The 51970-nt window shown below is 61.6% G+C and carries 49 protein-coding genes and 5 pseudogenes; 24 read left to right on the forward strand and 30 right to left on the reverse strand.

Translation table 11 applies throughout. The features are described 5' to 3' along the window. The coding region (locus ACRARG_RS20895; protein WP_432691963.1) for a transposase at nucleotides 1–356 on the reverse strand (356 nt) is incomplete at its 3' end. Between the two features lie 465 nt (nucleotides 357–821). Between ACRARG_RS20895 and ACRARG_RS20900 the strand changes: the two genes are divergently transcribed. Beyond that, nucleotides 822–2882, forward strand: a complete 2061-nt coding sequence (locus ACRARG_RS20900; protein ID WP_432691964.1) for a recombinase family protein — start codon at nucleotides 822–824, stop codon at nucleotides 2880–2882. 26 nt (nucleotides 2883–2908) lie between these two features. Here ACRARG_RS20900 and ACRARG_RS20905 read toward each other — a convergent pair. From ACRARG_RS20905 to ACRARG_RS20920, 4 genes and pseudogenes are all read right to left on the reverse strand, one after another. Beyond that, nucleotides 2909–3868, reverse strand: a pseudogene (locus ACRARG_RS20905) (IS481 family transposase); the annotation flags it as partial. A gap of 39 nt (nucleotides 3869–3907) precedes the next feature. Further along, entirely contained in the window at nucleotides 3908–5179 is a 1272-nt protein-coding gene (locus ACRARG_RS20910) for an ISKra4 family transposase (protein WP_432691965.1), read from the reverse strand. A 123-nt stretch (nucleotides 5180–5302) separates the two neighbouring features. Then, nucleotides 5303–5374: pseudogene (locus ACRARG_RS20915) on the reverse strand (IS6 family transposase); the annotation flags it as partial. Between the two features lie 102 nt (nucleotides 5375–5476). Continuing rightward, entirely contained in the window at nucleotides 5477–6691 is a 1215-nt protein-coding gene (locus ACRARG_RS20920; RefSeq protein ID WP_432691966.1) for a threonine synthase, read from the reverse strand. 89 nt (nucleotides 6692–6780) lie between these two features. Between ACRARG_RS20920 and ACRARG_RS20925 the strand changes: the two genes are divergently transcribed. Then, nucleotides 6781–7440 carry a GntR family transcriptional regulator gene (locus ACRARG_RS20925; RefSeq protein WP_432691967.1) on the forward strand — a complete coding sequence of 220 codons (660 nt, stop codon included), beginning with the start codon at nucleotides 6781–6783 and terminating at the stop codon, nucleotides 7438–7440. Here ACRARG_RS20925 and ACRARG_RS20930 read toward each other — a convergent pair. The 5 genes from ACRARG_RS20930 to ACRARG_RS20950 form a co-directional block, all read right to left on the reverse strand. Next, entirely contained in the window at nucleotides 7430–8953 is a 1524-nt protein-coding gene (locus ACRARG_RS20930; protein WP_432691968.1) for an amidohydrolase family protein, read from the reverse strand. The two genes, ACRARG_RS20925 and ACRARG_RS20930, sit on opposite strands and share 11 nt — an antisense overlap. Then, on the reverse strand, nucleotides 8950–10311 hold the full coding sequence (locus tag ACRARG_RS20935; RefSeq protein ID WP_432691969.1) for a dihydroorotase: 1362 nt from the start codon (nucleotides 10309–10311) through the stop codon (nucleotides 8950–8952). Before ACRARG_RS20935 ends, ACRARG_RS20930 begins: the two co-directional genes overlap by 4 nt. Then, entirely contained in the window at nucleotides 10304–11083 is a 780-nt protein-coding gene (locus ACRARG_RS20940) for an ABC transporter permease (protein ID WP_432691970.1), read from the reverse strand. The genes ACRARG_RS20935 and ACRARG_RS20940 overlap by 8 nt, the downstream gene beginning before the upstream one ends. 5 nt (nucleotides 11084–11088) lie before the next feature. Continuing rightward, nucleotides 11089–11856: an ABC transporter ATP-binding protein gene (locus ACRARG_RS20945; RefSeq protein WP_432691971.1), complete on the reverse strand. Its 768-nt coding sequence runs from the start codon at nucleotides 11854–11856 to the stop codon at nucleotides 11089–11091. Between the two features lie 64 nt (nucleotides 11857–11920). Beyond that, on the reverse strand, nucleotides 11921–12913 hold the full coding sequence (locus ACRARG_RS20950) for an ABC transporter substrate-binding protein (RefSeq protein WP_432691972.1): 993 nt from the start codon (nucleotides 12911–12913) through the stop codon (nucleotides 11921–11923). 166 nt (nucleotides 12914–13079) lie between these two features. Here ACRARG_RS20950 and ACRARG_RS20955 point away from each other — a divergent pair, with 166 nt between their 5' ends. From ACRARG_RS20955 to ACRARG_RS20975, 5 genes are all read left to right on the forward strand, one after another. Beyond that, a complete protein-coding gene (locus tag ACRARG_RS20955; protein WP_432691973.1) occupies nucleotides 13080–13871 on the forward strand; it encodes an aspartate dehydrogenase in 792 nt (263 codons plus the stop codon). Between the two features lie 126 nt (nucleotides 13872–13997). After that, nucleotides 13998–14852 (forward strand): TauD/TfdA dioxygenase family protein, encoded by an 855-nt coding sequence (locus tag ACRARG_RS20960; RefSeq protein ID WP_432691974.1) that lies wholly within the window; start codon nucleotides 13998–14000, stop codon nucleotides 14850–14852. Nucleotides 14853–14875: 23 nt separating this feature from the next. Next, on the forward strand, nucleotides 14876–15241 hold the full coding sequence (locus ACRARG_RS20965) for a transporter substrate-binding domain-containing protein (protein WP_432691975.1): 366 nt from the start codon (nucleotides 14876–14878) through the stop codon (nucleotides 15239–15241). 6 nt (nucleotides 15242–15247) lie between these two features. Further along, entirely contained in the window at nucleotides 15248–15802 is a 555-nt protein-coding gene (locus tag ACRARG_RS20970; protein ID WP_432691976.1) for a type 2 periplasmic-binding domain-containing protein, read from the forward strand. Then, entirely contained in the window at nucleotides 15799–16095 is a 297-nt protein-coding gene (locus ACRARG_RS20975; protein WP_432691977.1) for a nucleotidyl transferase AbiEii/AbiGii toxin family protein, read from the forward strand. Before ACRARG_RS20970 ends, ACRARG_RS20975 begins: the two co-directional genes overlap by 4 nt. Nucleotides 16096–16099: 4 nt before the next feature. On the opposite strand, the pseudogene ACRARG_RS20980 reads toward ACRARG_RS20975, so the two are convergent. The 5 genes and pseudogenes from ACRARG_RS20980 to ACRARG_RS21000 form a co-directional block, all read right to left on the reverse strand. Beyond that, nucleotides 16100–16399 (reverse strand): annotated as a pseudogene (locus tag ACRARG_RS20980) (IS3 family transposase); the annotation flags it as partial. 16 nt (nucleotides 16400–16415) lie between these two features. Next, on the reverse strand, nucleotides 16416–17492 hold the full coding sequence (locus ACRARG_RS20985; protein ID WP_432691978.1) for an IS110 family RNA-guided transposase: 1077 nt from the start codon (nucleotides 17490–17492) through the stop codon (nucleotides 16416–16418). Nucleotides 17493–17778: 286 nt separating this feature from the next. Then, nucleotides 17779–18367: pseudogene (locus ACRARG_RS20990) on the reverse strand (IS3 family transposase); the annotation flags it as partial. A 12-nt stretch (nucleotides 18368–18379) separates the two neighbouring features. Continuing rightward, a complete protein-coding gene (locus ACRARG_RS20995) occupies nucleotides 18380–19741 on the reverse strand; it encodes an IS110 family RNA-guided transposase (RefSeq protein WP_432691979.1) in 1362 nt (453 codons plus the stop codon). A gap of 202 nt (nucleotides 19742–19943) precedes the next feature. Then, nucleotides 19944–20210, reverse strand: a pseudogene (locus ACRARG_RS21000) (transposase); the annotation flags it as partial. Between the two features lie 65 nt (nucleotides 20211–20275). On the opposite strand from ACRARG_RS21000, the gene ACRARG_RS21005 reads away from it, so the two are divergent. Further along, nucleotides 20276–20536, forward strand: coding sequence for a hypothetical protein (locus ACRARG_RS21005; protein WP_432691980.1), 261 nt, complete (start codon nucleotides 20276–20278; stop codon nucleotides 20534–20536). A 417-nt stretch (nucleotides 20537–20953) separates the two neighbouring features. Here ACRARG_RS21005 and ACRARG_RS21010 read toward each other — a convergent pair whose 3' ends face one another. Beyond that, entirely contained in the window at nucleotides 20954–22144 is a 1191-nt protein-coding gene (locus ACRARG_RS21010) for an MFS transporter (RefSeq protein WP_432691981.1), read from the reverse strand. Nucleotides 22145–22282: 138 nt separating this feature from the next. Between ACRARG_RS21010 and ACRARG_RS21015 the strand changes: the two genes are divergently transcribed. Next, nucleotides 22283–22726 (forward strand): MarR family winged helix-turn-helix transcriptional regulator, encoded by a 444-nt coding sequence (locus ACRARG_RS21015; RefSeq protein ID WP_432691982.1) that lies wholly within the window; start codon nucleotides 22283–22285, stop codon nucleotides 22724–22726. Nucleotides 22727–22891: 165 nt separating this feature from the next. Here the strand turns inward: ACRARG_RS21015 and ACRARG_RS21020 are convergent, their stop codons facing one another. From ACRARG_RS21020 to ACRARG_RS21030, 3 genes are read right to left on the reverse strand one after another with little or no spacing between them, the layout of a single operon-like run. Further along, on the reverse strand, nucleotides 22892–23548 hold the full coding sequence (locus tag ACRARG_RS21020) for an NAD(P)-dependent oxidoreductase (RefSeq protein WP_432691983.1): 657 nt from the start codon (nucleotides 23546–23548) through the stop codon (nucleotides 22892–22894). Between the two features lie 17 nt (nucleotides 23549–23565). Next, nucleotides 23566–23865, reverse strand: coding sequence for a hypothetical protein (locus ACRARG_RS21025; RefSeq protein WP_293612720.1), 300 nt, complete (start codon nucleotides 23863–23865; stop codon nucleotides 23566–23568). Nucleotides 23866–23875: 10 nt separating this feature from the next. After that, nucleotides 23876–24460, reverse strand: a complete 585-nt coding sequence (locus ACRARG_RS21030; protein ID WP_432691984.1) for an NADPH-dependent FMN reductase — start codon at nucleotides 24458–24460, stop codon at nucleotides 23876–23878. A gap of 103 nt (nucleotides 24461–24563) precedes the next feature. Here ACRARG_RS21030 and ACRARG_RS21035 point away from each other — a divergent pair, with 103 nt between their 5' ends. Then, nucleotides 24564–25442 carry a LysR family transcriptional regulator gene (locus tag ACRARG_RS21035; protein WP_432691985.1) on the forward strand — a complete coding sequence of 293 codons (879 nt, stop codon included), beginning with the start codon at nucleotides 24564–24566 and terminating at the stop codon, nucleotides 25440–25442. A 380-nt stretch (nucleotides 25443–25822) separates the two neighbouring features. Here ACRARG_RS21035 and ACRARG_RS21040 read toward each other — a convergent pair whose 3' ends face one another. Further along, the gene (locus tag ACRARG_RS21040) at nucleotides 25823–25972 is read right to left on the reverse strand and encodes a hypothetical protein (protein ID WP_432691986.1); all 150 of its coding nucleotides are present in this window, start codon (nucleotides 25970–25972) and stop codon (nucleotides 25823–25825) included. A 261-nt stretch (nucleotides 25973–26233) separates the two neighbouring features. On the opposite strand from ACRARG_RS21040, the gene ACRARG_RS21045 reads away from it, so the two are divergent. Then, on the forward strand, nucleotides 26234–26521 hold the full coding sequence (locus tag ACRARG_RS21045; RefSeq protein WP_432691991.1) for a transposase: 288 nt from the start codon (nucleotides 26234–26236) through the stop codon (nucleotides 26519–26521). A 74-nt stretch (nucleotides 26522–26595) separates the two neighbouring features. Beyond that, nucleotides 26596–27102 carry an IS3 family transposase gene (locus ACRARG_RS21050; protein ID WP_432691987.1) on the forward strand — a complete coding sequence of 169 codons (507 nt, stop codon included), beginning with the start codon at nucleotides 26596–26598 and terminating at the stop codon, nucleotides 27100–27102. A gap of 356 nt (nucleotides 27103–27458) precedes the next feature. Here the strand turns inward: ACRARG_RS21050 and istB are convergent, their stop codons facing one another. Next, nucleotides 27459–28301, reverse strand: coding sequence for an IS21-like element helper ATPase IstB (gene istB, locus ACRARG_RS21055; RefSeq protein WP_165198557.1), 843 nt, complete (start codon nucleotides 28299–28301; stop codon nucleotides 27459–27461). Then, complete coding sequence (gene istA / locus ACRARG_RS21060) at nucleotides 28298–29530, reverse strand: IS21 family transposase (protein WP_432691988.1); 1233 nt, start codon at nucleotides 29528–29530, stop codon at nucleotides 28298–28300. Before istA ends, istB begins: the two co-directional genes overlap by 4 nt. A 289-nt stretch (nucleotides 29531–29819) precedes the next feature. On the opposite strand from istA, the gene ACRARG_RS21065 reads away from it, so the two are divergent. Continuing rightward, the gene (locus tag ACRARG_RS21065; RefSeq protein ID WP_343245501.1) at nucleotides 29820–30620 is read left to right on the forward strand and encodes a flavin monoamine oxidase family protein; all 801 of its coding nucleotides are present in this window, start codon (nucleotides 29820–29822) and stop codon (nucleotides 30618–30620) included. A 33-nt stretch (nucleotides 30621–30653) separates the two neighbouring features. Here the strand turns inward: ACRARG_RS21065 and ACRARG_RS21070 are convergent, their stop codons facing one another. The 5 genes from ACRARG_RS21070 to ACRARG_RS21090 all read right to left on the reverse strand — a co-directional run bounded on the left by ACRARG_RS21070 (nucleotide 30654) and on the right by ACRARG_RS21090 (nucleotide 36614). Then, nucleotides 30654–33734 (reverse strand): efflux RND transporter permease subunit, encoded by a 3081-nt coding sequence (locus ACRARG_RS21070; protein ID WP_216338371.1) that lies wholly within the window; start codon nucleotides 33732–33734, stop codon nucleotides 30654–30656. A gap of 28 nt (nucleotides 33735–33762) precedes the next feature. After that, nucleotides 33763–34911, reverse strand: a complete 1149-nt coding sequence (locus ACRARG_RS21075) for an efflux RND transporter periplasmic adaptor subunit (protein ID WP_017467648.1) — start codon at nucleotides 34909–34911, stop codon at nucleotides 33763–33765. Beyond that, nucleotides 34898–35446, reverse strand: coding sequence for a TetR/AcrR family transcriptional regulator (locus ACRARG_RS21080; RefSeq protein WP_216338609.1), 549 nt, complete (start codon nucleotides 35444–35446; stop codon nucleotides 34898–34900). The genes ACRARG_RS21075 and ACRARG_RS21080 overlap by 14 nt, the downstream gene beginning before the upstream one ends. 144 nt (nucleotides 35447–35590) lie before the next feature. Continuing rightward, a complete protein-coding gene (locus ACRARG_RS21085; protein WP_432691989.1) occupies nucleotides 35591–36190 on the reverse strand; it encodes a TetR/AcrR family transcriptional regulator in 600 nt (199 codons plus the stop codon). A gap of 100 nt (nucleotides 36191–36290) precedes the next feature. Beyond that, a complete protein-coding gene (locus ACRARG_RS21090) occupies nucleotides 36291–36614 on the reverse strand; it encodes a winged helix-turn-helix transcriptional regulator (protein WP_017468888.1) in 324 nt (107 codons plus the stop codon). Nucleotides 36615–36768: 154 nt separating this feature from the next. Here ACRARG_RS21090 and ACRARG_RS21095 point away from each other — a divergent pair, with 154 nt between their 5' ends. The 7 genes from ACRARG_RS21095 to ACRARG_RS21125 all read left to right on the forward strand — a co-directional run bounded on the left by ACRARG_RS21095 (nucleotide 36769) and on the right by ACRARG_RS21125 (nucleotide 45335). Further along, nucleotides 36769–37101: a dioxygenase family protein gene (locus ACRARG_RS21095; RefSeq protein ID WP_210402503.1), complete on the forward strand. Its 333-nt coding sequence runs from the start codon at nucleotides 36769–36771 to the stop codon at nucleotides 37099–37101. Continuing rightward, a complete protein-coding gene (locus ACRARG_RS21100) occupies nucleotides 37047–38390 on the forward strand; it encodes a patatin-like phospholipase family protein (RefSeq protein ID WP_432691990.1) in 1344 nt (447 codons plus the stop codon). The genes ACRARG_RS21095 and ACRARG_RS21100 overlap by 55 nt, the downstream gene beginning before the upstream one ends. A gap of 479 nt (nucleotides 38391–38869) precedes the next feature. Then, the gene (locus tag ACRARG_RS21105) at nucleotides 38870–39874 is read left to right on the forward strand and encodes an IS110 family RNA-guided transposase (RefSeq protein ID WP_216338422.1); all 1005 of its coding nucleotides are present in this window, start codon (nucleotides 38870–38872) and stop codon (nucleotides 39872–39874) included. A gap of 111 nt (nucleotides 39875–39985) precedes the next feature. Then, complete coding sequence (locus ACRARG_RS21110; RefSeq protein ID WP_216338421.1) at nucleotides 39986–40153, forward strand: hypothetical protein; 168 nt, start codon at nucleotides 39986–39988, stop codon at nucleotides 40151–40153. Nucleotides 40154–40461: 308 nt separating this feature from the next. After that, nucleotides 40462–41490, forward strand: a complete 1029-nt coding sequence (locus ACRARG_RS21115) for an HlyD family secretion protein (protein ID WP_246832760.1) — start codon at nucleotides 40462–40464, stop codon at nucleotides 41488–41490. Further along, nucleotides 41487–44228, forward strand: a complete 2742-nt coding sequence (rbbA, locus tag ACRARG_RS21120; RefSeq protein ID WP_017467316.1) for a ribosome-associated ATPase/putative transporter RbbA — start codon at nucleotides 41487–41489, stop codon at nucleotides 44226–44228. Before ACRARG_RS21115 ends, rbbA begins: the two co-directional genes overlap by 4 nt. A 3-nt stretch (nucleotides 44229–44231) precedes the next feature. After that, a complete protein-coding gene (locus tag ACRARG_RS21125) occupies nucleotides 44232–45335 on the forward strand; it encodes an ABC transporter permease (protein WP_216338420.1) in 1104 nt (367 codons plus the stop codon). A gap of 31 nt (nucleotides 45336–45366) precedes the next feature. On the opposite strand, the gene ACRARG_RS21130 is transcribed toward ACRARG_RS21125, so the two are convergent. Further along, the gene (locus tag ACRARG_RS21130; RefSeq protein WP_078523400.1) at nucleotides 45367–45825 is read right to left on the reverse strand and encodes a universal stress protein; all 459 of its coding nucleotides are present in this window, start codon (nucleotides 45823–45825) and stop codon (nucleotides 45367–45369) included. Between the two features lie 96 nt (nucleotides 45826–45921). Between ACRARG_RS21130 and ACRARG_RS21135 the strand changes: the two genes are divergently transcribed. The 4 genes from ACRARG_RS21135 (at nucleotide 45922) to ACRARG_RS21150 (ending at nucleotide 50111) form a co-directional block, all read left to right on the forward strand. Further along, nucleotides 45922–46377: a MarR family transcriptional regulator gene (locus ACRARG_RS21135; protein WP_216338419.1), complete on the forward strand. Its 456-nt coding sequence runs from the start codon at nucleotides 45922–45924 to the stop codon at nucleotides 46375–46377. Between the two features lies 1 nt (nucleotide 46378). After that, complete coding sequence (locus ACRARG_RS21140) at nucleotides 46379–47533, forward strand: HlyD family secretion protein (RefSeq protein ID WP_078523402.1); 1155 nt, start codon at nucleotides 46379–46381, stop codon at nucleotides 47531–47533. After that, on the forward strand, nucleotides 47520–49070 hold the full coding sequence (locus tag ACRARG_RS21145; RefSeq protein WP_253196255.1) for a DHA2 family efflux MFS transporter permease subunit: 1551 nt from the start codon (nucleotides 47520–47522) through the stop codon (nucleotides 49068–49070). The genes ACRARG_RS21140 and ACRARG_RS21145 overlap by 14 nt, the downstream gene beginning before the upstream one ends. Nucleotides 49071–49382: 312 nt before the next feature. Beyond that, the gene (locus tag ACRARG_RS21150; protein WP_216338417.1) at nucleotides 49383–50111 is read left to right on the forward strand and encodes a hypothetical protein; all 729 of its coding nucleotides are present in this window, start codon (nucleotides 49383–49385) and stop codon (nucleotides 50109–50111) included. A 95-nt stretch (nucleotides 50112–50206) separates the two neighbouring features. On the opposite strand, the gene scpB is transcribed toward ACRARG_RS21150, so the two are convergent. Next, nucleotides 50207–50803 carry an SMC-Scp complex subunit ScpB gene (scpB, locus tag ACRARG_RS21155; protein WP_216338416.1) on the reverse strand — a complete coding sequence of 199 codons (597 nt, stop codon included), beginning with the start codon at nucleotides 50801–50803 and terminating at the stop codon, nucleotides 50207–50209. 2 nt (nucleotides 50804–50805) lie between these two features. Next, nucleotides 50806–51690 (reverse strand): DUF1403 family protein, encoded by an 885-nt coding sequence (locus ACRARG_RS21160; protein ID WP_216338415.1) that lies wholly within the window; start codon nucleotides 51688–51690, stop codon nucleotides 50806–50808. Between the last annotated feature and the right edge of the window lie 280 nt (nucleotides 51691–51970).

Genomic DNA, 51970 nt, shown 5'->3' on the forward strand with positions numbered 1-51970 from the left:
GCCACGTTTTTTAACGGGGTCCAGCCCACCAATAAGCCATCGGCAACTGCCCTTCGGGCGCAGCATAGCACAGGCAGTTTATACCGCGCACAGGCGGGCTGCGGCCCGGAACGGTTTTTTAAGATCTCCCTCTCCTCCTTGAGAATGCGGTTCTCGCGTCGAAGCCGCTCATTCTCACGGGCAAGGTCCAGATCCCTGTCCGAGACCACCTCGGTGTCGCGATGCGCTGTCACCCATTTGTTCAATGTGGATAGGCCCACACCCAAATCCGACGCAACCTGCTTGCGTGCCAGCCCGCTCGTCAGCGCAATCCGCACCGCATCAGCGCGAAATTCGTCCGTCCGTTTCAGTCCCATAGTTCGTCTCCTTTGCTGCAGTAAATGCTATCAAAGGAGCGGCATCAAACCGCGACACGTCCACACCGGCCTCCGATCGGACCGCCTTCTGGAAGTTCCCATTTGGATGTTTGATCGGACAGCATGTGCTTCGTGCCGCCGTTCTGGTTTTGCGCATGTGGGCCTGAAGGCTCTAAGTGCTCTCGCGGGGCTGGTTTCCGGTGCCGCTTGTATTCCGCTCAATAAATCCGGCTCCCGATCACGCGATGGCGCAGCATCCGACTCTGAACAGGAGATTCGGAGGTTGGCCCATGCCGCGCAAAATGACGACGACGCAACTCGAGTTGTTCCCGGACATACAGTCCGCACCCGTGACACAGACACCGCCTTGGCAAAGCCTTCCCGGCAACACGCAGCAAACGCTGACACGGCTGATGGCACGCCTGATAGCAGACCACGTCGGCGCAGCGTGCCGGGAGAACGATCATGAAGCATGAGAAGATTGGCCCGCAGCATTTGGAACGTAAAGCGATCCTCTACGTCCGCCAGTCGTCGGCCCACCAGGTCCTGCACAACAGGGAAAGCAGCATCCTGCAATATGCCATGCGTGAGCGGCTTTCGGATTTGGGCTGGAGCCGGATCGAGACCGTGGATGACGACCTCGGCAGGTCTGCCGCCGGGGGTGTCGCTCGGGAAGGCTTTGACCGGATGATAGCCGATGTTTGTCTCGGCAAGGTCGGAGCCGTCGCCGCGCGAGAAGTCTCCCGCTTTGCACGCAACAGCCGGGACTGGCAGCATCTCATCGAGATGTGCCGTGTCGTCGATACAGTGCTGATTGATCAGGAAACGGTATATGCGCCGCGCGATGGCAATGACCGGCTGCTTTTGGGCCTGAAGGGCAGCCTGAACGAATACGAGCTCGACCTGCTCAGCCAGCGCTCCCTCGCTGCCCGCCACGAGAAGGCACGGCGAGGTGAACTTGTCGTCGCCGCGCCTGTCGGCTTCGTAAAAGCCGGGGACAGGCTTGAGAAAGACCCGGACCTCCGCGTGCAGGAAGCCATCTCCCTGGTTTTTGACAAGGTCGCTGAGCTAGGGAGCGCGCGGCAGGCCCTCTTGTGGTTCCTCGAACATGACCTCGAGCTGCCCAGTTTACGCAAACAGGGTGAGGTGGTCTGGCGCCGACCGACCTACGCCACCATCCATCGCATGATCGTCAATCCGGCCTATGGTGGGGCTTATGCCTATGGCAAAACCCAGGCATCGCCAGGGTTCGGGACATCGGCCGTTCGCAGAAAAGACCGCGAGGAGTGGCTTGCATTGAAGCCTGGCGCGCATGAAGGCTATGTGAGTTGGCAACGGGCGGAGGCGATCCGTAAAATGGTCAGCGACAACGTTCCTCGGAGCCGGCACCATGGTGCAGCCAAACACGGCTCAGCCCTTCTTGCCGGGCTGCTGCGCTGTCGGCGCTGCGGTCGCAAGCTGACGGTTCGGTACACCGGCAAGAAACACGCCATCCCACGTTACTCGTGCTGGCGCGGCCTCTTGGACAACGGCGAAGCGCGCTGCATCTCCTTTGGCGGATTGCGGGTCGATGATGCCATAGAACACGCGCTCCTACAGGTGGTCAGTCCGGGCGCAATCGCCGCCGCAGAGGCAGCCGCCCGGCAAGCAGTGAGCCAGCGGGACCAGGTCCGCGACGCGCTTTGCCGTGACTTGGAGGCGGCTCAATACACCGCTGATCGGGCCTGCCGGCAGTATGATGCGTCCGACCCCGAGAACCGCCTGGTGACCGCCGAACTGGAAACCCGTTGGAACCGGGCGCTTCAGCGGGTTCAGGAGATAGAGACCAAGATCGCGCACCACGACACGGCCAACCCAAACAGAACAGCATTGTCCGCGGAAGATCTGGCCACCTTGGGGGCCAATCTCGAACGCGTCTGGTTCGCGCCGGAAACCGATGCCAGGCTCAAGAAGCGCATCGTCCGCACGGTGATCCTGGAAGTGGTGGCAGATCTTGATGACGATGCCTCGGAGATCGTTTTGCTGGTGCATTGGGCCGGTGGTGCCCATACGGAAATACGCCTGCCAAAGCGCCGCCGCGGACAGCGCAACGCAACGCCGCCGGATATTATCGAGGCTGTCCGCCAGCTTGCTCGGATCGCCAGCGACGATGTCATCGCAGGCGTTCTGAACCGGAACGGCCTTGCTACCGGAAACGGCAACCGCTGGACCAAGGAGCGGATTACAGCGCTCCGGTCCTACCGGAAAATTCCGGTTTTCAAGCCAGATCCCGGCGATCTCGATCCCTGGCTCAACCTATCCAGCGCAGCCAAGCTGCTCGGGGTGGCTCCAAAAACGTTGCGCTTGGCAGCTGAAACAGGTGAAATCGAGGCGGACCATCCGCTTGCCGACGGGCCATGGGTCTTCGAGCGCGCGGAACGGTCAATGACAGCGGCACAACAACTCAGGAAACGGGCGCAAAAAAACCCAAAACACCCCGCGGTACCGCACCCGGATCAGCAAAACCTATTCTCTTCAACAACATAGAAAGATGGGCGCAATGAAACAGGCTTGTAGTGGTTCAGCCAGGCGTCGAGATCGGCCTGCAGCGCCTCGACGGTCTCGTAGAAAGTCTCGCGCATCTTCACCCGGAAGAACTCGTCCAGGACCGTGCCGTTGAAGCGCTCGACGAAGCCGTTGGTCTTCGGCGTCTTCACCTTCGTTCGGCGGTGTTCGATGCCGTTGAGGTCGAGGTAGAGCTCGTAGGGGTGCCGGTCGGTCCCGCAGAATTCCCGGCCGTTGTCGGTAAGTATGGCACCCACCGGCAGGTCGAGGTTGCGGTAGAAGGGCAGCGCGTCGTTGTGCAACACCGCGACCGCCGCCTCGGGCTGCTTGGAGACGTGCAGGAAGCCGAAGGCATAACTGCCGAAAGTGTCGACGACCGCGTGCAGATAGACCTTTCCGACGCCCTTGAGGCTGCCCACGAAGAATGTGTCGGCCGACAGAAGTTCACCCGGAGCGCCTGATTCCACGTGCCTTTCCCGGTAGCAGGGGTTCAGCTTCTCCAGGAAAGCGGCCTGCTCGGGCGTGATCTCAATCACCTTCTCGGCGTTCTGCGCCTCCAGCGCCAGCCAGCGGTCGATCTTCGTGCCGAGCCCGAGGTCGTGGAGGATCTTCTGGATGGTTATCGACGAGACCCGGATGCCTTCGAGCGCCAGCATGGCCTCGTGCCGATTGCAGCCGTAGGCGGGATGCGCGAGGGCTAGGTCCTTGATCTTGTCGACCACCTCCGGAGGCGTCGCCTGCGGATGGCTCTTGTGGATCGGCGGCAGGTCCTTCAGCCCGTCGAAGCCCTGGGTCTGAAATCGGCGCTTCCATTCATAGAAGCTGGTCCGGTCCATGCCCCGCTGCCGGCACGCCTCGGCGACGTTGCCGAGCTCCCTGGCCAGTTCCAGAACGCTCAGACGCTGCTGCGCCACCTTGCTGATGGCATCACGTGGCGCCGCCTTCTTCGCTGTCGGTGATCGTCCCATGAGGTTTTCCTCCTTCCCGAAAATAGCACGGAAAGAAGGTTAAGTGGACACGTTATGGGCTCCGCGTGGTGACCATCTCATGCGCCTTCGCTGACCCATCCGCGCGTTTCCGATATCATCGACGCACCCTTCGGCTCCGGAGGTCGAGATCGGCAAACCGCTGCGATATCGCTTGCCATAGTTGACCAACGAACCCATGTTGTTAGTTAGATAGCTGTAGAGATCATGGCATCGTGCCAGCGCCCTCTGTGCTTGATCTCGAACCGCGAGGTTGTATTTTGCAACTCTTGCGCAATCGACAATCAGCCATTGGAGGTGAGTGCCGGCTACCTGAATGTTGCCGTGCCAAAGGTTCCATCTCAGTGTCTCGGCCGGGGTCATGAAAATCGCCGTTGTTCCTGGGAAGTCTTTCCTTTGCACGAGGCCCTTGATGGCGTTCTCCACATGCTGAACACGCATCGAGATGTGCCACCAGTCAAGGATGTGCTTCACTTTTCCATTGGTTGCCCCACGAAGAAGGTTTGGGAGCGCAGTTTCCCCATCCGAAATCACGGTGACGGGTCGCCGGTCGTCCCAACCGAGGGCGTACAAATCGCGACGAACCTGCGCAGCAGGCGAGGTCGCAGCTTGTGGCGAAAGGCCAAATCGACGACACATGTCGCGGGTTTCGATTTTGCCAACGACAACATCAAGGTGACGCTTTTGGTATTCCGGCCTGCACCGAATGTGAGCTCCGTCGATGAACACCGTTAAGGGATGTGAAATGAGGGTTTCGCACACCGGCGGCTCCGCGTCGGTGATGTCTTTCGCAACTTTACCGAGACGGTTCCGCACGGTGTTGTTGTGTTGCTTTGCACATGGTAAAAAGGTCTCCAATATCCGGGCAGCCTCCCGAAACGAATGGCGGGCGCCTAGCTCGGCCTGAAGTGTCTTTAGCTCCGGCGTCGCTCGGTCACGAAGGACCCGTGCCAATGGCGAGAGCGTGTCGCCTTGTCCCAAGCGACACCAACATTTGCGACGTCGAGGGATCCTCAACCGAAACCGTCCAAAGAGCGTGTCCAGAACCCGGGTCCGGTAGTCGTGAACGGGTCTGCTGCGACCATAGCAGAGACAGGTCCGGTTTGCGGCGGAAATTTCTTCAATCTGGTGTTGTAGAATTGACCCCTGGAGTTGAGCCAGAACTGCCTTCCCCTGTTCGAGCTTGAGCCCCAACTGGCTATGACACTGGTCAGTCAGACTGAGGCAGAGAAGCTCTTCCCTCCGCTTCTCTCCTGTTTCAGCAGTGGTTTCCGCGACAATCCGAACGTCCATGTCAGCCTCCAGTGATCGAAAAACTTCTGTAATTTACCCGAACACCCCCAGCTTTTGCCCACTCCCAAAAGTCTCTATAACAGCCGCATTCTCACATTTAGTGCTAAGTGACAGATATGCTCACACCGCATAGGCGATGATTTCACGAGGAAAACGGAAGCCCTTCAGTCTCGGCAATGAGATCGGTATGGTCATGGTGCCGCGCTATCTGAAAAGGATAACGCGATCAACTTGGCAATGCCCGTCCACGATACACGGGGTTATTCAGGTTCCATTTCATTGAGGTGAGGAATTCAATTAACCGGACATTGCGAGCTCACTGATCTCTTCAACCGTTCCTTGGGCGGGCATCGCCTCGGGGGTGTTGAGACCGGAGCCCGAGACCAGGCAGACGATGCGCTCGCTGCCGGAGATCCGGCCGTCGCGCAATAGCTTCATGGCGCCTGCAAGCGAGATCGCTCCGGCGGGCTCAGCGAAGAGGCCGCCATGAAGCGCAAGGCTGCTCATCGCGCAACGCACCTCGTCGTCAGACACCTTTATCGCCATGCCGCCGCTCTCGCGCACCGCGGCGAGGGCAAGGCCCGCGCTGAGTGGTTTCTCGTGCATCAGGGTGGAGGAAAAGGAGGGCTTCCGCTCGAACGGCCGGATCCGGTCTTCGCCGGCCTCGAAGGCCCGAGCGATCGGGGCGCATGCGTCGAATTGAACGCCGACAATGCGCGGCACCCTATCTATCAGGCCGATGGCATGAAGCTCGCACAGCGCCTTCCAGGGCGAAAAGACCGCTGCCCCGTTGCCAAGCGGCAGGACGATCACGTCAGGCACGTCCCAGTCGGTCTGAGCGGCGATCTCCAGCCCGATGCTCTTTTCGCCCTCGACATTGAACGGGTTGACGAAGGCCTCGGTATTGAACCAGCCGCGCCCAGGCGACATGTCGCGTATCGCCGTCTCGGCGCCGTCCATGTGGCCTGGCAGCTTCAATATGCGGGGACCATAAGCGCGGATCTTCGCCAGCTTCGCCTCGGGAACCTCCGCGAAGACGCCGACCACCGCCTGGAGACCGGCCCGCGCGGCATGCGCGGCGACCGCCGAGGCGCCGTTGCCGCTGGACGATATCGCCACGGTGCGTTCTCCGCGTTCCAGCGCAGCTGCCATGGTGACCGTATGGGGCCGGTCCTTCAGTGACCCGCTCGGCAGCAGCAGATCGAGCTTGAGCGAGAGCTGTGCCAACCCGGTCGCGGCGCGCAGCCGCTCGGGCGCGACCAGCGGCGTCTCGCGCTCGCCCAGCCAGACGCGGTCCAGCGTTCCGGCATTCTCCAACGGCAGCAACTCGGGAAACCTGCGCATGATCCGCGCACTGCGACCTGCCAACTCCGTGTGCGTCAGCTTGCCGCGCAGCCCGTCCAGGTCGTATCGCGCCAGCCGGATACCTCCGCACAATGTGCAAAGGCCGACAGCGGTATCGCGATCGGTCTGGTTGCCGCAGCTGCTGCATTCGAAGCCCAGCCAAGTCATAGTATTCTCCTATGGTCGTCATTCATCTGGTATTCCAATTGGTATTCCGATACTTTAGGATGCCGAGAGCGTATATGAGGAAAGCCCCGATGGACCCCACGAACGAACCTGCCGCCAGCGAAGGCCAGGGCCGCGCGGATTTCGCCTATGAAACGATCCTCGCCTGGATCGTAAACGGGGCCCTGAAGCCCGGAACCGTCATCCAGGAGCGCAGTCTTTCCGACCGGCTCTCGGTCTCGCGCACGCCCCTGCGCGAGGCACTTAAACGACTGGAAAGCGAGGGCGTCCTGACACGGACCGGCAATCGATATCTCCAGGTCAAGGTGATCACGGCCAAGGACTATTCCGACAATTTTCAGCTCAGAAAGCTGCTCGAGGCTCATGCAATCGACCTCGCGACCGGCCATCTCGACCCGGACATGCTCGACGACCTCGCCCGGCGCACGCGCGCCCAGCTGGATAGCAGCGCAGAGGATGCCGAGGACGAGCTGCGCCTCGACACCGAGCTGCACGAAGCGATCGCCGGCGCAACCGGCAACGCGCTGCTGCTCAGCTTCATCCAGACCCTGCGCCGCCAGCAGCACCTCTACGATTCCCGCCGCATGCGCGCGCGCGCGCAGGAAAGTGCGGACGAGCATCTGCGCCTGCTGGCCGCACTGAAGGCGGAGGATGCCGAGGCGGCGAAAGCCGTGATGGCCGAGCATCTGAGCAACACCCATTCCTTCTTCTTCCGCAATCTCATGCAATGACCGCGTCGTGGCGGCCGCCACAGCTCTGGCAGGTGCCATAGCGGTCCACGGGATAGGATTCGGCTGACAGAGCCGGGCAGAACCGGTTCACCACGCCCGCCATCTTCTCGCAGAACCGCCGGACCTCGGCGTTGGCCGCGGACAGCCTGTCCACGGCCGCCTCTGCCTCTTCGGCAAGTTTCGATATGTCGATCCGGGTCAGTCTCCGGTCCCGCACGATGAATTCGCCATCGACCATCACAGAATGGACCGAGGTTCCATCTTCGGCATGCACGATCTGGTTCACCGGGTTATTCAAGGGGATCATGTTGATGTTGCGGGTGTCGAGGAACACGACATCGGCGTGATATCCAGGAGCCAGTTTTCCGAGGCGGGCGTTCAGCCCCATGGCCTTGGCACTGCCCTCGGTCGCGGCCGTCAGAACTTCGGCAGCGGTGATCCAGTCGTCGGTATGCGGTCCGCGGACCTTGGACGCCAGGGACGCGATATGCATCGCCTCGTACATGTTCTGATTGTCAGAACAGATCGACCCGTCCGTCCCGATGGCCAGATTGACACCCCGGTCGGCCATTGCCCGGATATCGGCAAGGCCAGCGCCGCAATGCATGTTGCTGGCAGCGTTGTTGACGATGGATGCCCCCGCGCGGGCGAGGCGATCCATGTCGTCATCGTCCAGCCAGATGGCGTGCGCCCCGGAGAACCTGTCACTCAGCAATCCGAGGTCGTCCAGATGATGCGTCAGGCTCTTGCCGTAGGTTTTCAGGCCCGAAACCGCCTGCACCTTGGTTTCGGCGAGGTGTGTCTGGCAGCCGACCCCGTAATCGGCGGCAAGGCGGGCGCAGGCCACCATGAAATCATCCGAGCAATGCAGCGGGATGGTCGGCGCCAGGGCGAACTGGACACGATCCTGCGGGAAGGGCCAGCAGGCAAATGCGCTTGCCATCGCCTGCATCGTATCCGCCGCCGGCGCGAGAGCCGCAATGTCGAGGCCGCGCCGCATCTCGTCGGGGATCGCCTCCAGCAGCCCCGGAATGGCTTCGTAGAAGGTCCGGTCGGCGACCATCGGCGCGAGTGTCAGGCGGATACCCACATCGGCATAAGCCTCGGCCACCGCGGCCATCCCTTCTTCGGAAGGCACCGGGAATTCATAGAAGAGGTCATAAGCCGCAGTGCATCCCTTAAGGGCCATTTCCGCCGCGTTGATCGTCGCGGAGAGCCTCTTTTCCGCCAGCGTCCGGCCGCCATAGGCCCAGGGCCCTGCAACCAGGATCAGCTCCAGCGTCCAGCGATCGCCAAGCCCGCGGGCCAGCGCCCCCTGGCTATGGGTATGGCCGTTCATCAGGCCGGGATGCAGCAGCATTCCGGTGGCGTCGATCCTCTGCGGCGTTTCCGAAGTAAAGCTGCCGGGCCGGTCGATAGCGGCGATGGCGCCGTCCCGGATCATGATATCCTGGTGGATCGCCCGACCATCCGGGCCGATGATCCGCCCGCCCCGAAGTATACTGTCGCTCATACCGCCCCTCCGGTCAGAAAAATGCCGCGTCCTGTGTCCCTGGCGATGTCTCGTGCCTGCCCGTTCTCGGCGACGGTCTCGCCGCGTCTGATCACCTGTCGGATCGCGCCCCGCAGCCGCGTGCCCTCCCAGGGCGACATCGGATTCAGCGAGTGATGGGTTGCCGCGTTGACCAGGGTTTCAGCGGCCGGATCGACGATCAGCAGATCGGCATCCGCGCCCGGAACAAGCCGCCCCTTGCGGTGTCCGATGTTCCAGATGCGTGCCGGCATGTCTGAGAGCAACGCGACGATACGTTCGATTTCAACCTCGCCCCGCACGGCGCGGTCGATCAGCACCGGCCCCATCGTCTCGATCCCCGGCATGCCCCCAATGCAGTCCCAAACGGAGTCGTGCAACTTTTCGCCCGGGTGATGCGGCGCATGGTCGGATCCGACCGTGTCGATCCGGCCGTCGCGCGCCGCGCTCCACAAAGCCGCGCCGTCCTCGGCCCCCCGGATCGGCGGGTTCACGATTCCTGCCCCACGCGAGTCAACCACGAACGCCTCGGTCAGGAACAGGTATTGCGGGCAGGTCTCGACCGTGACATCCGCCCCGCGCGCTCGGGCGGCGGTGAGGACCGGAAGGCTGGCCGCCGCGCTGAGATGCACGATATGGATCGGCGCGTTCGCCTCTTCCGCCATAAGCACCAGACGCGACACCGCCTCGACCTCGCAGATGTCGGGGCGCGAGGCGCGGTGTGCCGACAGGTCGCTGCGGCCTTCGGCCCTGAGACGCGCGGCCTCTGCGGCGATGATTGCGCTGTTTTCGGCATGAAAGGCGCAGCGCAACCCCTGCCCGGCCATCCGGCGCAATGCCTGCAGGATGACCCCGTCATCGGGCGCGACCAGATCTCCGAATGTGTTGCCGAGGAAGCATTTGAACCCGATGGCGCCCGCTGCGGCCAGCGCTTCGATCTGCGTCACGCTATCCGGGGACAGCAAGGCATAGAGCCCGAAATCGACCAGCGAATTGGCTTCGCCATGCGCGCGCTTGGCGGCCAGTGCCGCGACGGTCGCGGTCGGCGGGTCGGTGTTCGGCATTTCCAGCACGGTCGTCACGCCGCCGGCAGCGGCCGCCCGGCTGCCATGCGCCCAGGTCTCCTTGTTGCCGTAGCCGGGTTCGCGAAAATGGGCATGGGCATCGACAATGCCCGGCAGGATCAGCGCGCCGCCGGCGTCGATGGTTTCCTGGGCGGCGGGCATGTCTTCGCCGATCGCCGCGATCCTGCCGTCGCGGATCGCGACATCGGCGGTCACGCTGCCCCAGGCGTTCACGATCCGGCCGCCGCGGATTTTCAGATAAAAGGGTTCAGCCATAGATGCCTCCCGCCTTCGGAGCCCATGGCACGACCCGCCGTTCGATGATGGCGACGATCTGGAACAGCACGATCCCCATGATTGCGAGCAGGATCATCGCGCCGAAGGCAACGGGCGTCTTGAAGAAGGCGGTCGAGGATACGATGAGATAGCCGAGCCCCTGGTTTGCAGCAACGAATTCGCCCACCACCGCACCGACCACGCTGAGGGTGATCGCCACCTTCAGCCCGCCAAAAACATGTGGCAGAGCATAGGGCAGACGCAGCCGGGTGAATTCCTGCCATTTCGAGGCGCGCAGCGATCGCGACAGCTCGATCAGTTCGGCCGGGACGCTGAGCAGGCCCGTGGCGCAGGAGATTACCAGCGGGAAGAAGGCGACGAGAAAGGTGACGATGATCCGAGGCGCCTCGGTCGGGCCCAGCATCACGACGAGGATCGGGGCAAGGGCGACCTTGGGGATCGCCTGTGACAGGATCAGCATCGGGTAGATCGCGTTCGACAGGGCCTGCGACGAGGTAAGCGCGAGGGCCAGCGGCAGGCTGATCACCACGGACAGGGCGAAGCCGGCGAGCACGGTCTTCAGGGTCGCCAGCGTATGCAGCGCGAGGACCACGCCGAGGCGCGAGGTATCGGCGACAACCTCGCTTGGGGCCGGCAGGAGGAAGGAGGGCAGTTGCGCCACCCTCACGAGCACCTCCCAGGCGACCAGCAGGACGGCGAAGGCGAAAAGCGGTGCGGCCATCTGGCCGGTTGCGCGGAGGATTGCAGTCATCGGTTTCACTCCGCGGCCAGGGGTTTCTGAAAGATTCGGTCTCGGATGCGGCCCGCGGCGATCTGGAACTCAGGATGGCTTTCCAGGTTCGCCCCGCGCGGACGGGGGATGTCAATCGGGTGGATTTCAGAGATCGAGCCGGGGCGCGGCGACATCACCACGACCCGATCCGAGAGCGACACCGCCTCGGAAATCGAATGGGTCACGAAGATTACGGTACGCGGGCTCTGCGTCCAGATGCGCAGCAATTCCATTCCCATCTCCTCTCGGGTCAGCGCGTCGAGCGCGCCGAAGGGTTCGTCCATGATCAGCACTTCCGCCTTCTGGATCAGGGCCCGGCAGATCGCCGCGCGCTGCTGCATCCCGCCCGAAAGCTCGTCGGGTCGCTGGTGCTCGAAACCCGCGAGGCCGACCATGGCGAGCAGCTCCATCGCCCGGCGCCGGTCATCGGCGGTGACGCGAGAATGCAGTGAAATCGGGAAGAGGACGTTGTCGAGAACGCTCGCCCAGGGCAGCAGCGTGGCCTTCTGGAAGACGATGGCCACCTTCTCGGTCGGGCGGGTCACTGCCTGCCCGTCGATAGTCAGCGTGCCTTCGGTCGTCGGGATCAGCCCCGCGATCATCCGGATCAGCGTCGATTTCCCGCAGCCCGAAGGCCCGACGACCGACACGAATTCGTTCCGCCCGATGGTCAGGCTGATGTTCTGGCAGGCCCGGATCCGGCGCCCGTCCGAGGCGGTGAAACTTTTCGATACGTCGCGGATGTCGATCATGTGTCCCGTCCTTCGATGGACCAGCCCCGCAGGGGGCCGGTCGTATGGTTGTCCTGCGATCCGATCAAGGAACGAGCGAGGTGTCCACGAAAACCGCCGGGTCGATGGCGGGGTCGAGCTCTTGCGACTGCGCGACGAATGCCCAGGTACTGGCCAGCTGCTCCGGGGCGAACTGGCCCAGCCCCGCCGCTTCGCTGCTCTCGTTCAGCATGAAGCCTAGTACAGTTTCGAGGTTCGCCAGCGCATCCTCGTAATCTACCTCCGGGTATTTGGCGACGTGGATCCTCGCCGCTTCCTCGGGATTGTCCTTCGCCCAGAGCAGCGATTTCTGAATGCCGGCCAGCCAGCCCTTCACCAGCTCGGGCTTTTCTTCCAGAAACGTTTCGTTCGCGAGAAAGGATGAGGAATAGATCGACAACCCGTAGTCAGCAAAGGGCAGGATATCGATGGTCTTGCCCATCTGGGCGGCCTGTTTCGACATCGTGAAATGGTGAGTGGTGTAGAACGGCGCCGCATCGATACGGCCATTGATTAGCATCGGGCCCATGGCGCCTCCATCCATGGTGACGAAAGTGATCGAGCTCAGGTCCAGCCCGTTCGCCTCGGCAATCGACGGCAGATAGGTCATTGACGAATTGCCAGGCGTGGTGCCCACCACCTTGCCCGCGAGATCGCCGATAGTCTCGATCCCCGAGCCGTTAATGACGAAAAAGGCGTTCGGCGCGACAGTATAACCCGCCATCACCGCCTTGACCGGCGCGTCGGTGCGGACGGCCGCGGTCATCATCGCGCCTAGATCGGCATCGCCGATCACAGACGCACCTGAAGCGATCTTGGCGACCGTGTCGCCCGAGCCGAAGCCGCGTGTCATCGTCAGCTCGATCCCCTGTTCGAGGAAGAACCCCTTTTCGATCCCGGCGGTATAGGCGGCATATTCGCCGGTCGGCAGCCAGGCCATCTGCCAGGTCAGCTTTTCCTGTGCGGCTGCCGCCAGCGGGGCAAGCGCCGCGATGGAGCCCGCCGTGGCCAGCAGGCGGAATGTCGTCAGAAGTCTCATGTCAGTTCCCTCTCTGTTATGCGCTATTGGTCTGTCCTTCGTGACATGTGGATGCTAGTACTTTTGGAACCCCAATTGGTATACCAGTCGGAATACGCAAAGAGGAAACGGTTTTGTGGCGACTTTTGCATAAAAATTATGCGGACTTTGTAGAATTGAGCAAGAAATGATCGAGGTTGGGATCATCGGTTACGGAGCCTTGGCGTCGGACGTGGTGGAAAGGCTCACCGATCTGCAACCGCGAATCGCTTTGACGGCGGTCGCGCTGCGTGAGGGCTCGGCCTCGAGCGGCATGGTGCCGCCCGGTGTCGCTCGCATCACCCGCCCAGAGGACTGGGCCGCGGCCGCGCCGGACCTGGTGCTGGAATGCGCGGGTGCCTCGGCGCTTGCCGACTGGGGCGCGGCCAGCCTGTCGCGGCCGCGCCGCCTGCTTGTCTCGTCGGTGGGAGCGTTGATGGAAGACGACCTGAGGCTGACCCTGGACGCGGCGGCGCGCCGATCCGGCGCGCGCCTCATCCCGACCGACGGTGCGGTGCCTGGCATCGGAGCGGCGGTTGCCGCCGCCGCCGGACCGGGGGGGCGCGTGCGACACCTGATGGTGAAACCGCCCGCCGCCTGGGCAGGCAGCCCGGCCGCGGCGCTGCTCGATCTCGGCTCGGTCGCAGAGCGGACGGTCTTTTTCAGGGGCACCGCGCGGGAGGCGGCCCTGAAGTTTCCGCGCAATGCCAATGTAACCGCGGCGCTGGCGCTGAAGGGGCTGGGCCCGGATCAGACCGAGGTTGCGCTCGCCGCCGATCCCTCGGCCATTGTCAACGGCCATTGCATCGAGATCTCCGGCGCTTTCGGCCACATCGCGCTCGACTATCGCAGCCGCGCGCTGGCAGCCAATCCGCGGACTTCGGAACTGACGGCGATCACCCTAGTGCACGAGTTGAAGGAGCTGGCGGCGATGTATTGACCCGTCCAAAGCGGCAATTACCGCTGCGTATGGCGGCCATCACCAGAATCAGAGTTCCGCGCAATCTCCCTCTCCCTACCCTCTCCGAAGCACACTCACAGTGCCGCCGTAATCTGAGGGGACGTGATGAAGATACATGCAATTGATGGCACGCTCGGGGCTGAGGTCAGTGACTTCGACCTCTCCACCGTTCCGCAGCCTGGCGATATCGCAGCCCTGCGGGCGGCCCTCGAGCAGCACCACCTCCTTGTCTTCACGGCTCAGGCGCTGACCCCTGCCGAGCACATCGCATTCAGCCGTCATTTCGGCCGTCTCTACGTCAGTACCCGCAGCCAATCCGCCGACTGGCCAGAACTGGTGATCTTCGGCAATGCAGCGCCCGAGGCGGCGGCCTTCGCACCGCCTCAGGGTGGCGACGCCGATCTCGAATGGCATGCAGACCACTCCTATTTCAGGCAGATCGCCAAACACGGCCTGCTCTATGGGCGAGAGGTTCCGCCGGAAGGCGGCGATACCTTGTTCTGCAACACGACCGCCGCCTATGCGGACCTGCCGGAAGCCACCAAGCTGCGGTTGGCGGGGCTGCGCGCGATCCATTCCCAGGCGCAGCTGATGGAGTTCCACCGGACGACCGATCCGACAATGCCGCCAATTCCCCCCGCTCAACTTGCCGAGATGCCGGAGGCCGCCCACCATATCGCGCATGTGCATTCCGACACAGGGCGCACCTCGCTGCTACTCGGTTCGAAGAACATCCGTCACATCGACGGAATGACGCGCGCCGACAGCCAGGCGCTGCTGGAAGAGCTCGAATCCTTCGCCACGTCTGACCGCTATCTCTACCGCCACCGCTGGAGGCAGGGACAGCTTCTGATGTGGGACAACCAAGCCGTGGCCCACGCGGCTACATTCTACGACCGAAGCCGCCATGCGCGGCTCATGCAGCGCACGACGATCCTGATCGAGGACTCGGCGGCCTGACACTTCCAGCAAAGGATGAAACAATGATGAAGCGAAGAGACTTTCTGACCCGCACCGCGGCAACTATAGTCGGCACCGCCCTGGTTCCCGCCGCCCTCCGCGCGAGCGAAATCGAGGCGATCCGCTCTGCGGGCAAGGTGGTGGCGGCTATCAACACTGCCAGCCCGTCCTGGTCTTTCATCGAAAACGGCGAGCATGTCGGGTTCAACAAGGAAATCCTGATCCGTATTGTCGAGAAGCTGGGCGTCCCGGCCGAAGAGATCGACCTCCCATTTCAAGGCATGCTTGCCGGCCTTCAGGCCGGTCAGTTCGACATGATTGCGGGCGATATCACGATTACCGAGGAGCGCTCAAAACTCTATGCCATCACCCGGCCGATCGCGACCTGACGGCAAGTGGCGATCAAGAAAACCGGAAACGATACGTTGACTGATGTCACACTGCTTTCCGGAAAGGTGCTTGGCGCGCAGCGCGGCGCGGCCGACGCCGAGGCTGCTGTAAGATTCGAGGAGAAGTTGATCGCCGAAGGGCATGGCGGCTACAAGGAGCTGTTCCTCTATGGCGAACCGGCTGAGGGCTACCTAGCGCTGGAGAACGGCACGGTGGATGGCATGATGTCTTCCACCATGTCGGTCGCCAAGCTCAACAAATTTCGCCCTGGCGCATTCGAGCCAATCGGCGTGATGTCGGACTTGATCCGGTACTCTTCTTGGGCGACGCCAGCCGACGGCACGCGGCCAGTGGTGCAACGGCTAGGATACTTGCTGGACTGGCTTGGTCATGGCGCCAAGGCAGAAGCAATGCATCATGTACTGTTGGCTCGCGGCCAAAGCAACTGGACTGAGCTTGATCGTGCAGAACCACGAGATCCAGACTTCGCGTTCGATCTAATCGACCGCAATCCTCGTTGGCGTGTCATCATTCGCCGCAATCCGGAGGTCGATGAATGATCCCGTCGCAGAACATAGTCGCGTGGGGGGCAATTGCACCATGGGCCGAGCAACGTCAGATCGAACAGGATCTGATCATCAGTCGTGCGCTTGTCGACATCTTCTCCGATGAGATGCGTCGAAAGGAGTTGCGCTTTCGCGGAGGAACAGCTCTCAACAAGCTGCACTTCCCGAAGCCGCTTCGCTATTCCGAGGACATCGATCTAGTCCGTACAACCAACGGCTCCATCGGGCCCATCCTCGATCTGCTTCGCGTCGTTCTAGAGCCGTGGCAAGGACTGAGGTGCCCCTAGTTTCCTAGACACCTGCCTGGTTCATTTTCTGCTGCCTTGTTTCGAAGTCAACGGGCGACAGCATTCCGTTGTTCGTGTGCTTTCGCTTCGGGTTGTAGAACAGCTCAATGTATTCGAACACGTCTCGTCGCGCGTCGTCGCGTGTTGGGTATGTGCGACGCCGGATGCGCTCCCGCTTCAGCAGCTGGAAGAAGCTTTCGGCGACCGCGTTGTCGTGACAGTTCCCAAGGCGGCTCATGCTGGGTTCGAGGCCGTGCTCGCGAAGAAACGTCTGCCATTCCCGGCTGGTGAACTGGGAGCCCTGGACGCCCTTCTAAGAGTCAAGCGGCGATCTGGGACTGATTGATCTGCTTCTGGCGCCGCATGATGATGCAGAAGACTTCTCGAGCGATATAGCGCTTGAGGCTGCGAATAGCTTCCAGCTTCGAGTTGCCGGCAGCGATGCGTTTGGCAACGTAGGCTTGGGTGCGCGGGTCCAGTCGTAATCGTCCGATCGCGATAATGTGGATGGCGCTATTCGCCGCGCGATCACCGCCTCGATTCAATCTGTGCCTGACGGTTTTGCCTGATGACGCCGGGACAGGACTGACGCCACACAGTGCCGCAAAGCTGGCCTCCGACCTGAGGCGCTCGGGATTATCGCCAGCCGTCAGCAGCAGCTGCGCCGCGCTGTTCAGGCCGATCGCGGTCTGTTCGAGCAGCTCTGGGGCAAGATCTTTGACGATGGCTTCGATCATGTCGTCCAGGTCGGCGATCTCGTCATGGAGTTCTAGATAGCGCCTCGTCAGCGATTTGAGCGATATGCGATATGCTTCCTCAACCTCCCTATATGCCGTGAGATCAGGCCGCCAAGCTGCCAACGTGCGGATCAACTGCATGCGGGTCATCTGCCGTAACGGGTCTCGCAACTTGTCGGGCGCGCAGACAATCGTCGTCTGGATCATCTGCAAGGCGATGCGGCGCGCCTGGACGGCCGTCTTGCGACAAACCTTTAGAACACGGAGGCTTTCGACCATTCCATCACGGCTCCTCGGTGTCACGGTGTGTCGTTCGGCAAAGGCGGCATGAGCCGCGCTTTCTGCATCGAAGTGGTCGTTCTTTCCGCGGCGGCGCCGGTCATGTTTGTCAGGGGCAGTGACCTCCAGAACCTCGACACCAGCCGCCTGCATGTAACGCAATAATCCTGCGCCATAGCTGCCCGAGCATTCGATGCCCACGCGTTGCAGATCGCCGAAAGCCCGCATCCAGGCGAGCAGCAAGCGATACCCATGTCGTGTCGTGGGAAAGCTCTCGACACCGAGAACGCAGTCCTGGTGATCGACGACCGCAGCCACGTGCAAGTCCTTGTGGGTATCGACGCCCCCGACGACGTGAGATGCTTCTGAGTGTTCGGCCATCCTATGATCCTTTCCTGCGGCACGTGAACGAGCATTGCTCAGAAGAATGCAGGGACAGGACAGTCATGAGACCGGATGGTCAGGCCCTTCTTGGGTCACGGCGCACCTTTGAGACAAGCTCGCCGCAGGGCGTTCCCGGATGATCGACAGGTCCAGGGAAAGACACGTGTCAGGTCGATCGGAGTGAGAGTCAGATCACACCGGAAAGCCATGCGGCACCAACCCAGCGAATGGTCGATCGGTGTTTGAGTCAAACCACCCGAGAACTGGCACCAATCGTATGACTGTCTGAGTGAACCATGACCTTGCCTGCGGGTTTGCGACGCCAGACAGCCATCAGCAAGGCTGGCAGGGCGAGGTCGGTGGTCATGCGCGATTGCGCCGACCAGCCGACCACGCGGCGCGAGAACAGATCGATGACGACGCACAGATATAGCCAGCCTTCATGGGTCTTGATGTAGGTGATGTCGGTGACCCAGACCTGATCGGGGGCAGACGTCTGAAACTGCTGTTCCAGCCTGTTCTCAGCGACGATGGATGGCTTGGCCAGGACGGCGCCTGTAGCCGACCTGCGCGGCGATCCCGGCCAGCGATGCCAGCCGCGCCACTCGGTTCTCGGAAATCCGTTCGCCCTGGTCGCGCAGATCGTCGGTGAGCTTGCGGTAGCCATAGACCTTGCCACTGTCAGCCCAGGCTTGCCGGATCAGTTCGGTCTGGCGCGCATCTTCATGCGCACGATGGCTTAACGGTTCCTTAAGCCATGCGTAGAGGCCGCTGAAATGGACCCGCAGCACCCGGCACATGGCTCGAATGCCGAACTCGCCCTGATGCCCCCGGATAAAGGCGTACTTCATTGGGACTCTCGCGCGAAGTACACCGTTGCCTTCCTAAGAAACAGCCAGTTCATGCGGAACGGGTGCCAAGGCGTAACCCAAGGTCTTGGCGCGCCGCTGTAGGTTGGCGAGAACACGCTGCCGGTGCCTCTCGTCATAGGCTGCTGCCCCCTGATCCTGATAGGCCATTCCGTGCCGGATGGCGTTGTAGAACAGGACTGCGATCTTGCGGGCGGTCGCCGTCACCGCCTTCTGCTTTCCGATCCTCGCCGATAGACGGCGGTAGAAGGCACCCAAGGCCGTGTCGCTACGCCCGATGGTTGTGGCGGCAAGCCTGAGCAGTGCAGCTGCCCGGCTCGAGGATCGCCGCGTCTTCGATGACAGGAGCTTACCGCCGGAGATCTTGTTCCCCGGTGCCAGACACAGCCAGGAGGTGAAGTGCTTCGCCGTCTTCCAGGCGCGCAGATCAGTTCCGCACTCGGCCACCAGCTTCAAAGCCAGCGAAGGGCCAAGGCCATGGATCTGGGTCAGGTCGGTTCGCAACACTCCGTAGAGGGCCGCCCGCACGTCGAAGGCCGGTGCATTGACCTGCCTGCCTCTGATGCGGGCCTTCGGCAGCGGCGGCCGATCGTCCCCTCCCTTGACTGAGAGGGCGGCAACAGCCTCTTCCAGCCTCTGATCGCACTCTTCGATCTTGGCTTTGTAGAAGTCGTAAAGGTCCAGCGACTGCGCCAGAGCGAAGACGTGTTCCGCACGGTCGTTGCCCACAAGTGCTGCCCGGATCGTGTCCGGCGAGGATTTGCACCGCACATCACGGTAGTCGGCCAGCACGTCCGGATTGCGTTCTCCCGCGACGATGGCACGGATGATCTTCATGCCGGTCGCGCCGGTGACATCTGACACCACGTGATGGAGTTGCAGGTTCATCTCCATCAGAGCCTTTTGCATGTGCTGGATGTGAGCGGCAGCATATTCGGTCAGCCGCTCGCGTTGACGCATGTAGGCACGCAGCGTCGCAATCTCCGCTTCGGGGCGGAAGCTGCCTCGCAGCAGGCCATAAGAATGCAGCTGGCGCAGCCACCCGGCATCGCTGACATCGGTTTTGCGACCGGGCACATTCTTGGCATAACGGGCATTCACCAGGATCACCTCGAAGCCTCGGGCCTCAAGGATCTCGAACGCCGGTATCCAGTAGACGCCGGTCGACTCCATCGCCACGCTGGTGACACCGCAGTCCGCGAACCAATCTGCAAGGGCATGCAGGTTTTGAATGAATGTACCGAAGGCGCGTACTGGCATGTCGCAGGTGGATGGGCTGACCGCCGCCATGTGCATCGTCGATCCAATGTCGATCGCCGCTGCTCCGGGGTTGACCATCTTCAGCTCCGGGTGGCCGCTGGTTGTAAGCTTGGGCATGACTTGTCCTCCGTTCAGAACGAAGGGCGTGGGCCGTGCAAGTTCGTCATTTTCCTAGCCGGGATCGCCGCGACTGCGGCGTCACCACTCTCAAGTGCGCATCAGCCCATGTGCCACGTTTTTTTAACGGGGTCCAGCCCACCAATAAGCCATCGGCAACTGCCCTTCGCCCAGAGCCTACCACAGGCTGTTGCTATCGCGCACAGGCGGGCCGCAGCCCGGAACGGTTTTTTAGAATGTCGCGCTCCTCGGTCACCCTGGCCAACTCACGCTTCAACCACTGGTTCTCGGCTTCATGATCCACGGCAGGCTTCTTTGGTGCCGGATCACCGAACAACTTCATCCACTTGTAAAGGGAATGCGTGCTGACGCCCAATCGCCGAGCAACCTCCCGAACCGGATAGCCCCGTACCGTGATCTGATGCACCGCATCGCGCTTGAAATCGTCGCTGTAATTGCTTGTACCCATATCGGCCTCCTTGCCTCAAAGTTAGGGGGCAACGCGTCTACAAATCTAGGGGCACCTCAGTCGAGATGTTTCTGCGCTACCTCGCACTATCGGAGCAGAAGATCTCGCGTGCACAAGCGCAGCAACGCATGTTTGCCAAGATGGCGAACCCTCGGCTTCTGTTAGATATGCGCCCCCTGCTTCCCGCGGCAGAAGCCGAGGGTCTGACAGAGGAAACAACCTTTGGTGCGATCCAACGCATATTCGCCGATTTGGTGGACCAATTGCCAGGTGACCCTTGGGCGCGCACCGAAGAGATGAAAGAGCGGTTTGAGATTGACTGGTAGTTGCGATGGTGGAAACTCACCACAACAAAAGAGAAAAAAGGCAACAATCTGAATTGAGGCGAGTATTTGAACAAAATGAACATCGAGTCACTACGAAAGCGCAAAGCTAGCGGCGAGCTATACACGCGACGCCCCCCGACAATCGACTTCATCGAGGAAAGTCTTCGCTGGCCCTTCGATGACCTGTCGGCGAGGGCTGCCATACGGGATCGAAGGCACGACGATTATGTACCGTCGGAAGTGCTCGTCTATCACCTGCGTCAGACAAAGTCGGACAACACCGATGGTCGATTTGTTGCCATCTACAATGTCCTGCGAGATCGCGTTGAAGCAGCCCGTCCTCGGGCGAACCGTAACGTCGGCGACAAAATCTACGAAGATGCCTGTAATGCTCATGTCCGAGATGGGTCCCTCTTCTCATTTCAAACCCCATTCATTTGCGCGCAGGCGCTTCTTTGATCGGAAAGACAACGCTGCGAACAAACCCGCCTGCGCGGTGAGAAGAATGACAGACCCCAGAAACAAGGATCGGAAATCCCACTGATCAATGATCCTTTGGCTAAACAGCGGCGAAACAAACTGGCCGAGAAAAATAGCAGTCGTCGCACAGCCCGACGCTAGGCCCCGCCGCCTCATCGGGGCGATATCGAGCGTCCAGGCCACAACCGCCGGGATGATGAAAGCAAAACCGCTGCCGATCAGTGCCGCCCCTACCGCGAAACCAAACCTGCCGGTCGCACCCCACAAAACGAAAAACCCAGCTGCCATAAGGACTGAACCAAGCGCAGGGGTCGCGGCTTGACCGAGCGAAGCTCTCACCCGCCCAAAGGCCAGCGCGGCGAAGCCGCCTGCCAAAGTTAATAGTCCGAGCAGAAATCCGGCAGTCGCGGGCGAGGCCTGGTCGGTCTGGCGCAGATAGAACGGAAACTGCGTCGGCATGACATAGAAGGTCACCATGGTCATGAATGCGAGACCGCACAGGACCGCGAGTTGATAGATCCAAGAACTTGCCCCTTCAACGCCGTGGTCCTCCGGTGCTGAAGCGGCAGTTGGCTCGCTCACTGCGCGCACGATAAATGGCAGATAGAGCAGCGCTATGCCATATATCGCGAAGGGATAGCGCGCCGACGCGCTGGCTACGATGCCGGCAATGGCGAGGAATGCGAAGCCGCTAAAGTTCGTGGCCGCCGCCTGGTAACCCATGAAACGCCCGCGCGCCTCGCCGGTGAAATAGTCGCCGATCAGCGCCGATTGCGCCGTCATAACCAGAGCGACGCCGACGCCAAGCGCCAGTCGACTGATGAGCAACCATTCCAATGTGGGAAGGTAAAGCCCCGCTGTCCCAGCGAGACTGTAGAGCACGACGCCCGCCAACAGGGTGCGGCGGCGTCCCATGCGATCCACACCCAAGCCCGCGAAAGGCGCAGCGAGCGCGACCATCAGGGATGGTGCGGTGACGAGCAACCGCGTCAAGTCATCGCTGTGAGGGTTATCGGCGAATTGATCGGCAAGCATCGGCAAGGCCGGACTGATCGTGGCGTTGGCCATCACCGTCAATGTGGCCGCCAGCAGAAGTGCAAGAGAGCGAGGATCGTTCATACGGGTCATGGCGCTCTCCGGCCGGACGGGTCACATGTGCCGCTGACGGGAACGCTGTCGAGCTTGAAGTCGGCTTGGCACTTGGCTATATGTTGGTTTCACCAACGAATAATGTTGGTTAGACCAACATAAGTCAAGGGTCGTCTGATGCCGGAACTGGAACTTTCGTCATCCTATCTGTGGGAGCTTCCGACAAGGCTTCTTGCAATAGCGGGTGTTCAGGCGAACGCCGCAAGCCGCGCGGCTTTGGCTGCGCATGACGCTACGCATTTCGACTTCGCGATTCTCGTCACGCTGGAGACATGGGATGATCTCAGCCAGGCTGAACTCGGCCGCCGGACAGGGATCAATCGCAAGGACGTCGCAGAAACGGTGGCAGGTCTGGAGCGCCGGGGAACGGTGACCCGCAGAGCTGATCCTGACAACGCGAGGCGAAAACTCGTATCGCTATCGGCTAAGGGACGCATCTGGATTGAACGCCTCAAAGTCAGTGTTGACCAAGCCCAGGCCGTATTCACAGAAAATCTCTCGCATGACGATGTGAAAGCCCTCGTGTCACTCTTACAACGTCTACTCGCCACCCCGGAATGAAGCCCAGTCATCAGCCATATGGTCGCCAGCTAGCTATTTTACGCTTGAGCGCCTCCATCTGCCCTGGACCACGCCTGCGTGAATAGAGCCGCCACAGCGGACGTCAGGCGAATGATTTCGAGCGGTTTGAGGACGAACTGAAGGCGCTGCGACAGGCTGAGGGGGTTATCGCGTCGTCGGGGAAACCCTTTGATGGATGTGTCCATCCGGACCGAGTTCGGCGCACATTGCGGCAGCCAGGGCGGAGCGCGCCGTGAAGTTGCGCAGCGGAAAGTCCCCGTCATTGGTGTAATCGGTAACACCCTCGCGGTCTTCCAGTCGCGCCGGGCGCATGATCGTCCAGTCGATGTCGTCACAGGTTTCTAGAAGAGACTCCATCCGGCGCATGTCTTCATAGAGTGTCTTGCCGAACCTGCCGCGCAACAGCGGGATGACGATCCAGTCCATCACAGGCCCATACACCTTTGGCGGCCTGAAGGTCAGCCCGGCGCTAACCACCACGAGCCGCCGCACTCCGGTCTCGCGCATCGCCGCCACGATGTGGAGGGCACCTTGGGAATAGACCGTGATTTCTTTGCGCGAATAGGGAGCGCCGAGGGTGGAGCAGACGGCGTTGGTTCCAGCGATCAGATCGGCCAGACCGGCGCTATCCGACACGTCCGCCTTCCGCGCGGTCAGCCGTTCGTGACGGATCGGAAAGTCCTGGGGCCGCCGGACCGCGGCGATGACGCAATGCCCCGCCGCCAGCGCCTGTTCGCACAGGGCCAAGCCGGTGGCGCCGCTGGCCCCGAAAACGGCTATGGTCGTGGGTGAAATAGTCATCGGTCCACCCCTTTCGACTATTCGCTGCGATAGGGGGCGCCCAAATCGGTGAACTCGGTCATGATCGGACCACCGATCATCTTCTCGGCTGCCAGTTCGGCCCGGAAGCGATAGCTGGGCAGATGGGAAAAGGACGCCGGGCCGTGCGCCGTCTCCACAAGGTGAAAGAAATCAGCGCCACCGTTCAGCCGCCCCGCGCGATACGCCAGTTCCGGCGGGCGTACTGAGTTGAGTTCGCCGAGAAACCTGCCAATCAGACGCTCATTTTCGTTCGCCCAGTCAGGCTGTACCGAATAGGTTATCAGATATTTCTTCATCGTTCCGTCCTCATGCCGCCCGCAGCGGTTGCAGGGCCCCGGCCCAGCCGACGAGTTGATCGAGCATCAGCGTGGCGACCGGTTCGTGAACGGGCGCGGGCCTGAACGTCTTGAAGTTCTCGAAATCGCTGTAGAGCATCAGGTTGACCTCGGTCGCAACCGTGGCGACGTGCAGCTCTCCCAAAGACTGGCGCAGTTGGGCCGAAGCGCGCGCGCCGCCCTGCGCGCCATAGGCCACGATCGCGGCGGCCTTGTTGCCCCATTCGGCAAAGAGATAGTCGAGCGCATTCTTGAGCACCGCCGGGATCGCTCGGTTATATTCCGGCGTCACGAAGACGAAGCCGTCATAGCCGGCGATCACCCCGGCCCAGGCGGCGGTGTGGGCCCCGTCATATTCCAGGCCCATCAGCGCCGAGGCCTTGGCGGACATCGCCTCGTCTAGAATGGGCAGCGGGTGGTCCTGCAGGTCAAGGCGTTCGAAGACGACATCGTCGCGCGCCGAGGCGATATTCAATATCCACTCGGCGACGGCGGCGGCGTTCCGGCCGGGACGCGTGCTCCCGACGATTACGGCGATTCTCAGTCTATTGGTCATTGGGAGCCTCCTGGTCCGATCTTGAAACGGAGATATAGGCGTAGACGGAAATATGGACTAGATTGGTCATTTCGGATAGATTATCCAAAAAACTGGACAATTGATGGACCTATCCGAGTTAAGAAGCTTCCTCTCCGTGGCGCGGGCAGGCTCTTTCGCGGCTGCGGCCGAACAAACCGGCGTCGCGAAGTCGACGCTGTCGAGCCGCATTCAGGCACTCGAAGCCTCACTGAACATGCGGCTGCTCGAACGCACCACCCGGCGCCTGCGGCTAACGCCGGAGGGGGAGCTGCTATTGAAGCGGGCGGCGCTGCTGATCACCGAAGCGGACGATCTGGAACGGACCATGCGCGATCGAAACGCCGAGCCTGTCGGCCGGCTTCGTGTCTCGGCGCCCGTCATGTTCGGGCAGGCGCGGATGGGGCGGATCGCGGCGACCTATGTGCGGCGCTGGCCGGAAACCACGATCGAGGTCGACCATTCGGATCGCTTCGTCGATCTTCTGGAAGAGGATTTCGACTGTGCGATCCGGATCGGCCCGCTACCGGATTCGGAACTCATCGCTCGACGGTTCGCTTGGTCCCGAACCGTGCTCATCGCCAGCCGTGATGTCGCTGCCAGCCTGGAGGACACTACGTCCCCCAAAGCGCTCGCCCATACGGCGACGATCTCCTTCGCGCCGCGTGGCGCACCCCTCGATTGGATTCTGGAGAACGGGGACGACCACGTGCGTTTCAAGCCGAAGAGCGCGATCACGCTGGGAAGTTTGCACGCCGCCTGTGCCGCCGCCATCGCCGGGGGAGGCGTGGCGCTCGTGCCGGAAATGGTTGCTGCGGAAGCGCTGGAGAATGGCCTGCTGACGCGTCTGATGCCGCAATGGCAGGGGCCGGCTTCCGCGCTCAACCTTGTCTACCCAGCGCATCGTCACACATCCCCGCGCCTGGGGGCCTTCTTCGATGTGTTGCTGGAATGCGCTTTCTGAAGGAAAGGCTCGGCATCGCTTCCGATCAGGATGGCGCGGCGCCCCCTGGATGATCCGCCCCCAAGTGTCGGTCGAATTTGAGTGTTAGTTCGGCGCATCGATTTTGGTCAGCTTCTTGTAGCGCGGCGGGACGCCGACGATCCACGGCGCGATGCCTTGAGGAGCGTCTAAGATGATGCTTTCGGGCACCAGGCGGCCGGCCACACAGGGAAGAAAATGCGGCGAGGTTTTATGAGTGCGTTTGGTGTGACGCCAAATGAATATCGCGCCGTAAATATCGAGCGGTCAGATTTATCATTTCTATTGAATTTTGAAAGTGATTATTTGGTCCTCTCAAAATGGTGCCCACATCGAGCTCGATACCTCAAAGCGGCGGTCTTTCAATTGATCCCGTCGCATGCTGCGCTGAAATAACTGGAGCATTCTTGCCGTGAGAAGAGGTCGACGATTTCGGCGACAGCGTTGTGCAGAGCCGCATTCGTGCGGGCGTCGATCCGTATGAAATAGGCTTTGAGCTTCACGAAGGTCATTTCGATAGGGGGCTGTAGGCGGGGAGGAAGAGCAGCCGGCCCCCGACAGCTTTCAGGCTTGCTGTGACCTCAAAGTTTCGCCCCGCGGCAACGACCCACCTGCTTACGTGAGTTTCCCACGTAAGCACCTGAACCGAGAAATTACGTCGCATTAAAGAATTGTTTTATATAGAAAAATGTCGCACCCGACAGGATTCGAACCTGTGTGTCTTAGCCCCCTAAAACTGTGCCAGTATTTGAGTGTCACAGGAGGGATGATTGATGGCTCGGAAGCGGTATTCGGATGAGGACGCGCTGAAGATATTACGCGAGATCGACGTGCATTTGCATGATGGTTTGGACGTTGTGAGCGCGTGCCGCAAGGCGGGGATTTCGGATAAAACGTATTACTATTGGCGCAAGAAGTTTGGCGGCATGGGGCGCCCTCAACTTGTGGAGATGAGAGCGCTGCAAAAGGAGAATGATCGGCTGAAGAAGATTGTCGCTGACTTGCAGCTCGACAAGGTGATCCTGAAGGAGAGCCTGGATCATTTAAAGCCGAAGGCCTGACGCGGGACCAACTTCGTCAGGCGGTTATTCACACCCGCCAAAAGCTGGATATTTCCGAGCGCCGGACCTGCGCGGTGCTTGGCGTGGCGCGGTCCAGCCTTCGTTATCAACCTAAACCCATCAATGACGATGCGCTGCGCCTGGCGATGATCCGGCTGGCCAAACAATATGGCTGGTATGGTTACAGGAAGGTCACGGTCCTTTTGCGGATGGAAGGTTGGCGGGTCAATCACAAGAAGGTCGAACGTTTGTGGGGCGAAGAAGGCCTGCAGCTCCCCCATCGGCATAAGAAGCGACGGCGCCTCTATCACAAGGACAGCTCTGTCATCAGGCTGCGGCCCACGCATCCAAACCACATCTGGGCCATCGACTTCGTTCACGACAAGCTCAGCAATGGGCGCAGCTACAAGATGCTGACGGTGCTGGACGAATACTCCCGCGAGGCGCTGTGTGTGGCAGTCCGGCCCAAGATGAATGCAAACGATGTTCTGGACGCGCTGTATCCGTTGCTGATGAAGCACGGCAAGCCTGAGTTCATCAGGTCCGACAACGTCCTATATCGGGAAGATTTTTCTGCTTAGGTCAGCAGGTCATGGGCCATCCGGTGTCCCGGATGCCCTGTTATGGTTGCCCAAGCGGTCTCCGCCGTCAAGAAGCGGTCTCTCCCATAGCAAACACAGGGTACGCGCGTTGGCGGCCCTCACCGTCCTTAAGACGAGATCCAATATCCCAAGCGGAAGACCTGAACATTATCTACGAGGTCAGCGAACTGCCTCCACGGCTCGTCAGAGAGAGGTCCTTCCGCCTGGGCTCACCCCTTCGAAGAAGGGGCGATAGGGTTCGCCGTGTTTGACCACGGTGTCAACGCCGACTTAAAAATCCCCAAAAGTGCCGAAGTAAAATTCCCCACTTGCACGGGTCCGGTGATCAGCCGGTTTCAGTGATCTGAGGCTCCGTTGTTGGTTTTTGGCGGCCGCCCGCGCCGCTTTGGCGGCGGAGGTGGCATGATGGGTGCGTTGGCGCGGACATGCTCGGGGATGAGGTCGGCATGGCTGCGGAGCCGGTAGCTGGCGCCTTCGATCTGGATGACCACGGCGTGATGCAGCAGCCGGTCGAGTAGCGCGGTCGCGACCACCGGGTCACCGAAGACCTCGCCCCACTCCGCGAAGCCACGGTTCGAGGTGAGGATCATGGCGCCCTTTTCGTAACGGGCGTTGACGAGCTGGAAGAACAGGTTGGCGCCGCCGGTGGTGATTGGCAGGTAACCGATCTCGTCAACGATCAGCAATGAGGCCCGGGTATAGAAGCGGATCTTCTCGGCCAGCCGGCCCTCTCGTTCGGCCTGGCTCAGCGCGTCGATCAGATCGGCCAGTGTTGCGCGGTAAACGCTTTTGCCGGCCTTCACGGCGGCGACGCCGAGGGCCGTGGCCAGGTGCGACTTGCCGGTGCCCGGCGGTCCGAGGAAGTGGACAACCTCGGCTCGGCGGATGAAGTCCAGCTGGGCCAGGGCCGCGATGCGCTCCCGGTCGAGCGACGGCTGGAAGCTGAAGTCGAAGCTTTCGAGCGTCTTGGCGGGCAGGAGCTTGGCGGTGCGCAGGGCCACCTCGATACGGCGCGTCTCCCGTGTCGCGTATTCCTCACTCAGGAGCGTGTCGATGGCCTCGATCGCGGTGATCTCGCCTTTCTCCAGTTGCTGCAGCGTGTGATCGAGGGCTTCGAGCGCGCGCGGCATCTTCAGCCCGACGAGGGCGCCGCGGATCCGGTCCAGAAGATCGCTCATGACCGTGCCCCCTTGGCCGCCAGGCGCTGGCCAACGGCTCCGTAGAACTCAAGCGGTCGCCTCAGCCCTTGCGAGGGTCGCGACAGGGATGGTCTGGGTGGCGGTGCCTTGCGATGCGCCGGATCAACGCGGCGGCGGGCCTTGCCCTCCAGTACCGGATGGCAGGCGATCAGTTGGCCGTCCTCGTAAATCCGCAACTCGGTGGCGTGATGCTGGACCTCGAGCGTCCGGCGCCGGGTGGTGTCCGGGACGGAGTAGAAGTTGCCCCCCACCGCTATCATCCCGTCCTTGCTGACCCGGCGCTCTACCGACAGCACCGCGCTGTAGGGGATTGCCGGAAGCTGTTTCAGATGGGGAACTTCCGCGGCGAAGGCCTCGTCTACCACGCGCCGCGTGGTGGCGTGAACACGCGGATTAGCCACTTCGGTTCGCCAGGCGTCGAACTGGACATTGAGATCGTCCATGTTCCGGAAGGTGCGCGCCAGGAAGAAGTCCTGCCGGATATATCGGAACGGTCGCTCGACCTTGCCCTTGGTCTTGGCCCGATACGGCTGGCAGGCGCGCGGCACCGCGCCATAATGGTTCAGCAGCGCCACCAGAGAAGCGTTGTAGGTCACCACCCCGGCCTCGTCCTCGCCGATCACCGCAGTCTTCATCCGGTCATACAGGATTTCCTCGGGCACACCGCCCATGTCCGAGAAGGCTGCGATATGGCAGCGAAGGACCGATTGCAGGTTCTGGCTGGCAACGAACCGGCCCCAGAGCCAACGGCTGTGCCCGAGTACCATCGAGAACAGCCAAACCTTGCGCACGACGCCGGGTTCGTCGGTGAACTCAACCGTGAACTCGGCAAAATCGACCTGGGCCTGCTGGCCCGGCGGGGTTTCGAACCGGCGCTCGAACTGTGCCTGTTTGGGCGGGCGCGCCAAGCGCAGAAAGTCCGTCACCGCAGTATAGCCGCCGTCATAGCCCAACTCCCGGATCTCGCGCAGAAGGCGCGCCCCGCTCAGGTCGGGAAAAGCCAGAATGCGGTCCTGCAGATAGCGCTCATAGGGCGCGATCACGCGCGCCCGCGGCCGGCGCGGCCCATAGACCGGCGCCTCCAGCCCACGGTCGAGATACTTCCGCACCGTCTTCCGGTCCGAGCCAACTTTCCGCGCAATCGCGGATATGCTCAGACCCTGCTTCTTCAAATCTTGGATCAAAACGATCTCCCTCAGTCCTTTCACCTGGCCGCCCCTGTCAGTTCCTCGTTCAGGGCATCAGGCTTGCATCCCGCGCCAGCGACAATTCCGAATAAATGAAGTTCGGAATTGCCCCTGACGCTCACCACTGGGGAAAATTCAAACGGCGGTTTTGGGGAGATTACATCCGGCGGTTACAATCCTGAGCGAGCAGTGCAATGCGGGCGCCTTTGATCTTGGCCCCTCGTGGTTCTGGCCCGGCCAACCCCGTATCGCGGCGCTGATCGATCGTCTTGGGCTCACACGGTTTGAGCAGTTTTATCAAGGCGAACTTTTGTACGAAGACGAACGTGGCCATGTCCAGCGCGGGCGCGGCTTTGCGTCGATGCAAGGCTCATGGCGGTTGCAAGGCGGTCTCGCAGCCTTCATCGACAAGCTGTTGCTTGAAATTCCGTCAGACAAACGCATCTGCGCCACGCCAATCAACGCGCTGCGAAAAAAGAGCGATGGCGTCGCCGCCCAAACGGTCGCGGGTGCGCAGATCATGGCAAAAAAGGTCGTTCTGGCCTTGCCACCGCGCATTGCAGCGCAGTTTTCCTATAAGCCTGTGCTGCCCACAGACGCCCTGACTGCGATGGAGGGTATTGCGACCTGGATGGCAGGACAGGCCAAAGTCGTTACTGTGTTTGACCGCCCTTTCTGGCGTGATAATGGCCTGTCGGGCGATGCGATGAGCAGGGTTGGCCCGATGGTTGAATGTCACGATGCCAGCCCGTCTGAGGGTGGTCCCTATGCCATCTTCGGCTTCATCGGGATCCCGCCAGATTTGAGGCGCGACACCGCGGCCCTGCGCGAGCAGGTGCGCATGCAATTGGTGCGGCTCTTTGGCCCCGAAGCACAAAATCAAAAGCGTCTATACATCAAGGACTGGGCTGTAGACCCATTCACAGCGACTTATCTTGACCAGCGGACCGTTTATGCCCACCCCGATTATGGTTTGCCGCGCGCTTTGTCCGGTCTTTGGGACAATGCGCTCATCTTTGCCGGCACCGAAGTGGCCCCCACGTTTGGCGGCTTTCTTGAAGGCGCGCTTGAGGCGGCGGATCAAGCCTACACTGCTCTCACGACAGGCTAACTGCGGTAGGCGCGCCCGTGCGCCAGCCTGACTTTAGGCGGGTGCCGCAGCACCGGACGTAGCGCTGTCTTTCTTCGGCGGTCTGATCCGGAAAAACAGCGCATACAGCACGGGCACTGCGATCAAAGTCAGAATCGAAGCGAACGCGAGGCCGCCCATAATTGTCACCGCCATTGACGCAAAAAATGCATCCGGCAGCAGCGGGATCATGCCGAAAATCGTTGTCCCGGCGGCGAGAATAACGGGTCGCAAACGGCTAACAGATCCGTCAACAACCGCCTGATAGTCCGGCACCCCGTCGGCACGCTGAAGATCGATCTCTTCAACCAGAACAATCGCGTTCTTCATCAACATCCCCGACAGTGACAGGAACCCAAGCAATGCTGTGAAAGTGAAGGGCAAGCCCGTGAACAGCAGCCCCAAGACCATGCCCGTCACAGACATCGGGACGACGAGCCACAGGATCAGGGGTTGGCGGACCTTGTTAAACATCAATATCGAAATCGTCAGCATAACAAGGAAGCCCAATGGGAGCTGCTTGCCGAGACTTGCCTGCGCATCTCCGGCGCTTTCGAATTCGCCGCCCCACTCCATCATGTAACCCTCAGGCAGCGGAATGGCTTCGATATCCGACCGGACACTTCGGAAGGCTTCGTCCGCAGTCAGGTCGCTGCGAGAACCGCCAAGCGCAGTGATGGTGCGCTCCCGGTCCCGCCTGTGAACGAGCGCCTCGACAAGGCGTGTCTCGAAACGGTCCACGAGGTTAGCCATGGGAACGTAGGACCCTGCCCCGTCGGACCACACCGACAGGTCCTGAAGGCGGTCAATGCCGTCGCGTTCACGCTCAGGGAGGCGGAGATGGATCGGGATCACCTCGTCGTCCTCGCGCAACTCACCGACACGTAATCCAGACGTTCCGTAGCGGACGGTGTCCGCGATTGCTCCACGACTTGCGCCCGCCAGACGCATCCGTGACTCATTGACAATAGGTTCGACGAGGATCTCTCGCTGGCGCCAATTGGTGCGCGGATTGGTGATCGTCCCGGCATCCTCGTAGATCCGCATCGCGTCATCCGCGAGCTGACGCAGGATGACCGGATCGGGCCCGGAGAACCGGACCGCCACATCGGCACCGGCCGGCGGTCCGAACACGATCTCCTCGACACGGATCAGAGCGTGGGGGAATTCGGCGGGCAGATCCTGGTTCAGCCGGCTCGCGATGGCCGGGATCGCCTCGGCGTCCGCAACCCGGACGATAAGCTGCCCATAGCTGGGATCCGCCTGCTCTGGATTGTATGTCAGCATGAAACGGCTCGCACCACGCCCGACAAGCGTTGTCACATCCGTTACATTTTCTTCCGTCAGGAGCATCTGTTCGAGCCGCCTCATCTCGGCGTCGGTGACGTTGATGTCGGTGCCTTGCGGCATCTGGACCTCGACATAGAAGATCGGCGTGTTCGATGCGGGGAAAAAGGCCTGCTTGACCTGCCCGAAGGCCATCACGGACCAGACGGTAATGCCCACGATCACGAGGACGACAAGCACGCGGCTACGCAGGGCCATCCAGAGGAACCTGCGATATATCCCGTAGAACGCGCCCTTGTAGGGATCGTCGGAGACCTCTTTCGGCGCCCGCAGCAGCAGCTTGCCGAGATAGGGCGTGACCGAGACGGCGAGCGCCCAGCTCATCAGCAGCGAGATCGCGATCACCGCGAAGAGCGAGAACAGGAACTCGCCGGTTGCGTCGGGCGACAACCCGATGCCGGAAAAGGCCATGATCCCGATCACGGTCGCGCCGAGCAGCGGGATCGAGGTGGCGGTTTCCGTCTCGGCGGCGGCATCTTCGGCGGACTTGCCGCGCGCCATACCGATGACCATGCCCTCGGTAATCACGATGGCATTATCGACCAGCATCCCCATGGCGATAATCAGGGCACCGAGGCTGATCCGTTCCATCGCGATGCCAAAGACCGACATGAAGAACAACGTCGAAAAGACGGTCAGCCCGAGCGTCGCGCCCACCACAAGGCCCGCGCGCCAGCCCATGGTCAGCATCAGAGCGGCGATGACGATACCGACCGACTGTCCGAGACTGACGAGAAAGCTCGAAACCGCCTCGTCCACCACGACGTGCTGTTCGTAGATCGGAATGACCTCGACCCCCTCCGGCAGCCCGGCCTTGAGCCGCTCCAGCCGGGCCGACACCGCCTTGCCGACCTCGACCACGTTCCGGTCTGTCAGCGCCGACACGCCCAGGGTGAAGGCCGAAGCTCCGTTCTGACGAATGATCTGGCTGGGCTGTTCGGCTTCCTCACGTGTCACATGGGCGATATCGTAGACCGCCACCTGCCCGACCTGTCCCGGCACGCCGAGCCGAAGCTCCTCGATCCCTTCGGGGCTGACATAGCCCGCCGGAACCGACAGGCTGATCCGGGCCGGGCCCTCGGTAATCTCTCCGTTGGAAAAGACCTGATTTTCGTCGGCCAGAACGCCCAGAATTTGGGTCGGGGGAAGCCCCAACTCCGTCAGGCGCGAAGACGGGATCGAGATATTGATCACTTCTTCGGTAAGACCCTGAACCTCAACCTTGGCGACACCATCTACAGTCACCAGTCCCAGTCGCAACGTGGTCGCCAGATCACGCTGTTCTATCGGGCTCAGCCCTTCGGTCGTCACCGCATAGAACATGCCATAGACGTCACCGAAATCGTCATTGATGATGGGCGGGCGCACCCCTGCGGGCAGGTCCCCCGAGACGTCGCTGATGCGGCGGCGCATCTCGTCCCACACCTGGGGGATCTCGTCCGCCCCGTAGGTCTGCTCAATCTCGACAGTGATCTGCGCCATGCCGGGCATGGACTTTGATTCGACCCGGTCGAGTTGCTTCATCTGCTGCAATGCGTTTTCGACGACGTCGGCAACCTCCTCCTCGACCTCTACGGCTGTGGCACCCGGGTAAGGCACGAAAACAAGCGCGGTCTTGAGGGTAAAGCTGGGGTCTTCGAGGCGACCAACGGTGTTCAACCCCCAATAACCGCCGACAAAGCAGAAGATGATGACCAGCCAAGCTGCCACCGGACGTTTAATAGTCGCACGAGAGATACTGAGTGCCATGGGTCTTAATGCGTCCTATGAAATGGGATCAGAGACCCGAAGCTACGACTGTTTGATTGTCTCTAAGCCGCCACCAACCGCCGGAAACGACCAGTTCGTCGCCTTCGAGACCTTCCAGAACGACAATTTCGTCATCGACCGGAAGTCCCAGCCGGACCGTCCTCCGCGCGACCTGGTTGGACGCTTCCTGGTAAACCCAGATGGATGGCTCGGTCCGGCTCGTCGTGTCCACTGCCGAAACCGGAACGATGACCGATTGCGGCCGATCTTCTTCGGCTGAACTGGAAATGCGCACCTCCGCCGTCATTCCGGGCAGCAGGCGCGGATCAATATCATCCGTGATTGCGAATTCGACGTCGTAGGTCTGCGCCGTAGGGTCTGCATCGGTCGCAAAAGAACGAAGGACGAGCGGCGCGGTATAGCCCGGCACTGCGGGAAAACTCGCAACGATGTCGAAAGCGTCGAGCGCCGAACGCGCAAGCGCGGCAAGTTCCTCCGGCAGCGAAATCATGATCCGCATCTCACTGACATCCTGCAAGCGGGCGATCGGCGCGGCTGAGGTAACGTTGATGTATTCCTCAACGAAAGTACGCGCCACGATCGCGTCGAATGGCGCTACGATCCTTGTCTGGGACAGGCGCCGTTTGGCCTCGCGAAGTGCTACGTCCGCCTGGGCGAATTGGGCGCGCGCGGTATCTAGGCGCGCATCGGCTGCGACCCCCCGCTCGGCGAGACTTCTCGCGCGCTCAAACTCGGATTTCGCAAGGTCAAAGGAGGCCTGAGCCCGGTCTACGGCAAGGTCGAAATCGGCTTGATCGAGTTCCGCAATCACGTCGCCCTCGTCAATTTTGTCGCCCGGCTCGACGTAAAGCGAGATGATCTGCCCCGGCACCTGAAACGCGATGTCCACTGTGCGGGCGGGTTCGACACGACCGGCAACCGCGCGGGATTGATTGATGACGCGGCTGAGCGCACGGGTCACTTCGACCGTGACCGGTCGATTATATTGCGGTGCTTCGGGCGCGTCGGCATCGGATTCGCCGCCATACATTTCCGTTTGGGCAAATACATCGGTCACGGCCACCGGAAGGAACGGCACAACCAAGGCCGCCGTAGTCACCAGCACAATGACTGAAGCGATCCGCTTCCAATTTCGGCTCTTACTATTCGAGTTCATCGATTATTGTCCTTAGCCGTTCGATGACGCCTTCTCTAATATCCGCGCCGCCATCCGGAAGGTTCAGAAGCATTTGGAACCGCAGCCCCTGGATCGCCAGGACCGCAATCATGGCATCCGGAGAGCGCTTCGCATCGGACAGGATACGCTCAAGGTCACAAGTCAGTTCAGTCCGCAGCGGATCGAGCAGCCGCGGATCCGATGCAGAAGCCGCGAGTATCGCCATTGACAGATCATCATCCAAGTCTTGCGATTGCAGGACTGTTTCGAGATGCCCACGCAGAGTGCGCGATGGGTACCGCTCCGGGACTTTTTCGAGGAGTTGCCGGTGCGCGACAAGCATCTGATCCAACAGGCCGGAAAGCAAAGCCTTCTTCGTCGAAAAGTTGTAGAGCACGCCGCCTTTGCTGAGGCCCGCCTCCTTTGCGACCGCCTCGATCGTTATCTTTCCAGCGCCCTCACGCGCGGCGAGCGCGCGCGCCGCCTCGAGAATTTTCAGAGACGCGTTTCTTGGTTCCACCGAGTGCTTCCGCATCGTCACCTCTGTACCGTCCGGTCGGTTAAGTTCAGGCGACGGGTAGACTGCATAGGCACCTGCGTCAAGCGTTCGGTCAGATTTGCTCTGAGCAGGGATACCGCAGCCTCCATGTTGGCATCTGCAAGCGGGTAGTTGGCTCCTTCACTCCAAGCTAACAACCGCTGAATATATCTCTAGAAACGCGTCAACCGCCCTCTTGGAATGCTCCACCGCATCGATCGGCTGGTCGACGGCTAACATTCGCGGCATGATGACGCCGGAAACAGACAGATGGATAAACTGACTTGCGGCGCTTTGAGCGTCGTGCACTTTCAATGACCCCGCCTCATGGAGGCCTTGAAGGACTTGCCCGACAATTCTGGTGGCCCGTCTGGGACCCGCTTCCATATATATTTCGCCCGCCTCGGGCAGTACCGCAACCGCGCCGATGCAAGCACGCAAAAGGCGAATGTAGTCATTATCCATGACCAGCCCGATCATGCGTCGCGAGAGTTCTTCCAGAACAACTCGCGGTTCGTCGCCGCTTGAAAGCGGCCGGGAAATCTCGGCCGAAAGCCTGTCACATTCAGCCTGCACAACGCTCAGAAAGAGCATGTTTTTGCTGGGGAAGTGAGCGTAAAGCGTCGCCTTAGACACCTTGGATTCCTCGGCAATCACATCGACGTTGGCTCCTTCGAAGCCACACCTCAGAAAGACCACCTTGGCTCCGCTCAGCACATCGGCAATTTTACTTTGCCTCATGCCAATCACCTGATGCCAAACCGTGATATCGAACGCGTTGTGTCACATGTCTTGCCTTCCTCAAAGCTTGCGCGCTCGCGCATTTGTCGAGTTGGCACATTCAAACAGCCCTCAATTCATCGTCTGCAAAGACACCCTCATCCTTCCATCGTTCCGCGATATGTCCCAGTGTGTCCAGAACGCCTCGCAGGTCGTTGCCACGCGGCGTCAAGCCATAGGTGACCGCGGGCGGAATTGTCTCCGCCTGTTCGCGCCAGATGACTCCGGCGCTCTGAAGCATCCGCAGGCGTTCGGTCAGCATGCGGGTCGATATTCCGGGCACGGCACGTTTCAGCGCACCGAATCTTTGCGGCCCCTGATCGCTCAGGACCCAGATGATATAGGTCGTCCACGGCCCCATGAGCAGACGCAGGATCGAATCCATCGGGCACTGAGGTGGGGTCTTGGGCATAGGCATCCACGCTTCTGAAGACTGGTTACTTTTCCGTACCTACTTTAATATGCACCATTGATCAAATATTCCGTAGTGGTCAAACGGCACCCGGAGGTGTCCTGCAAACCCAGAGGGACAGACAGACATGACCCGCATGCCAACTCTTTTCATTCCTCATGGGGGCGGCCCGTGCTTTTTCATGGAATGCGATCCACCTGATACCTGGGATAAGCACCGCGAGTTTCTGGAGACCTTGCCCGCCAACCTGCCGACGAAGCCGAAAGCGCTGCTGGTGATCTCGGGTCACTGGGAGGAACGTGAGTTTCCCGTCCAGTCCAATCCCGCACCGGCCTTCCTGTTTGACTACAACGGCTTTCCGCCACATACATATCAGCTAACCTGGCCGGCAAGCCACCGGCGCTGGTGTATTGGCAGAGAAATGATATCAACCAACCCGATCAGCAGGGGCAGAGAGTAGCTTACCCGAAACTGTCCAATGATTGGGGAGTAGCTAATCGATCACGTGCCTCAGCAGGTTTCGAAAGTGGAGAACCGTGCATGAATGATGACATTGTTGCGGGCCGACACGGCCTGATTTCAAGACGGGGTGCGATGATCCTGCTCGGCTCCGGCGTGGTCGGCGCTTGCACCGCGTCTCCCCGCATCCCCTACCGCCCGGATGACGGGGTTTCGACCCGGCTTCTGGGTGCCGACTACCGCGTCAGGACCGATGCACCTGCGGAAGATTATCCCGTCGCTTACGCACCGCGGTTCCGGGACGGACATCGGTCGCATTATCTGGCGCTGTCCGGCGGCGGTGCCGAAGGTGCCTTTGGGGCAGGCGTACTAGCGGGCTGGACCGCGGCGGGAACCCGTCCGACATTCTCGGTCATCAGTGGTGTCAGCACCGGCGCGCTGATCGCGCCTTTGGCCTTTCTCGGTCCCGATCAGGATGACACCCTGCGCAATCTCTATACCAGCGGTGTGGCCGAGGGAATCGGCGGACGCCCTTCGCTCCTGGAGGCGCTGACGCGCGGGGCACTTTTCGACCGGCAACCGTTGCGCCGCCTCGTTGCATTTTTTGTGACACCCGACCTGCTCGCTGCCATTGCCGCCGAGCACCGTCGCGGCAGGCGCCTGTTCGTACTGACCACGGATTTGGATTCGCAGGTCGGAATCATCTGGAATATGGGCGCGATCGCGGCCAGTGGCGATCCGCGCGCGGCGACGATGTTCGAGGATGTTCTGTTAGCCTCGGCCGCGATACCCGGTGCATTCCCGCCGATCCGGATTTCAGGTCAGACCGCCGCTGGCCGACCGTTCGAGGAAATGCACGGCGACGGGGCCTTGATCTCGCATATTTTCACCCTGCCCGAGGCGGCGATGGTTTCATTCCGGGGGAAACGTGCGGCAAAGACAGCCCTCACCGACATCCATATGTTGATGAACCTCCGTCTTGAGCCCGGATTCGATCTGGTGGAAGAAAATCCCGGCGCAATCGCGGCGCGCTCGGTCTCGACCCTTCTGAAATATCAGGCGCGGGGCCAGGTCAACGCGACCTATGATTTCGCCCGCGACGCAGATATCGGCTTCAACGTCACCTCGATCGAAACGCCGGTACCCGAGGATGTGGAGTCATTCGAGTTCGATACGACATATATGCGCCGCCTGTACGCCGAGGGTTTCTCACGGGCACGCGACGGGGCGGCCTGGTCACGGGTTCCGCCTACCCTGACGACCCGGACCATACTTGCAAGCGCGGGCTAGAACCTTGCCACCAATGGCGCGCCACGCGGGACGAAAGGCGGCGAAGAACCGGATTTACGCGCGCCGGAAAGCGCGCACGACAATAGTATACGACAGATCAGACCAGTCTGTACCGCGAAAGCGGTAACTCGCACACGGTTCTGCCGGTCGTCCGGTGTTGCGTTGCCCGTAAGACCGAGAAGCAAAGGGCAGAACTTGGGGGTCATGCGGCCTTACCCCTTTTCACTGCGTTATCGACGGTGCGAAGCTGTTGGTACGCAGGTGGCAAGGGCATGGTTGTTATGCTGGCTGTCCTTGATGGCTCAGGTCGCTGTGCCACCCTCGCTGCCGCCCCTGAATAACCACTGATTACGCGATGCCCTCGATGGCTTTGTAAGGCGATGCAGGCGCGACGGGGTATGCGCGGAGCAGGCACTGAAGAGGGTGGGAGATGGCGATATGTATTGGAATTGACGCGGCCAAGGTCGTGCATTGGGCGGTTGGTATCGACGACGCAGGCGGGGTTTGCATTGGTGCACACCCCGGGCATTGCCGTGAACCGGGCGGGACAAGGCTTTGCCGGAGGCGAACGCAAGTCCGTTCCCCGCGATGCCCGTAACATCGCGGAACTGGTGCGTACGCGTGAGCTGCGCCCGGTTCTGGCCAGCCGCCTGTTGACCAGATCGCCGAAGGCCGACACGCGCGTCGCGCTGCGCCACAAGGTGGGGCGCAGGCGCGATCTCCTGCAGGACCAGGTGCGCCGGATCTCCCGCATCCGGGGGCTACTGTGCGGCATTCACCCCGGCCTAGAACAGACATTCGACCTTTGCTGCAAGGTGCCGCTGGCGCTGTTCACCCGCTATGTCACGCCGACCGAGATCCGGCGCGCCGGACAGGCGAGGATTGTGGCGCATCTGAAGAAAATGCCGCACCTGCATGGCAGCGCGGCTCTGGCCCAGTGTGCCCTGGACTGCGCCAGGGAGCAAACCATCATCGTTCCCGGCGAAGCGGCCACAGCTGAGTTGATCCGCGAACTGGCAGCGGAAGCCCTTGAAGCCCGACAAAAGATCGCCCGTATCGAAAAAGACCTCGAGAGCATTCTCAGCGACCACCCTGACGGCGCCCTCATCAGTTCGTTGCTGGGAATGGGGGTGGTGCTGACGGCAGAGTTTCTGGCTGCGCTCGGCAACATCGGGCGCTTCTCCTCGGCGGACGCGCTTGCAGCGATGGCCGGACTGCCGCCAATCCAACGCCAATCAGGGAAATGTGCGGGATGGCGGCGAGCCTATGGTGGTGACAAGGCGCCCAAGCGGGTTTTCTACCAAAGCGCGTTCTGCGCCGTGACCCAAAAGGACCCGCTGTCCAAAGCCTTCTACGACCGCAAGCGTCAAGAGGGAAAACACCACACCCAAGCGCTCATCGCCCTCGCACGCCGCCGCGTCAATGTCCTGTGGACCATGCTGCAAAGGCGCGAGGCGTTCGGTCCAAACAGAAAAGCAGCTTGACTTACCCATTACGCAGCGGCTTTCTTGTAGGCGCTACTTAGCCTGAAATGCGGCCCGGACTACGACCATTCTGGGCGTTCTCAGGTTCCGTTCTAGAATGTCGCCTCGACGATGATCCGCATTATCAAGGCAACGATTTCGGGCTCGATTCCGCAATTCGCCCTGCTGCTGCTGTTTATGCTGCTGCCGCTGGAAATCCTGTGGGTGGGGATGACACCGCGGGTATCGATGCCAGAGATGGCAGCGGTGGGAAACCGCGCCGCATTGCCGAGCCCTTAGGAAACCTGTTAAGAAACATGGAACATTCGAAGATTGGAATGAGATGTCCGGTTTCGTCAGGTAACACGCAAAAAGTCGTCAATCCGTCAGACAGTGTTCGCGATCCGAGCATGGGCAAGTCCCAATGCGACGCCGAAAGGCAAGATGGGTTCGACCACTCAAACAGCGCTGATCGACGCACTTCCAAGATCAGGTGCAGAAAGTCAAATGGTGAAGTGATCGTTTGAAAATTTCACGACTTCCGGCCCGTAGCAGCAATCGAGCACAGCATGAAAAACACCAGATACCTTCTCTTCACAACGATTGTCGTGGCCGCGACCGTATTGGGCTTCCTGGTCTGGCAGGGCAACGGCGATGGCGCGGTTCCCGAGGGGTTCGCGCGCGGGAACGGGCGCGTCGAAGCGGTCGAGATCGATGTGGCCTCGAAGCTCCCCGGACGGATTGAAACGATTCTGGTTCGGGAGGGCGAGCTTGTCGAGGCGGGGCAACCGCTGGCCGCGCTTGATACGCGTCAGCTGAAAGCCAACCGCCACCAGGCGGAGGCGGAACTGCGCCGTGCCGAAATCGCCGTCGAGAATGCGCGGCTCATGATTCAGCAGCGTCAGGCCGAAGTGCGCGCGGCCGAGGCGGTTCTGGCGCAGCAGAAATCGGCCCTTGATGCCGCGCAGCGCCAGTTCGACCGTTCGAAGGCGCTGGCGGGAAACAGCATCGCGTCCGAGCGCCAACTCGATATCGACCGGTCGAACGCGCTTGGAGCCGAGGCCGCGGTCGCCTCGGCCGAGGCGCGGCTTGCGGCGGCGCGGATCGGCGTGTCCGCGGCTGAAGCGGCAGTGGTCGGAGCCGAAGCGGCGGTGGCGGCGGCAACGGCGACGATCGAAGCGATCGATGTCGAGATCGAGGACAGCACACTGAAAGCTCCCCGGCCAGGGCGGGTGCAGTACATCGTTGCACGGGCGGGCGAAGTCATAGGCGCAGGCGGACGCGTGATCAACATGATCGATCTCAACGACGTGTACATGACGTTTTTCCTGCAAACCGCCACGGCGGGGCGTGCCGGGCTGGGGACCGAGGCCCGCCTGATCCTGGACGCGGCACCGGGTATCGTCATTCCCGCCGAGGTCTCCTTCGTGTCGGACGTGGCACAATTCACTCCGAAAACGGTCGAGACCGAGGTCGAACGCGAGAAGCTGATGTTCCGGGTCCGCGCTCGGATCGCGCCGGAACTTCTGGAGAAATACCTTGATTACATCAAGACGGGTCTGCCCGGCGTCGCCTGGGTTCGGCTGGACCCCGCGCTGCCCTGGCCGGAGGCCGCTGACGGCAGGGTGCTGGAATGACGGCCTCCGGACCCGTGGTGCGGGCAGAGGGGCTCTTGCTTCAATATGGCAAGGTCCGGGCACTTGATGCAGTTTCGATCGACCTGCCGGCGGGCTGCATTGTCGGTCTGATCGGACCTGATGGCGTCGGCAAATCGAGTTTCCTGGCGCTGATCGCCGGGGCAAGGAAGATACAGACGGGGCGGCTTGACGTGCTGGGCGGCGACATGCGCCGCGCCGGGCACCGTGCCCGAATTTGCCCACGGATCGCCTATATGCCGCAGGGGCTTGGGCGCAATCTTTATCCCACGCTCTCGGTGCGAGAGAACGTGGATTTCTTCGGCCGGCTTTTCGGCGAGGGCCGAGACCAGCGCGACAAGCGGATCGCCGAACTGCTGGAGGCGACCGGTCTCGCGCCCTTTGCCGACCGCCCGGCGGCCAAGCTCTCGGGCGGCATGAAACAGAAGCTGGGCCTATGCTGCGCGCTGATCCACGACCCCGATCTGCTGATCCTGGACGAGCCGACAACGGGCGTCGATCCGCTGTCGCGGCGTGAATTCTGGGCTCTGATCGCGCGTCTCCGCGCGATGCGACCGGACATGAGCCTGATCGTCGCCAGTGCCTATCTGGAGGAAGCGGCCGAGTTCGATCACCTGGTCGCCATGGATAACGGCAGCGTGCTTGCCGCTGGCAGCCCCGAAGAGATACTGAACCGCACCGGTGCTGCCAACCTTGACGAGGCTTTCATAGCACTTCTTCCCGCGGAAATGCGCGCCCGGCACCACGAGCTGACCGTCCCGCCACGTGACCCCGCGGCTCGCGATGGCTACATCGTCGAAGCCGAAAACCTGACCGTCCGGTTCGGTGACTTCGAAGCGGTCAAGAACGTGAGCTTTCGCATCGGGAAAGGCGAGATATTCGGCTTTCTCGGGTCAAACGGATGCGGCAAGACGACGACGATGAAGGCGTTGACCGGGCTGGTGGAACCTGCCGAAGGAACCACGCGGATCGACGGCCGAACGGTCGATGCACGCGACATGGCCACGCGCAAGCGCATCGGTTACATGACGCAATCCTTCTCGCTGTATTCCGAACTGACGGTTCGTCAGAACCTCGATCTTCACGCGCGGCTTTTCGATATGGCACCCGACGAGATCGCGCCGCGGATCGCCGAACTTGCGCAACGGTTCGATCTTGAGGAGGTTCTCGACAGCTTGCCACTGCGACTGCCGCTGGGACTCCGTCAGAGGCTGTCGCTGGCCGTGGCGCTGATTCACCGCCCGGAGGTTCTGATCCTCGACGAGCCGACTTCGGGCGTCGATCCGGTGGCGCGCGACATCTTCTGGCAGGCGCTCGTGGACCTGTCCCGAAAGGACGGTGTGACGATCTTCATCTCTACCCACTACATGTCCGAGGCCACGCGCTGCGACAGGATTTCGCTGATGCACGAAGGCCGCGTGCTTGTCAGCGACACGCCCGAAGCCATCCGCGAAGGTGCCGGCGCGGCGACGCTGAACGATGCCTTCATCCATCACCTTGAACGGGCGCAAGGCGAGAGCGGCGCGCCTGTGGCCACGGATCGGGTGGAACTCGGTGCCGAGGGTTCATCCGCGCCACAGCGGCGACGCGGCCGGTTCAGCCTTGCCCGGCTGCTGAGTTTTTCCTGGCGCGAGTCGCTGGAACTGCGCCGCGATCCAATTCGCCTGACACTGGCAAGCGTCGGTAGCGTGATCCTGATGATCGTGCTGGGATACGGCATTTCGATGGATGTCGAGGATCTCAAGTTCGCGGTGCTCGACTTTGATCAGACCATCGCCAGCCAATCCTATGTCAACGATCTGGCCGGGTCGCGCTATTTCGACGAACAGCCGCCGCTTATCGACCATGCCGACATCGACCAACGGATGCGCGCGGGCGAAATCAGCCTGGCGCTGGAAATCCCGCCGGGTTTCGCGGCAGACGTCGAACGCGGACGCCCTGTTGAGATCGGGGCCTGGTTCGATGGCGCCATGCCGATGCGTGCGGACACGGTGCGCGGCTATGTCCAGGGAATGCACATTCACTGGTTGACCGATCAGCTGCGCCAAGTCTATGGCGATGAGGCGGTCGCCGGCAGCTACAGCCTGGAAATGCGCTATCGCTATAACCCCGATGTCGAAAGCCTGGCGGCAATGGTGCCCGCAGTGATCCCGCTCCTGCTGATGCTGATCCCGGCGATGCTCGCCGTCCTGTCCGTCGCGCGCGAGAAAGAGACAGGCTCTATCGTGAACCTCTATGTCACCCCGGCCCTGCGGCTGGAATTCCTGTTGGGCAAGCAGGTGCCCTACATCGTCCTGGGCTTTGTCAATTTCCTGCTGCTGCTGGCGCTGGCGGTCTTTGTCTTCGGGGTGCCGGTCAAGGGCAGCCTTCTGGCGCTTTCGGCCGGGGCGCTGGTCTATGTCATCCTGTCCACGGGGCTGGGCCTACTGATCTCGGCCTTTACCCGCAGCCAGGTCGCGGCGCTGTTCTTTACCGCGCTGGCCACCCTGATCCCGGCCACGCAGTATGGCGGCATCATCGACCCGGTCTCGTCGCTGGAAGGCATGGGGCGCGTGATCGGAGAGGTGTTCCCGACCAGCCATTTTGTCACGATCTCGCGCGGGGTCTTTGCCAAGGCGCTGGACTTCGGCGATCTGGCCGCATCCTTCCTGCCGATGCTTCTGCTGGTGCCGTTGCTTGTTACGCTCGGGGCTTTCTTCGTACGCAAGCAGGAGGCCTGAGCGATGCGACCCCGGCATGTCCTCTTCCTTGCGATCAAGGAACTTCGCGGCCTGTTGCGCGATCCGCTGCTTCTGGCGCTGGTGTTCTATGCCTTCACCCTTGACATCTACTCCCACGCCACCGCCATGCCCGAGTCGCTGAACCGCGCCACGATCAGCATCGTGGATGAGGATGCCTCGCCCCTGTCCCGGCGGATTGCGGATGCGTTCCTGCCGCCCTATTTCGTGACACCCGATCAGATCGACATGGCCGAGATGGATGCGCGCATGGATGCCGGCATCGATACGTTCTCGCTGGTCATCCCACCGGATTTCCAGAGCGACCTCGTGGCGGGCGCACGGCCCGAGTTGCAGCTCAACGTCGATGCGACACGGGTCAGTCAGGCCTTTACCGGCGCGGGCTATGTCCAGGCGATCGTCGATCAGGAAATCACCGGCTGGACCGGGCAGGAGGCCGTGGCGCCGGTTGATCTTGCATTGCGCGCCCGTTTCAATCCGGCACTGGACCCGGCCTGGTTCGGCGCTCTGACGGCGGTGATCAGCGCCGTGACCATGTTGTCGATCATCCTGTCGGGGGCCGCGCTGATCCGGGAGCGTGAGCATGGCACGGTCGAGCACCTGCTGGTCATGCCGGTCAGCGCGGTCGAGATCATGACCAGCAAGGTGCTCAGCATGGGCGGCGTGGTGCTGGTGGCGGCAGGGCTGTCGCTGACCTTCATGGTGCAGGGGGTTCTGGGAGTGCCGGTGGCAGGGTCGGTGACGCTGTTCCTGGTGGGCGCGGCTCTGCACCTGTTCGCCACCACGTCGCTGGGAATTCTCCTGGCAACGATCTCGGGTTCGATGCCGCAATTCGCCATGCTACTGCTTCTGGTGCTGCTGCCGCTGGAAATCCTGTCGGGTGGGATGACCCCGCGGGAATCAATGCCAGAGGTGGTGCAATACGTCATGCTGGCGGCGCCCAACACCCATTTCATCGCGCTTGCGCAGGCGGTGTTGTTTCGTGGCGCGGGGCTGGCGGTGGTCTGGCCGCAACTGCTGGCGCTGGTGGTGATCGGATTGGCGATGTTCGCCTTTGCCTTGCGACGATTCCGCAGCTTCCTGCGGTAACGCGGCGTAGCCGCTTCCTGGCCATACCTCTTCAGCCGTTGCCGAAAAGCTCTGAATCCTCAACGAGTTTTTGTGCGAGAAGAAGGCTACATTTTAGCGAGTCCCCCAACCCGGCCGCGACCGACCGGCTCATCCAGCGCGTCCAGATGCCTTGCTGGTGATGCCCGACGACGACCAGATCGGCCCCAATTTCGGTCGCAACTTGGGTAATTTTCGCGACGGGATCGCCAAACTCCATGCGGACCTTGGGTGCCAGCCCCATGGCGGAAAGTCTTTGATGGCCTTCGTCGAGGATCTCCTCGAAATCGGCTTGCTGGTGGGCCAGCGCGCCCGCATCTGCACCCTGCGCCAGCGCATTGGCTGCGCCCGTCTCGACCACCGCCAGAAGGATCACATCAGCACCTGTGATCTGCGCCAGCCGCGCTCCCTCGCGCAGTGCCAGTCGCCCTTCGCGCGAGCCGTCGTAACACAGCAGGATCTTGGCGTACATCGGCAGGTCTCCGGGGCAGGAATAGCACTTGCAAGATAAGTGATGTCATAATAATTAGGCTTGCAACTATTTGCAAGCTAATGAAAAGCTAAAACGATGCAGTCCGATTCCGACAAGACCGAGCCTCTGGAGGCTTTCGCACGTTCCATGGCGGCGGCAGCACGCATGTGGAGGCGGTATCTTGACCTCCGGTTTCGCGATCTCGACCTGTCCCAGGCAAGGTGGAGCGTGCTGTTCGAACTTTCGCGCAACGAAGAGGTGACGCAGGTCGAACTGGCGCGCACCCTGGGGATTGAAGCGGCAACGCTGGTCCGCCTGCTGGACGGGCTTGAAGGCGCAGGTTTGGTCGAACGCCGACCTTCGGCCAGGGACAGGCGGGCCAAGACGCTCCACCTGACCGAGGCTGCGAGCCCTTTGATCGTCAGAATGGAAGATATTTCGGCGGCCAGCCGGGCAAAAATTCTTGAAGGAATTTCCCGGCAAGATTTGCGTATCGCAACAAAAGTACTGAGCCGCATCGCGGACAGATTGGAGATTTTGAGCGATGGTTAAAATGGATGACATAAAGGCGGGCGCAGCCGTTGCGGACGAGGCTGCCCCGGACAAGCCGGCGCCCCCGCGAAGGCGCAGCCGCACAAGATGGACCAGACTGATCGTGATCGGCGCGCTGGTTGCCGTTGCCGTCTGGCTGGCCGCCCCGTGGCTAGCCGCGCGGTTCACCCAGGTGCATATCAACGATGCCCGGATCGCGGCCAAGGTCGTCACCGTATCCAGCGAGGTCGCCGGACGGGTGACGGCGATGCCGGTTCTGGTGGGGGACACTGTCGCAAAAGGCGATCTTGTCGCCGCAATCGACCGCACATCTGCGCAGCCGCAGCTCGATGCCGTCCTGTCGAGACTTGCCGCAACCGATGCGCAGCTGGCCGAGCTTCGGGCACGCAAGGTGCTGCTCGAAAAGCAGATCTCTGCCCGGCGGGACGCGGCCCTGGCCGGGATAGCTGCCGCAGATGCAAACCATGAGGCATCGCTCGCCGTATTGACGAACGCCCGGACCCGTCACGAGAGGGCGATCAAGCTTGCCGAGCAGAACATCACGTCGCAACAAGCCCTCGACGAGTCCCAGGCGGCACTGGACACCGCCGCCCAGCAGGAGCGTGCTGCTTTCGCGGAAATCGAAAGCGCGCGCGCCAGCCTGGCGATCGTCGAGGCCGACGGCGAGCAGATGAATGTGCTGGAGTCCCAGACTGCGTCCGTTCTTGCCGGACGTGCCGGCATCGAGGCCGACCGCAGCCTGAAGGAAATCGACCTCGCGCACCGCACGATCACGGCCCAGTTCGACGGCATCGTTGATGGGACCTTTGTCGATGTCGGCGAATATGTGACACCGGGCACGCGCATCGCGATGTATCACGCGCCGGATGACGTCTGGATCGACGCAAATGTCAAGGAGACCGACTTCGGCAAAATTCACGTCGGGTCGCGCGCCAGCATCACCGTCGACGCCTTTCCGGGCCGGACCTTCGAGGGCGAGGTGATCGGGATGGGCGGGGTGGCCACTAGCCAGCTTGCGCTTCTGCCCAGCCCCAACCCCTCGGGCAATTTCACGAAAGTGACGCAGCGCCTGCCGATCCGTGTGTCGATCGACGCCACCGACACCGAATTCAGGCCCGGGATGATGGTCGAGGTTTATGTCGATGTCACAGGTTGACCGGTATTTCGAGCGTTACGGCCCCGCCTACAAGTGGATGGCGACGGGCTCGATCATGGTCGCGACCATCTCGGTTGTGTTGTCCACGACGATCGTGAACGTCGCCATCCCGGCGGTCATGGGGGCTTTCGGCATCAGCGCGGTGCAGGCCCAATGGATCTCGACCGGCTTTCTTGCGGCCATGACCGCCACGATGCTGCTGGCCGACTGGGCCAACCGTGCCTTCGGGATGCGGCTGACGATGAACACCGCGATGGGCGTGTTCCTAGCGGGATCGGTTATTGGGGGTCTCGCGCCGAACGAGACCGTTCTGACGCTGGCCCGCGTGGTGCAGGGGGCGGCGGCGGGCATCGTGCAGCCGCTTGCCATGATCATGCTGTTCAAGGTCTTTCCGCCCGAGAAGCGTGGCGCGGCCATGGGGATCTATGGCGTTGGCGTCGTGCTGGCTCCGGCTCTGGGTCCCTGGATTGGTGGCGTGCTCATGGATGCCTTCGACTGGCGCTTCGTCTTCTACCTGGGCCTGCCCTTCGCTGGCGTCGCCATCGTTATGTCGAACCTGTTCCTGCCCAGCAGGGAAGAAAGCGGGCCGATTCCGGCGTTCGACTTTGTCGGGGTGGCGATCCTGTCGGTCTTGCTTGCCGTACTGCTCAGCACGCTGTCGAACGCGCAGCGGCTTGGATGGGAGTCCAACATCATCCTGTCGGGTTTCACGATCTCCGCGGTTTCGGCCTTCGCTTTCGTGGCTTGGGAGTTGCATACAGACAAACCCATGCTCGACATGCGGCTCTACGCGAATTTCGCCTTCTCCTCGGCCTCGGTCGTTGCCTTCATCATGGGGGCGGGGTTGTTCGGGTCTACCTATCTGCTTCCGGTCTTCGTGCAGCAGATCCAGGGGATGACGCCGACGCAGGCTGGCCTTCTTCTGATGCCCTCGGGCTTTGCGATGCTGCTGGTCTTTCCCATCGCGGGACGATTGTCCGACAAGGTGCCTGCTCCGATTATGATCGCCCTCGGCATGGCGGTCTTTGCCGGATCCTCCTGGCTAATGGCGGCCGCAAATGTCCATACGGCCTTCTGGACACTCGCCTGGTGGACGGTCCTTTCGCGCGTGGGGCTGGGTCTCGTGTTTCCCGCTATTTCGTCGGGCGCGCTGAAGGTTCTGCCACCGCACCTTCTCGGCCAGGGCTCGGGCGCATCCAACTTCATCCGGCAACTTGGCGGCGCCTTCGGGGTGAACCTTCTGACCGTGTTTATCGAGCGGCGCACGATCTTGCACGCGGATGCCTTCGCCGCGACCCAGACCAGCGACAATGCCGCGACGATGGACCTCCTGGGCGAGGTTGCAGGCCTTCTGCACGCCTCTGGACTGCCGGACTCTCAGCTATTGCCCGCCGCCGCATCGTTCCTGGGTCAGACCGTGATGATCCAGTCCTCGAATGCGGCCTTTCAGGACGGCTTCCTGATCGTCTGCGGTATATTCCTGCTCGCGCTGGTCCCGACCTGGGTCATGTGGCGGGCGCCTTCCTCTGGTCCCTAGACACGCCTTGGCCGCCTGACGAGCCGACCGGGCCTGTGGCCGCTTTCCCGGCACCTTGCCGATGAGGGTTGCCCCGGGATAGCCAGCCGTGCCGTCTCGTCACCAAACGCACCGGCGCGATACTGGCGCCATCATATCGTCAGCACGGAGCGCAACAGGGCATGCCGCCGCGCCGTTGCTGCCACCGGCCCTGTCACTGGCGCTACCCCGAAAAGGGCTCCTCCACGACCCGTCCTTCAGCTTTTGGCAGACCACATTCGGAACCGTCCCTGCCCTGTCATTTCGCGGATCAGCCCCTGCGCCTCCAGGCACTTGCTTTCGATGTTTCGCAGGGTGTCCGAAGGGGATGCCACGCCGCCCACCCGCTCCGACGAGATGCGGATGGTCAGCGAAGTCCATGCAGAGATCGTGTCTGACGCGATCGTAAGAACCAGAACCATTGAAACTCAGTACCAGGCCGGCCCCTTGGTCTGGGAGCTCATCGATCTGCTGCACATCCAGATCGAATGCGTGGCAAATGGCATATTGGTGCGCGGCGCGATGACGATTGGCCCCATGCATCTCGGCATCGACTTTAGTGGCCCGGTGTTTGGGCCTGCCCTCGTTCAGGCCTATTTCATGGAAGAGGGCGAGGTCATCTTCCCGCGCATTGCGATCCATGAAGATGTCATCGAACGCCACCGGCAGGACCAAACGCTCTGGCGGGAAGGACATTCCTATGAGGATGACGAGCGTCACCTGAACAACCTCCTGCGCCAGGACGAGTCAGGCCTCCACTACATCGACTATCTTCGCGCCAGTCTCAGCGAGCTCGACGGCGAATACGCCGGCTGGATCGAGTTTCTGGGTAGGCACAAAACGTTGGTGGAGAGCGGTCTCGCCGACAGTCCCAACGCGACGGTGCGGCGCAAATACAGCTGGCTCAAGAACTACCACAACGCAGTCATCGACGAGAACATGGCAAACTTGGAACCGGGCGCGATGACCGAGGATGGGGACCCTTGGGAAGCTCTGTTCAGAGGGCTCAGGATCGAAGCCTGAGTTCTCTCAACAAGTCACGATTGGGAGCGTCACGAAATGTCCACGACATGCCTCACCGTTTGGCCAATGCAGGGATCGCCAGCCCGCCACCATTCCTATGACCCGCCATCCAGACCTGCGTCCTCCAACTGCTCCCGCTCTGGTAAATCCGCGAGAGTCTCCAGATCAAACGCGACAAGGAACTGCTCGGTCGTCACAAAGGTATAGGGCGCCCCGCGGCGCGGCGAACGAGGCCCGGTCCCGATCAAGTCGCGCGCATGCAGGCGACCGATCAGGTCACGGCTGATCTCCTTGCCGAAGATGTCCTTGAGCCCGTCGCGGGTTATCGGCTGGTGATAGGCGATGGCCGCCAGAACCGCGACGTCGAATTCGCTCAGATCGAGCAGCTGGTCCCCGACATCTGCCGCAGCGCGGATCGCGGGCGCGTAGGCCGCCCGGGTCCGGAATATCCAGCCGCCGGCGACTTGAGCGATCTCGAAGGCCCGCCCCTCCAGATCGGCGGCAAGGGCCTCGACCAGCAGATCGACCGAGGCCCCCTGCCCTACCACGCGCGCCAGGTCGTCCCGCGGCACCGGCGAGGCAGAGGCAAAGAGTACCGCCTCGATCCGGCGCATCCATTCCCGCCAGCGCAACTCCGGCGGCAGGTCGGGCAGCTCGCGATCCAGTTCGGAGTCAGAGCGATCCTTCGCCATCCCTACACCCCGTAGAGCCGGAAGGTGTCGCGCCCGGTCAGCTCGCGCACCGCACCGAGGTCGACCAGCCGGTCGCAGAGCCGCCGCGCGGCGCGATCCGGCAAAGGCAGGGCCGAAGGCGCCACGGCATCGCGGGTCAGGAACATCTTGACCGCGTCGCCCGCTCCCTTGGCCCGCAGTTTCGGTGCGACCGCCCTCAAATGCGCCGCCCGGCGCGCGAGGTCCGCAGCCTGCCTGGCGGCCTGGATCACCGAAGAGACGAGTGCCCGATGATAGGCCAAGCGAAGGTCATCGCCTTGCTTGCGCAGGTCGGCGCGCCTCAGGCCTGCGGCCAGCAGCGGCGCGATGTGATCCCAACCTAGGGCTTGGGCGAGGGCCGCCTCCGCAAGGATCAGCGCCGCAACCTCAGCGCGCGGTGCCTCGCGAAGTACCGCGTCCAGCACCATCGCGGCCCGGGTTACCGGCGTCCCTTTCCCCGCATTGAGCCACGTCGCGATCTGGCTCGGCTCTAAGGCCGGCAAGGCTCGGCCCAGAGCCTTGATCGACACCGGCCGCTCCACCGCACGCCGCCAGGCGAGGGAGGTTTCACCGGCCGGTCCGGGAAGATCGCCGGGCCGCAGAAGGTGAACGGCGTCGCGCAATTCCCCTGCCCGCTCCGGCCGCCCGGAAAACGCGACACAGGCCTCCGCCGCGCGCAGCGCCAAGCGATCCCGTAACAAGGCTTGGGGCACCTCGTCGCGTCCCAACACAAGATGCAGGTGGTTCAACGCCGCGCCCGACAAAAACGCAACATCTTCAAGGGTTTCAGCACGCATGGCGGTGACCCAGGCGGGCATCCGGGGTACTGTGTCCAAGTCGTTGATCTGATCCGGTCGGGCAACTGTCATGCCCAAAGCCTACACTTGCGCGGCGGTTTACGCCAGAGAATAGCGCTTGAAGCGCCCCACCCTGCACGATCTTCTTATGTCCAATAAGTTTGCATTATCGGACGTAAAAAGATATGCTGCCGAGCAGTTGAATTTCATTGGTGGATTCGCTGGGAAAATTGTCGGATAGCCGGAATTCATGAGATTCAAGCACTTCCCTGAAAAACGAGCCGGGGTTCATGAGATTCCGTACCGGTATTTATGAGACTGGATGAGCCGGAGTTTGTGAGACTGGCGTTGT

It is taken from the genome of Pseudooceanicola profundi, assembly GCF_050897955.1.
Lineage (GTDB): Bacteria > Pseudomonadota > Alphaproteobacteria > Rhodobacterales > Rhodobacteraceae > Pseudooceanicola.

Coding starts and splice junctions, on each gene's coding strand:
- ACRARG_RS20920 (WP_432691966.1), bottom strand. CDS start 6,691: ATGACTTGGCTGGGCTTCGAATGCAGCAGCTGCGGCAACCAGACCGAT.
- scpB (WP_216338416.1), bottom strand. CDS start 50,803: ATGGCGAAGGATCGCTCTGACTCCGAACTGGATCGCGAGCTGCCCGAC.
- ACRARG_RS20975 (WP_432691977.1), top strand. CDS start 15,799: ATGATCCCGTCGCAGAACATAGTCGCGTGGGGGGCAATTGCACCATGG.
- ACRARG_RS21040 (WP_432691986.1), bottom strand. CDS start 25,972: ATGACCTTCGTGAAGCTCAAAGCCTATTTCATACGGATCGACGCCCGC.
- ACRARG_RS21110 (WP_216338421.1), top strand. CDS start 39,986: ATGATCCGCATTATCAAGGCAACGATTTCGGGCTCGATTCCGCAATTC.
- ACRARG_RS21130 (WP_078523400.1), bottom strand. CDS start 45,825: ATGTACGCCAAGATCCTGCTGTGTTACGACGGCTCGCGCGAAGGGCGA.
- ACRARG_RS20950 (WP_432691972.1), bottom strand. CDS start 12,913: ATGAGACTTCTGACGACATTCCGCCTGCTGGCCACGGCGGGCTCCATC.
- ACRARG_RS21035 (WP_432691985.1), top strand. CDS start 24,564: ATGGACCTATCCGAGTTAAGAAGCTTCCTCTCCGTGGCGCGGGCAGGC.
- ACRARG_RS21070 (WP_216338371.1), bottom strand. CDS start 33,734: ATGGCACTCAGTATCTCTCGTGCGACTATTAAACGTCCGGTGGCAGCT.
- ACRARG_RS21075 (WP_017467648.1), bottom strand. CDS start 34,911: ATGAACTCGAATAGTAAGAGCCGAAATTGGAAGCGGATCGCTTCAGTC.
- ACRARG_RS21145 (WP_253196255.1), top strand. CDS start 47,520: ATGTCACAGGTTGACCGGTATTTCGAGCGTTACGGCCCCGCCTACAAG.
- ACRARG_RS21020 (WP_432691983.1), bottom strand. CDS start 23,548: ATGACTATTTCACCCACGACCATAGCCGTTTTCGGGGCCAGCGGCGCC.
- ACRARG_RS20960 (WP_432691974.1), top strand. CDS start 13,998: ATGAAGATACATGCAATTGATGGCACGCTCGGGGCTGAGGTCAGTGAC.
- ACRARG_RS21030 (WP_432691984.1), bottom strand. CDS start 24,460: ATGACCAATAGACTGAGAATCGCCGTAATCGTCGGGAGCACGCGTCCC.
- ACRARG_RS20965 (WP_432691975.1), top strand. CDS start 14,876: ATGATGAAGCGAAGAGACTTTCTGACCCGCACCGCGGCAACTATAGTC.
- ACRARG_RS21160 (WP_216338415.1), bottom strand. CDS start 51,690: ATGACAGTTGCCCGACCGGATCAGATCAACGACTTGGACACAGTACCC.
- ACRARG_RS21095 (WP_210402503.1), top strand. CDS start 36,769: ATGACCCGCATGCCAACTCTTTTCATTCCTCATGGGGGCGGCCCGTGC.
- ACRARG_RS21005 (WP_432691980.1), top strand. CDS start 20,276: ATGTTTCTGCGCTACCTCGCACTATCGGAGCAGAAGATCTCGCGTGCA.
- ACRARG_RS20935 (WP_432691969.1), bottom strand. CDS start 10,311: ATGGCTGAACCCTTTTATCTGAAAATCCGCGGCGGCCGGATCGTGAAC.
- ACRARG_RS21090 (WP_017468888.1), bottom strand. CDS start 36,614: ATGGATTCGATCCTGCGTCTGCTCATGGGGCCGTGGACGACCTATATC.
- ACRARG_RS21085 (WP_432691989.1), bottom strand. CDS start 36,190: ATGAGGCAAAGTAAAATTGCCGATGTGCTGAGCGGAGCCAAGGTGGTC.
- ACRARG_RS20940 (WP_432691970.1), bottom strand. CDS start 11,083: ATGACTGCAATCCTCCGCGCAACCGGCCAGATGGCCGCACCGCTTTTC.
- ACRARG_RS21010 (WP_432691981.1), bottom strand. CDS start 22,144: ATGACCCGTATGAACGATCCTCGCTCTCTTGCACTTCTGCTGGCGGCC.
- ACRARG_RS20910 (WP_432691965.1), bottom strand. CDS start 5,179: ATGGACGTTCGGATTGTCGCGGAAACCACTGCTGAAACAGGAGAGAAG.
- ACRARG_RS20900 (WP_432691964.1), top strand. CDS start 822: ATGAAGCATGAGAAGATTGGCCCGCAGCATTTGGAACGTAAAGCGATC.
- ACRARG_RS21080 (WP_216338609.1), bottom strand. CDS start 35,446: ATGCGGAAGCACTCGGTGGAACCAAGAAACGCGTCTCTGAAAATTCTC.
- ACRARG_RS20945 (WP_432691971.1), bottom strand. CDS start 11,856: ATGATCGACATCCGCGACGTATCGAAAAGTTTCACCGCCTCGGACGGG.
- ACRARG_RS20930 (WP_432691968.1), bottom strand. CDS start 8,953: ATGAGCGACAGTATACTTCGGGGCGGGCGGATCATCGGCCCGGATGGT.
- ACRARG_RS21125 (WP_216338420.1), top strand. CDS start 44,232: ATGCGACCCCGGCATGTCCTCTTCCTTGCGATCAAGGAACTTCGCGGC.
- rbbA (WP_017467316.1), top strand. CDS start 41,487: ATGACGGCCTCCGGACCCGTGGTGCGGGCAGAGGGGCTCTTGCTTCAA.
- ACRARG_RS20925 (WP_432691967.1), top strand. CDS start 6,781: ATGGACCCCACGAACGAACCTGCCGCCAGCGAAGGCCAGGGCCGCGCG.
- istB (WP_165198557.1), bottom strand. CDS start 28,301: ATGAGCGATCTTCTGGACCGGATCCGCGGCGCCCTCGTCGGGCTGAAG.
- ACRARG_RS21140 (WP_078523402.1), top strand. CDS start 46,379: ATGGATGACATAAAGGCGGGCGCAGCCGTTGCGGACGAGGCTGCCCCG.
- ACRARG_RS21045 (WP_432691991.1), top strand. CDS start 26,234: ATGGCTCGGAAGCGGTATTCGGATGAGGACGCGCTGAAGATATTACGC.
- ACRARG_RS20995 (WP_432691979.1), bottom strand. CDS start 19,741: ATGCCCAAGCTTACAACCAGCGGCCACCCGGAGCTGAAGATGGTCAAC.
- ACRARG_RS20985 (WP_432691978.1), bottom strand. CDS start 17,492: ATGGCCGAACACTCAGAAGCATCTCACGTCGTCGGGGGCGTCGATACC.
- ACRARG_RS21025 (WP_293612720.1), bottom strand. CDS start 23,865: ATGAAGAAATATCTGATAACCTATTCGGTACAGCCTGACTGGGCGAAC.
- ACRARG_RS21135 (WP_216338419.1), top strand. CDS start 45,922: ATGCAGTCCGATTCCGACAAGACCGAGCCTCTGGAGGCTTTCGCACGT.
- ACRARG_RS20955 (WP_432691973.1), top strand. CDS start 13,080: ATGATCGAGGTTGGGATCATCGGTTACGGAGCCTTGGCGTCGGACGTG.
- ACRARG_RS21015 (WP_432691982.1), top strand. CDS start 22,283: ATGCCGGAACTGGAACTTTCGTCATCCTATCTGTGGGAGCTTCCGACA.